At 51.4% G+C, this 48,043-nt stretch carries 50 protein-coding genes and 1 riboswitch; of the genes, 23 read left to right on the top strand and 27 right to left on the bottom strand.

The features are described from left to right. Window positions 1–86 precede the first annotated feature (86 nt). The 7 genes from B4C79_RS06335 to rplM all read right to left on the bottom strand — a co-directional run bounded on the left by B4C79_RS06335 (window position 87) and on the right by rplM (window position 4,574). Entirely contained in the window at window positions 87–1,052 is a 966-nt protein-coding gene (locus B4C79_RS06335; protein WP_291741533.1) for an AEC family transporter, read from the bottom strand. Between the two features lie 12 nt (window positions 1,053–1,064). Continuing rightward, window positions 1,065–1,415, bottom strand: a complete 351-nt coding sequence (erpA, locus tag B4C79_RS06330) for an iron-sulfur cluster insertion protein ErpA (protein WP_008251471.1) — start codon at window positions 1,413–1,415, stop codon at window positions 1,065–1,067. A gap of 23 nt (window positions 1,416–1,438) precedes the next feature. Beyond that, window positions 1,439–1,840: a bactofilin family protein gene (locus B4C79_RS06325; RefSeq protein ID WP_105027039.1), complete on the bottom strand. Its 402-nt coding sequence runs from the start codon at window positions 1,838–1,840 to the stop codon at window positions 1,439–1,441. Between the two features lie 15 nt (window positions 1,841–1,855). After that, window positions 1,856–2,572, bottom strand: coding sequence for a DUF6776 family protein (locus tag B4C79_RS06320; RefSeq protein WP_146106536.1), 717 nt, complete (start codon window positions 2,570–2,572; stop codon window positions 1,856–1,858). An 18-nt stretch (window positions 2,573–2,590) separates the two neighbouring features. Further along, window positions 2,591–3,634 (bottom strand): N-acetyl-gamma-glutamyl-phosphate reductase, encoded by a 1,044-nt coding sequence (gene argC, locus B4C79_RS06315; protein ID WP_171100206.1) that lies wholly within the window; start codon window positions 3,632–3,634, stop codon window positions 2,591–2,593. 110 nt (window positions 3,635–3,744) lie between these two features. Continuing rightward, window positions 3,745–4,137 (bottom strand): 30S ribosomal protein S9, encoded by a 393-nt coding sequence (gene rpsI, locus B4C79_RS06310; protein ID WP_105027036.1) that lies wholly within the window; start codon window positions 4,135–4,137, stop codon window positions 3,745–3,747. An 8-nt stretch (window positions 4,138–4,145) separates the two neighbouring features. After that, window positions 4,146–4,574 carry a 50S ribosomal protein L13 gene (gene rplM / locus B4C79_RS06305; protein WP_008251461.1) on the bottom strand — a complete coding sequence of 143 codons (429 nt, stop codon included), beginning with the start codon at window positions 4,572–4,574 and terminating at the stop codon, window positions 4,146–4,148. Between the two features lie 534 nt (window positions 4,575–5,108). On the opposite strand from rplM, the gene B4C79_RS06300 reads away from it, so the two are divergent. Beyond that, window positions 5,109–5,531: an OsmC family protein gene (locus B4C79_RS06300; RefSeq protein ID WP_105027035.1), complete on the top strand. Its 423-nt coding sequence runs from the start codon at window positions 5,109–5,111 to the stop codon at window positions 5,529–5,531. Here B4C79_RS06300 and coq7 read toward each other — a convergent pair. Beyond that, window positions 5,528–6,205 carry a 2-polyprenyl-3-methyl-6-methoxy-1,4-benzoquinone monooxygenase gene (coq7, locus tag B4C79_RS06295; RefSeq protein ID WP_105027034.1) on the bottom strand — a complete coding sequence of 226 codons (678 nt, stop codon included), beginning with the start codon at window positions 6,203–6,205 and terminating at the stop codon, window positions 5,528–5,530. The genes B4C79_RS06300 and coq7 overlap by 4 nt on opposite strands. A 161-nt stretch (window positions 6,206–6,366) precedes the next feature. Here coq7 and miaB point away from each other — a divergent pair, with 161 nt between their 5' ends. From miaB to B4C79_RS06225, 14 genes are all read left to right on the top strand, one after another. After that, the gene (gene miaB, locus B4C79_RS06290; RefSeq protein ID WP_240965785.1) at window positions 6,367–7,710 is read left to right on the top strand and encodes a tRNA (N6-isopentenyl adenosine(37)-C2)-methylthiotransferase MiaB; all 1,344 of its coding nucleotides are present in this window, start codon (window positions 6,367–6,369) and stop codon (window positions 7,708–7,710) included. A 62-nt stretch (window positions 7,711–7,772) separates the two neighbouring features. Beyond that, window positions 7,773–8,687 (top strand): HlyC/CorC family transporter, encoded by a 915-nt coding sequence (locus B4C79_RS06285; RefSeq protein WP_291751214.1) that lies wholly within the window; start codon window positions 7,773–7,775, stop codon window positions 8,685–8,687. Continuing rightward, window positions 8,687–10,237 carry an apolipoprotein N-acyltransferase gene (lnt, locus tag B4C79_RS06280; RefSeq protein WP_291739688.1) on the top strand — a complete coding sequence of 517 codons (1,551 nt, stop codon included), beginning with the start codon at window positions 8,687–8,689 and terminating at the stop codon, window positions 10,235–10,237. Before B4C79_RS06285 ends, lnt begins: the two co-directional genes overlap by 1 nt. A gap of 13 nt (window positions 10,238–10,250) precedes the next feature. After that, entirely contained in the window at window positions 10,251–11,375 is a 1,125-nt protein-coding gene (gene ribBA, locus B4C79_RS06275) for a bifunctional 3,4-dihydroxy-2-butanone-4-phosphate synthase/GTP cyclohydrolase II (RefSeq protein ID WP_291751216.1), read from the top strand. After that, the gene (gene ribH / locus B4C79_RS06270; protein ID WP_105027029.1) at window positions 11,372–11,878 is read left to right on the top strand and encodes a 6,7-dimethyl-8-ribityllumazine synthase; all 507 of its coding nucleotides are present in this window, start codon (window positions 11,372–11,374) and stop codon (window positions 11,876–11,878) included. The genes ribBA and ribH overlap by 4 nt, the downstream gene beginning before the upstream one ends. Next, a complete protein-coding gene (nusB, locus tag B4C79_RS06265; protein ID WP_171100197.1) occupies window positions 11,871–12,359 on the top strand; it encodes a transcription antitermination factor NusB in 489 nt (162 codons plus the stop codon). Before ribH ends, nusB begins: the two co-directional genes overlap by 8 nt. A 15-nt stretch (window positions 12,360–12,374) precedes the next feature. Then, window positions 12,375–13,451, top strand: coding sequence for a thiamine-phosphate kinase (thiL, locus tag B4C79_RS06260; RefSeq protein WP_291739691.1), 1,077 nt, complete (start codon window positions 12,375–12,377; stop codon window positions 13,449–13,451). Beyond that, on the top strand, window positions 13,448–13,954 hold the full coding sequence (locus B4C79_RS06255; protein ID WP_240605599.1) for a phosphatidylglycerophosphatase A family protein: 507 nt from the start codon (window positions 13,448–13,450) through the stop codon (window positions 13,952–13,954). Before thiL ends, B4C79_RS06255 begins: the two co-directional genes overlap by 4 nt. A 31-nt stretch (window positions 13,955–13,985) precedes the next feature. Beyond that, window positions 13,986–14,483, top strand: coding sequence for a CinA family protein (locus B4C79_RS06250; protein WP_105027025.1), 498 nt, complete (start codon window positions 13,986–13,988; stop codon window positions 14,481–14,483). Between the two features lie 62 nt (window positions 14,484–14,545). Further along, the gene (recA, locus tag B4C79_RS06245; protein WP_171100193.1) at window positions 14,546–15,625 is read left to right on the top strand and encodes a recombinase RecA; all 1,080 of its coding nucleotides are present in this window, start codon (window positions 14,546–14,548) and stop codon (window positions 15,623–15,625) included. 70 nt (window positions 15,626–15,695) lie between these two features. After that, window positions 15,696–16,196: a regulatory protein RecX gene (locus B4C79_RS06240; protein ID WP_291739693.1), complete on the top strand. Its 501-nt coding sequence runs from the start codon at window positions 15,696–15,698 to the stop codon at window positions 16,194–16,196. 268 nt (window positions 16,197–16,464) lie between these two features. After that, window positions 16,465–17,631, top strand: a complete 1,167-nt coding sequence (gene sucC, locus B4C79_RS06235) for an ADP-forming succinate--CoA ligase subunit beta (protein ID WP_171100189.1) — start codon at window positions 16,465–16,467, stop codon at window positions 17,629–17,631. 53 nt (window positions 17,632–17,684) lie between these two features. Further along, window positions 17,685–18,572, top strand: coding sequence for a succinate--CoA ligase subunit alpha (gene sucD / locus B4C79_RS06230; protein WP_008252667.1), 888 nt, complete (start codon window positions 17,685–17,687; stop codon window positions 18,570–18,572). Window positions 18,573–18,717: 145 nt separating this feature from the next. After that, on the top strand, window positions 18,718–19,221 hold the full coding sequence (locus B4C79_RS06225; RefSeq protein ID WP_291739695.1) for a pilin: 504 nt from the start codon (window positions 18,718–18,720) through the stop codon (window positions 19,219–19,221). A 3-nt stretch (window positions 19,222–19,224) separates the two neighbouring features. Here B4C79_RS06225 and moaC read toward each other — a convergent pair whose 3' ends face one another. Further along, window positions 19,225–19,695, bottom strand: coding sequence for a cyclic pyranopterin monophosphate synthase MoaC (gene moaC / locus B4C79_RS06220; RefSeq protein WP_171100184.1), 471 nt, complete (start codon window positions 19,693–19,695; stop codon window positions 19,225–19,227). 167 nt (window positions 19,696–19,862) lie between these two features. Between moaC and B4C79_RS06215 the strand changes: the two genes are divergently transcribed. Next, window positions 19,863–21,458, top strand: a complete 1,596-nt coding sequence (locus tag B4C79_RS06215) for a M48 family metallopeptidase (protein ID WP_171100182.1) — start codon at window positions 19,863–19,865, stop codon at window positions 21,456–21,458. 44 nt (window positions 21,459–21,502) lie between these two features. Here B4C79_RS06215 and B4C79_RS06210 read toward each other — a convergent pair whose 3' ends face one another. The 4 genes from B4C79_RS06210 to B4C79_RS06195 are packed head-to-tail and all read right to left on the bottom strand — an operon-like array spanning window position 21,503 to window position 26,364. Continuing rightward, entirely contained in the window at window positions 21,503–22,477 is a 975-nt protein-coding gene (locus tag B4C79_RS06210) for a class 1 fructose-bisphosphatase (RefSeq protein ID WP_256367088.1), read from the bottom strand. A 24-nt stretch (window positions 22,478–22,501) separates the two neighbouring features. After that, window positions 22,502–25,216, bottom strand: a complete 2,715-nt coding sequence (gene pepN / locus B4C79_RS06205; RefSeq protein WP_291739698.1) for an aminopeptidase N — start codon at window positions 25,214–25,216, stop codon at window positions 22,502–22,504. A 45-nt stretch (window positions 25,217–25,261) separates the two neighbouring features. Beyond that, on the bottom strand, window positions 25,262–25,858 hold the full coding sequence (locus tag B4C79_RS06200; RefSeq protein WP_171100178.1) for a hypothetical protein: 597 nt from the start codon (window positions 25,856–25,858) through the stop codon (window positions 25,262–25,264). 20 nt (window positions 25,859–25,878) lie between these two features. Continuing rightward, window positions 25,879–26,364 carry a YajQ family cyclic di-GMP-binding protein gene (locus tag B4C79_RS06195; RefSeq protein ID WP_105027003.1) on the bottom strand — a complete coding sequence of 162 codons (486 nt, stop codon included), beginning with the start codon at window positions 26,362–26,364 and terminating at the stop codon, window positions 25,879–25,881. 51 nt (window positions 26,365–26,415) lie between these two features. Here B4C79_RS06195 and murB point away from each other — a divergent pair, with 51 nt between their 5' ends. After that, on the top strand, window positions 26,416–27,468 hold the full coding sequence (murB, locus tag B4C79_RS06190) for a UDP-N-acetylmuramate dehydrogenase (protein ID WP_291739826.1): 1,053 nt from the start codon (window positions 26,416–26,418) through the stop codon (window positions 27,466–27,468). On the opposite strand, the gene B4C79_RS06185 is transcribed toward murB, so the two are convergent. The 6 genes from B4C79_RS06185 to B4C79_RS06160 all read right to left on the bottom strand — a co-directional run bounded on the left by B4C79_RS06185 (window position 27,387) and on the right by B4C79_RS06160 (window position 35,343). Continuing rightward, the gene (locus B4C79_RS06185) at window positions 27,387–28,694 is read right to left on the bottom strand and encodes a hypothetical protein (RefSeq protein WP_291739828.1); all 1,308 of its coding nucleotides are present in this window, start codon (window positions 28,692–28,694) and stop codon (window positions 27,387–27,389) included. The genes murB and B4C79_RS06185 overlap by 82 nt on opposite strands. 144 nt (window positions 28,695–28,838) lie before the next feature. Beyond that, window positions 28,839–30,068: an argininosuccinate synthase gene (locus B4C79_RS06180; RefSeq protein ID WP_105027000.1), complete on the bottom strand. Its 1,230-nt coding sequence runs from the start codon at window positions 30,066–30,068 to the stop codon at window positions 28,839–28,841. Window positions 30,069–30,103: 35 nt separating this feature from the next. After that, on the bottom strand, window positions 30,104–31,015 hold the full coding sequence (argF, locus tag B4C79_RS06175) for an ornithine carbamoyltransferase (RefSeq protein ID WP_171100171.1): 912 nt from the start codon (window positions 31,013–31,015) through the stop codon (window positions 30,104–30,106). A gap of 37 nt (window positions 31,016–31,052) precedes the next feature. Continuing rightward, window positions 31,053–32,234 carry an aspartate aminotransferase family protein gene (locus tag B4C79_RS06170; protein ID WP_168426786.1) on the bottom strand — a complete coding sequence of 394 codons (1,182 nt, stop codon included), beginning with the start codon at window positions 32,232–32,234 and terminating at the stop codon, window positions 31,053–31,055. Window positions 32,235–32,357: 123 nt separating this feature from the next. Next, on the bottom strand, window positions 32,358–33,332 hold the full coding sequence (locus B4C79_RS06165; RefSeq protein WP_105026998.1) for a complex I NDUFA9 subunit family protein: 975 nt from the start codon (window positions 33,330–33,332) through the stop codon (window positions 32,358–32,360). A gap of 19 nt (window positions 33,333–33,351) precedes the next feature. After that, window positions 33,352–35,343, bottom strand: coding sequence for a lytic transglycosylase domain-containing protein (locus B4C79_RS06160; RefSeq protein ID WP_168426785.1), 1,992 nt, complete (start codon window positions 35,341–35,343; stop codon window positions 33,352–33,354). On the opposite strand from B4C79_RS06160, the gene B4C79_RS06155 reads away from it, so the two are divergent. Beyond that, entirely contained in the window at window positions 35,342–35,911 is a 570-nt protein-coding gene (locus B4C79_RS06155) for a 5-formyltetrahydrofolate cyclo-ligase (protein ID WP_171100166.1), read from the top strand. The two genes, B4C79_RS06160 and B4C79_RS06155, sit on opposite strands and share 2 nt — an antisense overlap. On the opposite strand, the gene metF is transcribed toward B4C79_RS06155, so the two are convergent. The 4 genes from metF to metK all read right to left on the bottom strand — a co-directional run bounded on the left by metF (window position 35,908) and on the right by metK (window position 40,355). Then, window positions 35,908–36,729, bottom strand: a complete 822-nt coding sequence (metF, locus tag B4C79_RS06150; protein WP_168426784.1) for a methylenetetrahydrofolate reductase [NAD(P)H] — start codon at window positions 36,727–36,729, stop codon at window positions 35,908–35,910. The genes B4C79_RS06155 and metF overlap by 4 nt on opposite strands. Window positions 36,730–36,748: 19 nt before the next feature. Then, entirely contained in the window at window positions 36,749–37,549 is an 801-nt protein-coding gene (locus B4C79_RS06145; protein ID WP_291739838.1) for a TlyA family RNA methyltransferase, read from the bottom strand. 18 nt (window positions 37,550–37,567) lie between these two features. Next, window positions 37,568–38,995 carry an adenosylhomocysteinase gene (gene ahcY, locus B4C79_RS06140; protein ID WP_291739840.1) on the bottom strand — a complete coding sequence of 476 codons (1,428 nt, stop codon included), beginning with the start codon at window positions 38,993–38,995 and terminating at the stop codon, window positions 37,568–37,570. A gap of 31 nt (window positions 38,996–39,026) precedes the next feature. Next, window positions 39,027–39,109: riboswitch (S-adenosyl-L-homocysteine riboswitch) on the bottom strand. A gap of 79 nt (window positions 39,110–39,188) precedes the next feature. After that, window positions 39,189–40,355, bottom strand: a complete 1,167-nt coding sequence (gene metK, locus B4C79_RS06135; RefSeq protein WP_291739842.1) for a methionine adenosyltransferase — start codon at window positions 40,353–40,355, stop codon at window positions 39,189–39,191. A gap of 177 nt (window positions 40,356–40,532) precedes the next feature. Between metK and B4C79_RS06130 the strand changes: the two genes are divergently transcribed. The 5 genes from B4C79_RS06130 to B4C79_RS06110 are packed head-to-tail and all read left to right on the top strand — an operon-like array spanning window position 40,533 to window position 44,691. Further along, the gene (locus tag B4C79_RS06130) at window positions 40,533–41,399 is read left to right on the top strand and encodes a lysophospholipid acyltransferase family protein (RefSeq protein WP_171100159.1); all 867 of its coding nucleotides are present in this window, start codon (window positions 40,533–40,535) and stop codon (window positions 41,397–41,399) included. A 17-nt stretch (window positions 41,400–41,416) separates the two neighbouring features. Next, window positions 41,417–42,271, top strand: coding sequence for a lysophospholipid acyltransferase family protein (locus B4C79_RS06125; protein WP_205882425.1), 855 nt, complete (start codon window positions 41,417–41,419; stop codon window positions 42,269–42,271). A gap of 40 nt (window positions 42,272–42,311) precedes the next feature. Next, window positions 42,312–43,187 carry a diaminopimelate epimerase gene (dapF, locus tag B4C79_RS06120; protein ID WP_291739844.1) on the top strand — a complete coding sequence of 292 codons (876 nt, stop codon included), beginning with the start codon at window positions 42,312–42,314 and terminating at the stop codon, window positions 43,185–43,187. Beyond that, on the top strand, window positions 43,184–43,834 hold the full coding sequence (locus B4C79_RS06115; protein ID WP_291739846.1) for a DUF484 family protein: 651 nt from the start codon (window positions 43,184–43,186) through the stop codon (window positions 43,832–43,834). The genes dapF and B4C79_RS06115 overlap by 4 nt, the downstream gene beginning before the upstream one ends. Continuing rightward, complete coding sequence (locus tag B4C79_RS06110) at window positions 43,795–44,691, top strand: tyrosine-type recombinase/integrase (RefSeq protein WP_291739847.1); 897 nt, start codon at window positions 43,795–43,797, stop codon at window positions 44,689–44,691. The genes B4C79_RS06115 and B4C79_RS06110 overlap by 40 nt, the downstream gene beginning before the upstream one ends. Window positions 44,692–44,705: 14 nt before the next feature. Here B4C79_RS06110 and B4C79_RS06105 read toward each other — a convergent pair whose 3' ends face one another. The 4 genes from B4C79_RS06105 to B4C79_RS06090 all read right to left on the bottom strand — a co-directional run. Further along, window positions 44,706–45,365 carry a hypothetical protein gene (locus tag B4C79_RS06105; RefSeq protein WP_291739849.1) on the bottom strand — a complete coding sequence of 220 codons (660 nt, stop codon included), beginning with the start codon at window positions 45,363–45,365 and terminating at the stop codon, window positions 44,706–44,708. 72 nt (window positions 45,366–45,437) lie between these two features. Beyond that, a complete protein-coding gene (earP, locus tag B4C79_RS06100; RefSeq protein WP_291739850.1) occupies window positions 45,438–46,508 on the bottom strand; it encodes an elongation factor P maturation arginine rhamnosyltransferase EarP in 1,071 nt (356 codons plus the stop codon). Between the two features lie 69 nt (window positions 46,509–46,577). Beyond that, window positions 46,578–47,138, bottom strand: coding sequence for an elongation factor P (gene efp / locus B4C79_RS06095; RefSeq protein ID WP_105026985.1), 561 nt, complete (start codon window positions 47,136–47,138; stop codon window positions 46,578–46,580). A gap of 124 nt (window positions 47,139–47,262) precedes the next feature. Further along, window positions 47,263–48,043 (bottom strand): 16S rRNA pseudouridine(516) synthase (locus B4C79_RS06090; RefSeq protein WP_291751223.1); only part of this gene is annotated, 781 nt, incomplete at its 5' end.

Raw genomic sequence — 48,043 nt, 5'->3', positions numbered from 1 at the left:
AGAGATCGGAACCCAAGCCGATTGGGCGATGAACCAGCACCGAGAGACCGGAACCCAAGCCAAGCGGGCCCAATAAACAAGCTGGATTACAGGGGAAAACGCTGCGCCAGCCCAAACACCAAAGGCAAGGTTATAGCAGCCCCCACCGTCGACATCGAAATGAGACAAGCCACCAGTGGTGCATTTCCGCCCATGCGCGCTGCCAGAATATAGGCACTCGATGCAGAGGGAATGGCAGAGAATACCAGCAGCACCATGGTCTGTTCTTGCCCAAGCCCGGTGAAGTGAGCGTAAAGAACCGCCACCAAAGGTGACACCAACAGTTTCACAAACAACCACCAAACCGACACCGGCCAATTGCCTTTCAAGCCGGAGAATACCAAGCCTGCCCCCACTGCAAGCAGGCCCAGCGACACCGCTGCTTGTGCCAATCGCTCTAGAGTCAGCATGACTGGTTCAGGCACCTGCACGCCCATCAATTTCGCTGCAATCCCAAGGCAGGTCCCAATAATCAGCGGATTTTTCAGAATGTCTACAAACGCGCTCAAACGACCGCCTTTGCTCATGGTGCCCACTGCCAATACATTGCACAGCGGCACACCCAGCGCCAGCAAAATGGCGATATTGGCCACTGCCGATTGGCCACCCAAGCGGCTGGCCAAAGCCAGACCAATGTAGGAGTTAAACCGGTACGCCGTTTGCAAGCCTGATGCAAAGTCCACGCGCCCCATATTACTGACGAGCAATCCTAACCAACCCAACACAAACGCCGTGAATATGACGGCAGGTCCACCCAAGGCGAAGGCTCCAACTGTGTTCAGGTCAAAATTGCTCGACACCACCGAGAAAAAAAGCAGGCATGGAAACAACACAAAGTAAACCAGTTTTTCTATGGTGACCCAGGCGGCAGGCGCCATCCAGAAGCGGCGCAGCAGGTAGCCTAGGGCGATAATTGCGAAATCAGGGAAAAGAAGTAGTGGGGACAATTGTTTGCGTGTGGTGTTTGGTCGTTGAGCCAATAAAAAACCCACCCGAAGGTGGGTTTTGTTCATGCCGTACCTGTTTTAAACAGAGAACGAAGAGCCGCAGCCGCATGTAGTGGTCGCATTTGGGTTCTTGATCACGAACTGCGCGCCGTTGATGTCTTCTTTGTAATCAATTTCGGCACCAGTCAAGTACTGGTAGCTCATGGAGTCGATCAACAAAGTCACGCCGCCTTTGTCCAAGGCCGTGTCGTCTTCATTCACGTCTTCATCGAAAGTAAAACCGTACTGGAAACCGGAGCAGCCGCCACCTTGCACGAATACGCGCAGTTTCAGGTTGGGGTTGCCTTCTTCATTGATCAGATCTCGCACTTTGGCTGCGGCTGAGTCAGTGAAAACCAATACGCTGGGTTGTTCTGTAGTTACGTCCATCTTGTCCTGCCTTTTTGCTGGAATTACTTGCTTGAAGCCAAGGCCAGCTTGCCTGGCATCACTTCTTCGCTCTCATGGTGCAAGGTACCGTCTACGACCGCACCTGGATGCATCTCCAATGCCCTATATCTTACGTCACCCGAGACATTTGCGGAAGGGTGCAGCTCCAGAAGCTGATTGGCTTCAATCGGACCTTCAATCAGACCACTGACCACAACATGCCCAACGCGCACGCTGCCTCGTACCTTGCCGGTTTCAGAAATCACCAGCAGTGACTGAGCGCTTTCGTCTGCAATCACATTGCCGTCCACTTCGCCATCAATGCGCAGGCCGCCTTTGAAGCGCAAATCGCCTCTAAGAATCATGTCCGCGCCCACCAGGCTTTGGATTGGCAGTAGCCGCTTTGTATTTTTTTTCGAGAACATGCGTTTAAAACCCCTTCAAAGTTTGATGGTGGACTGCGCGCGAATAGCGCCTGCTTCCAGAATTCTCATTTCAACGCTTTGTAACCTGCTGCCCTCGGGCAGGGAAAACATGCCCGACACCCTAGAAAAACGGGTCAGTTTGATTTTGAACTGGGGGTCTTCGGACGTTTCAGCGTTCGGTAAAACTATGACACTGGATTCCCCTTTGTTCAACACTTTAATCAACACTTGCACATTCAGTGTCACCTCGGGGCGCTGGCTACCTTGAATTACGAGTGCTTTATAACGGTATTGATCCGGAACCGTGTCCTTGTTTACTTGAAGCCGCTTGAGTGAAATGGCACCTTGAAGGCTTCCGGGTATGAATCCTTCAAAGAACGCCAAATCCTCTTTCAATTTCGCATTTTCTGATTCCAGGTTGGTAATCAGCAGGGTCAGTTTGCTGCGGGCCTCTTTGTCCAGTTTTACCAATTCATTGGTACGGGATATCTCGTCTTGAAGTTCTGTCGTTTTCGTTTGAAGTTCAGCCAGTTGCTCATTGAGCACCTCAATTTCCTGGGTCGAAAAAAGTTTTTGAATGGCGTTGTCCGCTGGGCCCCACATTGCATAGGCAGCGCAGACCCCCAGAACAGACAGGCCAAGCAGCAGGCCATAAGCGAAAGCAAACCGAGAGGAGCGTTGCACTCCCGGTAACAGGGTTCGACGTGAATGGTGTGTTTTCTTGGGGTTCAAACCGCAAAATCCTTGTAATTAAGGTGCCAAAGGCAATTGCTCCAGCCCCATATGCTCGGGCAAGTCGAACATCACATTCATGGCTTGAACGGCTTGCCCTGCCGCACCTTTCACCAGGTTATCGATCACCGAGACGATCACCAGCGTGTCTCGACCCTGTGGACGATGCAGCGCGATTCTTACGAAGTTGGAGCCGCGTACGGATTTGGTCTCAGGCAGTGAGCCTTTGGGCATCACATCCACAAAATATTCATTGGCGTAGTGCTGCTCATAAAGCGCTTGAATGTCGGTGTTTTTGCCTTGTTCATTCAGTTTTACATACGTTGTTGCCAAAATGCCGCGCACCATGGGCACCAAATGTGGCGTGAAGGTAATTTGGGTTTTGCGGCCTGAAATCAATTCAAGGCCTTGTTCAATTTCCGGCAAGTGGCGGTGTCCACTCACCCCGTACGCTTTAAAACTTTCAGCCGCCTCAGAGAACAAAGAGCCCACTGCTGCTTTGCGGCCCGCACCGGACACTCCCGATTTGCAATCCGCAACAATGTTGCTTTCGTCGATCAACGGACTTGCCCCGCTGATCAAAGGTTTGAGCGCCAATTGCACTGCGGTGGGGTAACAGCCTGCCAAGCCTACCAATTTCGCTGTTTTCAGCTCGGTACGTGCTGATTCAACCAAGCCGTAGCATGCGTTGCTGAGCAGTTCTGGCTCTGAATGGGGCATACCGTACCACTTCTCAAATTGCACTGTATCTTTCAGGCGAAAGTCCGCGCCTAGATCAATCACCCGTATACCTGCATTCACCAGTTCAGCCGATTGGGCCATGGCCACTCCATGGGGAGTTGCAAAAAACACCACATCACAATCTTTCAGCGATTCAAAGGTCGGCTCTGTGAAAGCGATATTGACGCGTTTGCGCAGTGCCGGAAACATGTCTGCTACTGGCTGGCCAACTTCGCCGCGCGATGTGATTGCTTTCAGTTCAGCCTGCGGGTGCAGGGCCAAAAGGCGAAGAAGTTCAGACCCTGTGTAACCGGTTCCGCCAACAATGCCTACCTTGATCATGATTATTCCTTGCGCTGAAAAGAAAAAAAGCCGCACATTTGTGCGGCTTTCGATTGTAACCCAGCTGGGAGGGCTGCTGGGTGTAAACGATATGACAGCTTGGTGCTGGTTTATCGCTTGGAGAACTGCTTGCGACGACGCGCGCCACGCAGACCCACTTTCTTACGTTCAACTTCACGGGCGTCACGAGTAACCAAGCCTGCTTTGGACAGGGTTGGCTTCAGTTCTGCGTCGAAGTCGATCAGGGCACGTGTCAAGCCGTGGCGAACTGCGCCAGCCTGGCCAGTTTCGCCGCCGCCGCGCACGTTTACCTTGATGTCAAAAGTTTCAACGTTCTCGGTCAGTACCAAGGGTTGACGAGCAACCATTTGGCCTGTTTCGCGAGCGAAGTATTCAGTCAAAGGCTTGCCGTTCACGATGAACTGGCCAGTACCTTTTTTGATAAAAACACGGGCCACTGAGCTTTTGCGGCGACCGGTTCCGTAATTGTATTCACCAATCATGGTTCACCTCAGATTTCAAGTGGCTTGGGTTGTTGTGCGGAATGCGGGTGCTCTGCTTCGGCGTAGATCTTCAATTTCTTGATCATCGCGTAGCCCAGAGGACCTTTTGGCAACATGCCTTTCACAGCTTTCTCCAGCGCGCGGCCTGGGAAGCGTTCCTGCATCTTGTCAAAGTTCGTTTCGTAAATACCGCCTGGGTAACCAGAGTGGCGGAAATACTTTTTGTTCAGGCCTTTCGTGCCTGTAACGCGCAATTTACCGGCATTTACAACAACAATGAAGTCGCCTGTGTCGATGTGCGGTGTGAATTCAGGTTTGTGCTTACCACGGAGGCGGCGTGCAACTTCACTGGCTACACGTCCCAACACCTTGTCGGTGCCGTCGATCACAAACCACTCTTGTTTAACCTCACCGGGTTTCGCTGAGTAGGTTTTCATGATTTTTCCTTAAAGATAAAAAAGTGCTTTTTTACCTGTCTCCCTACTTGTACATGCAGCCCACATTAATATGCAGGTCGGCAGCCGAAGGGCTCTCCCAACAGGTAACCCGCGATTTTAGCAAATTTTTTTGCTTTCGGTTAAAATTTTTTAGGTGTCAGACAAAAAAAACCCAAGCACTGTGAGGTGCTTGGGTTTAATCCACCAAAGGAGGAGGGTGGAGGAGACAAATTTGCACCTGAAAGAAACTCTGCGATCAGTGATTCGTGGTTCATTCAAGTGACTACAATTTGAATTCTAGAGATTTTTCTGTTGCGGCGCAAGAGTCTGTTTCTGTTGTCCGAAAAAAGCAACTTATTCCACATTTTAAAAGTGGATTAAAAAAAATCATTAAAAACAAAAGCTTAAAAATATTACTAGTGACTGACTGGTTATTTGTTAACCAAGCTCAATAAAATAGAGCGTTTTTTCAACTTCTTTTCAGTAAATATTGTGCAATGCATAATGAGCAATTAATCATAAATAAGGAGTTTTATGGAAGCCGAAGTTAGCTGGTCGGGGTTACCCGGCATGTCATTTGTGGCCACAACAGGCAGTGGGCATATGTTGTGTATGGATGGTGCCCCAGACGGTGGTGGCAATAACCTGGCCCCGCGTCCTATGGAAGTGGTGTTGGCGGGTACTGGCGCCTGTACGGCCTATGATGTGGTGTTGATTCTGCGCAAAAGCGGTCAAGACATTCGCGATTGCAAGGTGAAAATGAGTGCCGAGCGTGCTGAAGAAGCCCCCAAGGTTTTCACCAGAATCAATTTTCACTTTCAGGTGATTGGCCGGGGGTTGAAGCCTAATCTGGTCGATCGGGCCATTAAGCTGTCCCATGAAAAGTATTGCTCAGCGTCTGCCATGTTGGGCAAAACGGCTGAGTTGGTGTTTACACACGAAATTATTGAAGATTAAATTTTCTGTGCCAGCGTGGTCATGACCTTCGACATCGCGGTCATGGCCAGTTTCACAGGCATGGGCAAATTGTTTGCGCCTTGATCAATCGCGGTTTGCCCGTGCTCAATCTCATCCTGACGCATCTGTTCAAGAATCGCTCTGGACTGCTGATCACCCGCGGGCAGCCTGCCCAAGTGATCGTTCAGGTGCTTTTCAACCTGTTTCTCCGTCTCCGCCATAAATCCAAGGCTAACCTTGTCCCCCAGTGTGCCCGCAACAAAGCCCAAGGCGAATGCGCCGCCATACCAGAATGGGTTTAACAGACTAGGGCGAGCACCCAACTGGTCCAGCCGCTCTTGGGTCCAGGCCAGGTGGTCGGCCTCTTCTTTGGCGGCGTGATCAAACAACGCCTTTTTTTCGGGGTCTTTGCTGGCCAGTGCCTGAGCCTGGTAAAGCGCCTGTGCGCAAATTTCCCCCACGTGATTTACGCGCATCAGGCCAATCACCTGCTGTTTTTCTGCATCGTTTAGCTGATCGGTGGGCAGGTTTTTCCCTGCCGGGTTGGGGCGCTGGGCCACAGGTGTGGCAGCCAGGGTCTTCAATGCTTTGTCGACCTCGCCCAATATGGCATCGATAGAGGGAAGCGTGGGCAAGGCGGGAAACTTCGGAAAACGGGGGGCTCGATTTGGCATTACTACGCACCAATGCTGTGTTTTTTCAATGAAGTCTTCATTTTAGCAAGGGATGCAAGTAAAATCCGCGTCAACGCGCAACGAATTACAACGTCCCCGTGTTGGCTCCTGTTTCAGTTCTGAGACCGGTCTGCTTCATGGTGGCACATTTTAGGCAAACCATGACTTCCAAGAAAAAGCTCTTCATCAAAACCTTTGGCTGCCAGATGAATGAGTATGACTCCGACAAAATGGCCGACGTGCTGGGTAGTTCAGACGGGCTGGAGCGAACGAACACCCCAGATGATGCGGATATCATTTTGTTCAATACCTGTTCGGTGCGTGAAAAAGCGCAGGAAAAGGTGTTCAGCGATTTGGGGCGTGTCAAGCACCTGAAAAAATCCAACCCCAACCTGATTATTGGTGTGGGCGGCTGTGTGGCCAGCCAGGAAGGCAAGGCCATTGTTGAGCGTGCGCCGTATGTCGACGTGGTGTTTGGTCCTCAAACCTTGCACCGATTGCCGCAATTGATCAAGCAGCGCCGGGACACGCACAGGCCACAGGTGGACATTTCTTTTCCTGAAATCGAGAAGTTCGACAATTTGCCCTTGGCCAAAAACACCGGTGCCACTGCATTTGTGTCCATCATGGAAGGCTGCAGCAAGTACTGTAGTTTCTGTGTGGTTCCCTACACGCGCGGTGAAGAAATTTCCCGCCCATTTGACGATGTACTGACTGAAATTGCCGATCTTGCAGACCAAGGCGTGCGAGAAATCAATTTGCTTGGGCAAAACGTGAATGCCTACCGCGGGAAAATGGGCGATACAAGCGAGATAGCCGATTTTGCTCTGCTGCTTGAGTACGTCTCGGAAGTGCCGGGCGTCGAACGAATCCGTTTTACCACTTCGCACCCCAAAGAGTTTGGCCCACGCCTGATCGAAGCCTATGCGAGGCTGCCCAAGCTGGTTGACCATCTTCATTTGCCGGTTCAGGCAGGTTCAGACCGCATTCTCGCCGCCATGAAACGTGGGTACACCGCACTTGAATACAAGTCGATCATTCGCAAGCTGCGTGAAATTCGCCCCAATATATCCATGTCGTCTGATTTCATCGTTGGCTTTCCTGGTGAATCCGAGGCCGATTTTGAAAAAACCATGGACTTGATCAATGCCGTGGGTTTCGACACCTCTTTTTCTTTTGTGTACAGCCCGCGCCCCGGAACGCCTGCAGCGGATTTGGAAGACGGTGTCGACCAGGTTACCAAGCTCAAGCGTTTGGCCCGCCTCCAAAAAACAATCCAAGACCATGCCACCAGCATTAGCAAGTCGATGGTTGGCACTCGTCAGAAGGTATTGGTCGAAGGGCCATCCAGAAAAGACCCCGCCGAGTTGGCGGGACGTACCGAGAACAATCGGGTGGTCAACTTTGCCGGAAATGCCCGAATGGTGGGACAGATCGTTGAGTTGGACATTGTCGAGGCTTATCCCAATTCCCTGAGGGGGCAAGTGCCAATCACGGCTGCCTGATATCCGTCATTTTTTTCGGTTATCCTTGAGCCGTTATTGTTAGCAGAGGTTTATCCTCCCGTATGTCAGAACCGAGTCCGTTGCAGGTCCCCAATAAAAAAGAACGGGGCCTGCTAGAACGCCTGTCTTCGTTGCTACTTCGCGAGCCCGAGGACAGAGAGCAGCTGTTGGAAGTGCTGCAACAGGCCCATGAAAGAAATTTGCTGGATGCCGATGCGCTTTCGATGATCGAGGGTGTCATGCAGGTCAGTGACCTTTCAGCAGGCGACATCATGGTGCCCCGCGCCCAAATGGATGCGATCAACGCGGAAGACTCGATCGACCAAATCGTGGCTTTTGCCGTTGAAAAGGCGCATTCCCGTTTCCCGGTGTATGAGGGCGAGCGTGACAATGTAATCGGAGTCTTGCTGGCCAAAGACCTGCTTCGCATACACGCCGATTCGGATGTCAATTTGCGCGACATGCTGCGCCCGGCAGTCTTCATTCCAGAAAGCAAACGCTTGAATGTGTTGCTTCATGATTTTCGATTGAACCGAAATCACATTGCCTTGGTGGTCGATGAATATGGCGGAGTCGCCGGCCTGCTGACCATTGAAGATGTGCTTGAGCAAATCGTGGGCGATATTGAAGACGAATATGACTTCGATGAGGAGGCGGACAACATAGTGAGCCTGGGTGGCGACCAGGCGGGCTTATACCGCGTCAAAGCGTTGACCACCATTGAACAGTTCAATGAAACATTTGGAACCGGGTTTTCAAATGAACATGCCGATACATTGGGTGGCTTGTTGACAGACCACCTGGCGCGCTTGCCCGCGCGTGGTGATGTGGTTGAGTTACAGCCTTTCCGTTTTGAAGTGTTGCGTGCAGATGCCCGGCAGGTGCACTTGCTTCGTGTTCAGAAAATTGAACCTGCGCCCGAAGACACGGATGCCAATTCATCCACCGAGAACTCAGACTCCGACAGGCCCACTTGATGTATTCCTTTCTGGCCGGCGCGCTCTTGGGGGCACCTTGGGTGTTGTCGTTCGCCCCGATTTCCCTGTGGTGGCTTGGGCTACTTTTGCTTGCCGTGTTGCCTTTTGTTGCCCTGAAAACCAGCCGCCCTTGGCTGACCGGCCTGGCATTTGGGTGGTCAGCATATGGCTTGGGCGTTTCCTGGTTGCACATCAGCTTGCATACTTACGGCGGTTTACCCTCTGTGCTGGCTTGGGCGGCCATTGCCGCCTTTACGCTTTATTTGGCACTTTTTCCTGCCTTGGCTTTGTGGTTTTACAGTCGTTTTGCGGCGGTACGCGCACAGTCCTGGCCGGCCACGGTGTTCAATGCGCTGCTGTGGGCTGCCTTATGGACTTTTTTCGAGTGGGCTCGGGGCACATTCATGACCGGTTTTGCCTGGCTGGGGCTGGGTGACGCGCTGGTAGATTCCCCGTTTGCCAACCTGTTGCCTTGGTTGGGTAGTTACGGCAGCTTGTTTGCCTTGATGTTGTTTGCTCACCTTTTCCTGTCTTTTGTATTCAATCGCCTGCCCGGCAATTTACTGGGGGCAACTGCTGTGCTGGGCAGTTTGCTGGTGCTGGTTCAACTTCCTGTGAACACCCAAAGCGCTGGCACCTTGACCGTGGTGGGGGTGCAAACCAATGTTGATCAAAGCATCAAGTTTGATCCTGATTTGATTGTGTCGAACATGCAAAAAGCATTCGCTTTGGGCGACATGGCCAAGGAACAGTTGGCGAATCAGGGGGGCGGTTTGCTCGTGTTTCCGGAAACCGTGAATCCTTTGGTGTGGACCGATACCCCGGTTGAATGGCGGACCACCTTTCGCGACTTTGCAACCCCTGGCGAGACAGCTGTCATCATGGGGTCGGCCATACAAGAGGGGTCACGGTACTTCAATTCCATCGTCATGTTTCAAGGTGATGAAGCACTGGAAGCGCTTGAGGTGCCTGAAACACGCCACGACAAACGACATTTGGTCCCATTTGGTGAATTTATTCCGCTGGGCTTCAAGTGGTTTGTGGCCATGTTGAACATGCCAATGGGGGAGTTCACCTCCGGTTCGGGGCCGCTGAAGCCCTTTTTGGTCAATGGCAACGCGTTGGCCTCCACCGTGTGTTACGAAGATATTTTTAGCGGTGAGTTTGCTGGGTTGGTCGCCAATTCCACCCAAGAGCCCTCCATGTTTGTGAATTTGAGTAATCTTGCGTGGTTTGGCCAGTCTTGGGCGCTTGATCAGCATGCTCAAATGGGCCGTACCCGGTCAGCAGAACACCGCAAGCCAGGCTTGCGTGTGACCAATACCGGTGTTTCAGGCATAGTGAACGCGAACGGTCAGTGGACCCAGCACGTTGAGCCTGGGCAAGCCCTGGTTTGGTCGGGGCAAATCGAAGGTCGATTGGGGCAAACCTTCTTCGCAAAGTGGGGCGATCGCCTGTGGTTTTCAATTTGGGGAGCAGTCCTTCTACTGCTGTGCGTGCGTGAATGGCGCTTGAGGGCTTACAATAGAGCCCATTCAATCAATCCGTAAAATTTAAAAAGCCATGTCAATTAGTCCAGTCAACGAAATCGTTGAAGAAATGCGCGCAGGCCGCATGGTTATTCTCGTTGACGAGGAAGACCGTGAAAATGAAGGTGATCTCGTCTTGGCCGCCGACTTTGTTACGCCAGAGGCCATCAATTTCATGGCCAAATACGGCCGTGGCCTCATTTGTCTGACATTGACCGAGGCCCGCTGTCGCGAGTTGGGCTTGCGCCCCATGGTGGCAGCCAATGGCTCCTCTCACGGTACCAATTTCACGGTCTCCATCGAAGCAGCAGAAGGTGTGTCAACAGGTATTTCTGCAGCCGATCGGTCCCACACCATTCGTGTGGCAGTGAACAAAAATTCCAAACCAGAAGATCTGGTGCAACCGGGTCATATTTTTCCCCTGACCGCAGTGAATGGTGGGGTACTCATGCGGGCAGGTCACACGGAAGCGGGTTGTGACCTGGCTGCCATGGCAGGCCTCAGCCCAGCCTCGGTCATTTGCGAGATCATGAAAGACGACGGCACCATGGCCCGCTTGCCTGATCTGGTGGAGTTTGCCAAAGAACACAATTTGAAAATTGGCACCATCGCCGATCTTATTCAGTACCGAAGCACCAAAGAGTCACTGATCGAACGCATGCACGAACGTGTCATTGACACCGTGCAGGGCCAATTCAAGTGCATGTCTTTCCGCGACAAGCCCACTGGTAGCGCACACTTTGCCTTGGTGTACGGCCAATTGAACCCCGATACCGAGGCTTTGGTACGCGTCCATGAACCCACCTCGCTGATCGATTTTCTCGAAGTGAATTTGTCGGAACACTCTTTCTCAATTCCTGCAGCCATGAAGAAAGTGGTGGATGAGGGGGCCGGCGTTATTGTGCTTCTGAACTGTGATGTGTCCTCTGACCGCTTGTTGGGGCAGTTTGCCTCGCTAGACGACATCGAGCAGCGCGGTACTACTGCACGCAAGGGTGCGGGATCAAACCCGGATTTGCGTACCTATGGTATCGGGGCGCAAATTTTGCGCGACCTGGGTGTCAACAAAATGAAATTGCTGTCCCGACCACGGAAAATGCCAAGCATGACCGGGTTTGATTTGGAAGTATCAGGTTATGTCAACGGAGAAACGAAATGAGCAACAGTCCAGGAAGTGTGCCTGCTAATTTGAATGGCGATGGCATTCGTGTGGGTGTGGTTCAGGCCCGCTTCAACGAAGAAATTACCAATGGCCTTTGGGCCGCCTGTTGCAGTGAATTGCTGCGCTTGGGCGTGTTGAATGAAGACATTCTTCACATCACGGTACCTGGTGCGATGGAAATTCCAATCGCATTGCAGCGCCTGGCATTCTCAGGCGAGTTTGATGCACTCATTGCTTTGGGTGCCGTGATCAAGGGCGACACTTACCATTTTGAGATTGTGTGTGGCGAAAGCGCCCGCGGCGTTTCAAGTGTGGCCTTGGCTCACGATGTGCCTGTAGTCAACATGGTGTTGACTACCTACACCGAAGACCAGGCCATTGAGCGTATCGAGGACAAAGGCGTTGATGCCGCTCGATGTGCCGTGGAAATGGGCAATTTAATGATGACGCTGGATGACAACCTACCTGGCGCAGATGACGAGGAAGAAGACGATGAGTGAAGCCAGCAAGCCCGATTCGGGCAAGAGGCAAGGACACACTCGTAACGCTCGCCGTCGATCTCGTGAATTGGCTTTGCAGGGCTTGTACCAGTGGTTTTTGAATCCCACTGAAGTGGGTGAAGTGGATGCGCACATTCGGGATGCGCCCGGTTTCGACAAAGCCGATCGTGAGCACTACGAGTCTCTTTTGCATGGTTCGGTGCATCACCTTGACGCGTTGATGCATCAGATTCAGCCGTTCATTGATCGTCCTTGGGGCGAGCTCAGTCCGGTCGAGAAAGCTGTGTTGGTGTTGGCCAGTCATGAAATGAATACGCATGCAGAAATTCCCTACCGGGTGGTGATCAACGAGGCGGTTGAGTTGACCAAAACCTTCGGAGGCACTGACGCGTTCAAATTCGTCAATGGTGTGTTAGATAAAGTGGCCGCCCAGGCGCGTGATTCCGAAATCAAGGCTCAGGCAAACAGTCAGTCAAGCTAAAACTCAAGAGGCGTTTTGGAATTCGACCTTATTCATCGCTATTTCAAAACTCCTTTTGGCGGGCTTGCACAGGCCAACCCCGACACGGTACTTTTTGGCATCGGAGACGACTGCGCGACGCTTCGACTTGCACCCGATTTTCATCTGTTCACCTCTACCGACACCTTGGTTGAGGGCGTTCATTTTTTTTCAGATGATCCACCTCGTGTCACAGGCTGGAAGGCCTTGGCCAGTAACTTGTCCGATCTCGCTGCCAGTGGGGCGAGTCCACTCGGCTTCACGCTCAATTTAAGTTTGCCCGAAATTGATGAAAACTGGCTGGCTGGCTTCTCAGCAGGTTTGCTCGACATCGCCACCCGTTTTAATTGCCCGTTGGTGGGGGGTGATACCACTTCAGCCGGCTCCAATCCATTGAAAACCCTGTCAATCACCGTGTTTGGCCAGGCGCCTGCTTCTCACCTCGGGTTTAATCGTGCGCACGCGAAAATTGGTGAAGAAGTTTGGTTAAGTGGTACCCCCGGGCTTGCTCGCCTGGGGCTTTTGCTTGAATACCAAAGGCGAGGTCGCTTGGAGCAGCTGTGTAAGGGTCACGAGCTACCGCAGGTTCAGGCTTTGCTAGCGGCTATGCCGGCTAAGCTGCGGCAAATTGCTGTAAGTCAGCTTGGCATGCCAGTTCCGCGCATTGAACTTGGATTGCAGTTGCGTGGGCTTGCAAGCGCCTGCCTCGATCTGTCCGACGGTTTGAGTGGGGATCTGGCCCACATTTCCAGTGCAAGTGAAGTGTCCGCCATACTCTTCCAGTCGTCTCTGGAATCAATGTGGCGAAAACTTTGGCCTGAAATAGATCAACAGGCCAATGCGGTCGGGTTGTTGAAAATCTTGCTCGAGCAAACCTTGGCGGGCGGTGACGATTTCGAATTGTGCTGGACAGCTCACCCGAATCGTCATGAGGCAATACAATCCTTGAAGGTGGGTCTGCATTGTATCGGCGTCATCGAGCCCGGAAGCGGTATCTGGCTTCAATCCCAGGGGGCTAGCCGAGAGCGCGTGTCAAGTTGTTCCTTTAATCATTTTGCCGAGATCCAGAATTGAGCTCGATACCCCGTTTCAGGCCCAACTGGCGCTTCATGCTGGCCCATCCCGCGCATTTGTTGGCCTTGGGATTTGGCAGTGGTTTGGCGTGGGTTTTGCCAGGTACTTTCGGTACATTGATGGGCTGGCTCTTGTATGTTTGGCTGGATCCCTATCTGGCTGCAAATCAGTGGATTTGGGTGATTGTTGGCGCTTTCATTGCGGGTGCCTGGGCTTGCCAGATCACCGGGAAGGCTCTGGGGGTTATCGATCACGGCGGGATTGTCTGGGATGAAATCGTTGCGATCTGGCTGGTGTTGTTTGTGGCCTCGAATCATTTTTCCAGCCCCATTGAACAATTGACGTGTGTGCTTCTTTTCAGGTTCTTTGACATGGTAAAACCGCCCCCGATCCGCTGGTTCGACCGGCACTGGAAAAATGGTTTTGGTGTAATGTTTGATGACATCGTTGCAGCTTTCATGACCTTGTTGGCTTTAGCGGTCTATTTGTATTTTTTGAAGTGAATTCAATTTTAAACACTCAACGGGGAGCCTCTTGAGCAATCCAGACCAAGCACTTTTGCTGCAAATTGCAGACATATTCAATGCATCGGCTGGCAAACTCGGTGTGGTCGAGTCTTGTACGGGGGGCGGGCTTGGCTCGGCATTGACTAGTCTACCCGGCTCTAGCGACTGGTTTGAAGGTGGGCTGATCACCTATTCAAACAAGGTCAAGATGAAGTCGGTGTATGTGCGCGAGTCCACTTTGGAGCAACACGGCGCAGTCAGTGAAGAATGCGTCAAGGAAATGGCCAATGGTGGAATGATCGCCTTGGGTGTGGACTGTTGCCTCTCGGTGTCAGGCATCGCCGGCCCGGGAGGTGGTTCGGCCGGTAAGCCAGTTGGCACGGTGTGGTTTGGTTTGGCCGTTCGGCACAAGTCGATTGAGGCTTTTCACCATGTTTTTGATGGTGATCGTGAGGCGGTTCGCCAACAGGCGGTACAAGCCGGGTTAACCATCCTGTCAAAAGTATCACTCAAAAAGGCTGTATAGATTTACAGTAAAAACTGTGCAATAATTCGGAAATCGCAACCCAATTCAGTTGAAGGCAGACCATGGAAGATCTCAGAACCAAAAACCAATCCTCAGACAAAGTCAAAGCCCTGGCCGCCGCGCTCAGCCAAATCGAAAAGCAGTTTGGCAAGGGCAGTATCATGCGTTTTGGGGAAAACGAGATCATCGACGACATTCAGTCGGTCTCAACCGGTTCTTTGGGGCTCGACATTGCTTTGGGCATTGGTGGCCTTCCGCGCGGTCGTGTCGTCGAAATTTACGGCCCGGAATCCTCCGGTAAAACCACCTTGACCTTGCAAGTGATTGCGGAAATGCAAAAACTGGGTGGTACCTGTGCTTTTATCGATGCTGAACACGCGCTCGATGTCCAATATGCTTCCAAGTTGGGTGTTAACTTGCCTGACTTGTTGATTTCCCAACCCGACACTGGCGAGCAGGCCTTGGAAATTGTCGATGCACTGGTTCGTTCCGGTTCTGTTGATCTGGTAATTATTGACTCCGTGGCTGCCCTTACACCCAAAGCTGAAATTGAAGGCGACATGGGCGATTCCCTGCCAGGTCTTCAAGCCCGTTTAATGAGCCAGGCCCTGCGCAAATTAACTGCCAATATCAAGCGCACCAATTGCCTGGTTATTTTCATCAACCAAATTCGAATGAAAATCGGGGTTATGTTTGGCAGCCCTGAAACCACAACTGGTGGTAACGCCCTGAAGTTTTACTCCTCGGTCCGTCTGGACATTCGCCGAATTGGTTCCATCAAGAAGGGTGAGGAAGTTATCGGCAGCGAAACTCGCGTCAAGGTGGTCAAGAACAAGGTAAGTCCTCCCTTCAAGCAGGCTGAGTTCGATATTTTGTATGGTCAGGGCACATCCCGAGAGGGTGAAGTCGTTGATCTCGGCGTGTTGCATGGTTTTGTCGACAAGGCTGGCGCTTGGTATTCCTACAACGGCGAGAAAATTGGTCAGGGCAAAGACAATGCGCGCGATTTCCTGAAAGCCAATCCGGCGATGGCTGCAGAGATCGAGAACAAAATCCGTGAAAAGCTGGGTGTGCGTTTGCTTGAAGAAGCGTCAGCCGCACCTGCTGCCAAAAAGAAGAATGAAGTCGAAGACGCCGAGTAAGTTACCAATCAAGTCGTCTATTAAGTCAAATGGGCGTTCATTCGGAGGTACTACGGGCTCTAGCAAGCCCGTGGTTTCCGCCAAGTCCAAGGCTGTCGCCTTGCTCGCCCGCAGGGAACACAGTCAAACCGAACTTCGAGCAAAGTTGTTGCAGCGCGGTTACGAGCCCGCTGAGGTAGAAGAGGCCATTGAATGGGCAACTTCGCACCAATTTCAATCCGATGAGCGTTTCAAACTGAGTCTGTTTCGAAGGCGTGCCTCAACTTTTGGGGATCGTGCAATTTCCGCCGAATTGGGGCAACACGGTTTGGGAGACCTTAAGTCGCTTTCGCACGATGATTCAGAAACCCAAATCCCGAGCAGTGAAGAAGACAGAGCGTATGACTGGATAAAGCGCAGGCAGCTTTCAAGTCTTGAAAGCGTTTTGGGTGTTGACTCAGCTGTTGATCAGGCTCAATTGTTGGTTTTGAAGTCCAAGGTTTATCGCGGGCTTTCAGCCCGAGGGTTTGAATTTGGCAACATTGAACGCGCTTGGCGGCGCATTCTGGCTGAGTTCAAATCCAATGCGTGATATTATTCCGGTCGGCTTATGTGTTTCCATAGAAGTGATAGTCTAGTTAAATAACGAAGCGTTATTCAACGACACAAGAAGCAAAGAAAGAGATGGATAAAAACCTTCATAGCATGCCTGGCATGCCTCATCCTTGCCTCGGCTTTACGTCCGAGAACCCGCTTGCGCTGTCACGCGAAAAAAACACTCTCCACTTTACAATGTTGTCAGTTCAGCCGCCTTGTTGCGTCTAGCCGATTTGCATTAACTTTCCCAGCAAGGAATTCAAATGAAGATTCACGAGTATCAAGGCAAGGAAATTCTGAAGAAGTACGGCGTGGCTGTGCCTACCGGCTATCCCTGTTTTTCAATTGACGAGGCAATTGCTGCCGCGGAAAAACTGGGCGGCCCGGTTTGGGTTGTGAAGGCGCAAATTCATGCAGGTGGTCGCGGCAAGGGCGGTGGCGTGAAAGTGGCAAAGAGCATGGACGATGTAAAAACGTATGCCAGCCAAATTCTGGGCATGCAGTTGATCACCCATCAAACAGGTCCAGAAGGCCAGAAAGTCAGCCGTTTGCTGGTTGAGGAAGGCGCAGACATCAAAAAGGAATACTACGTTGGCATGGTGGTCGACCGTGTTACCCAGCGGGTCTGCGTCATGGCATCCAGCGAAGGCGGCATGGAAATTGAAGAAGTGGCTGAACACACCCCAGAACTGATTCACAAAGTTTACGTGGATCCCGTTGCAGGGCTGACAGACGCAGAGGCCGATGATTTGGCAGTGAAAATCGGCATTCCCGCGGGTTCTGTTGCCAAAGCGCGTGTGGCGTTTCAAGGTTTGTACAAAGCGTTTTGGGAAACTGACGCCAGTCTGGCCGAAATTAACCCACTGATCTTGACTGGCTCTGGCGATATCATCGCACTGGACGCGAAACTGAACTTCGATTCCAACGCTTTGCACCGTCATCCCGAAATCGTGGCCTTGCGGGATCTGGCCGAAGAAGATCCTGCTGAAATCGAAGCGAGCAAATTCGATTTGAGCTACATCAGTCTTGACGGCAACATTGGTTGCTTGGTGAACGGCGCTGGTTTGGCGATGGCCACCATGGACACCATCAAGTTGTTTGGTGGCGAGCCTGCCAACTTCCTGGATGTGGGCGGCGGTGCCACCACCGAGAAAGTGACAGAAGCTTTCAAAATTATGTTGAAAAATCCCAACCTGAAAGCCATTTTGGTGAATATTTTTGGCGGCATCATGCGTTGTGACGTGATTGCAGATGGCGTGGTGGCTGCATCGAAGGCAGTGGGTTTGTCGGTTCCTCTGGTTGTGCGTATGAAAGGTACGAACGAAGATTTGGGCAAGAAAATTTTGGCTGAATCTGGTTTGCCAATCATTGCAGCGAACACCATGGGCGAGGCTGCGCAAAAAGTGGTGGCTGCAACCAAGGGCGCTTAAGCGCCCGGTGCTCCACATTTGACAGCCATTCAACACGAAAAAGGATTTTCACAATGTCTATTCTCATTAACAAAGACACCAAGGTAATTACCCAGGGTATTACTGGTAAAACTGGTCAGTTTCACACACGCATGTGCCGTGAATATGCCAATGGCAAGAACTGCTTTGTTGCAGGTGTAAACCCCAAGAAAGCTGGCGAAGATTTTGAAGGTGTGCCAATTTACGGCACGGTGGCCGATGCCAAAAAACAGACCGGTGCCAACGCATCCGTGATTTACGTTCCTCCCCCCTTTGCTGCGGCTGCCATTTGGGAGGCTGTAGAAGCTGATCTGGATTTGGTGATTTGTATCACTGAAGGTATTCCCGTCCGTGACATGATCGAGGTGCGTGATCGCATGCGTAGGGAGGGTCGCAAAACCATCGTGGTGGGTCCAAACTGCCCAGGCGTAATTACGCCAGATGAAATCAAGATTGGCATCATGCCCGGCCACATTCACAAAAAGGGACGTATTGGTGTGGTGTCTCGCTCCGGTACCCTAACCTATGAAGCAGTGGGCCAGTTGAGTGAGTTGGGCTTGGGTCAGTCCACCGCAGTGGGTATTGGTGGTGACCCCGTGAACGGGCTGAAGCACATCGACGTGATGCGAATGTTCAATGACGATCCCGACACCGATGCCGTGGTCATGATTGGTGAAATTGGTGGTAGCGATGAAGAAGAAGCTGCCTTGTGGGTGAAGGACAACATGAAGAAGCCCGTGGTTGGTTTCATTGCTGGTGTAACAGCGCCCCCCGGAAAGCGCATGGGCCATGCTGGCGCCATCATCTCTGGCGGTAAAGGTACAGCTCAGGAGAAGCTGGCCATTATGGAAGAGTGCGGTATTACTGTGACCAAAGACCCCTCCGTGATGGGGCAATTGTTAAAGAAGGCAATCGGGGCCTGAGTAGTCAAGACGTAAGTCATTAAAACCCCACCATTCACTCAGAATGGTGGGGTTTTTCTTTTTAACCCTAGCGGGGGTACTTCACGCAGGCTGAACACCGAAGAATGGTTTCTCAACACCACTTTTCGATGTGAGGAATGCGACGATGAATACGCCAAGAACTGTTACCCGAAGTAAGGTTTCAAAGGGTTTTACCCTGATTGAACTAATGATTGGCATTGCGATTATTGGCGTGCTGTCTGCAATTGCAATCCCGGCGTTTCAGGATTACCTGAATCGCTCCAAAGTCACAGAGTTAATGAATATTGCCCAGTCTTGCAAGGCTGGCATTATTGAATTCACAGCCACGACGAATGCATGGCCGGCCAATGCCAGCGATGCGGGTTGCCAGTCCAACGTGGCCGCGCAAAGTCAGTACGCACGTCAACTGACTGTTGGCACGAACGGTAGAATTCAAGTCACATTTCAGGCCGATACGGTAGCTGCGGGCATAGGTCAGAACAATTTTATTGCCTTGATTCCATTCACCGGCGGCGCAAGGCATGAAAATCCATTACAGCCGGTAGGTGAATGGCGTTGCGTCACCAATGTTACGGCTGAGTTCCGGCGTTACTTACCCGCAGCTTGCCGCAACAACAACATTAACTAAGATTTACCGACTGAAATCACTTTTGCCGCCGCGTTTCTCGACGAGTCTGGTTTGAGTCATGACCATGCCTTTGTCAATCGCTTTAAGCATGTCGTAAATGGTGAGAAGCCCTACCTGAACACCGGTCAGGGCTTCCATTTCTACCCCTGTTTTGCCCACGGTTTGCGCGGTGCAGGTGCAATGAACCTCGCACAGTTCATCGTTTAGTTCAAATTCAACTGCCAGTCGAGTCAGTGGAAGTGGGTGACACAATGGAATAAGATCAGAGGTGCGTTTTGCCCCCTGTATCGCGGCAATTCTGGCGACCCCCAACACATCGCCTTTCTTGGCGGTTCCCGCTTTTAAAACAGCGTAGGCCTCATGCCCCAGCTGAATGGTGCCCGTGGCAACGGCTTTGCGTTCGGTTTCGGTTTTACCGCCCACATCGACCATGTGTGCATTGCCTTCTTGGTCAAAGTGCGTAAGTCCGTTCATTGTATTAATCCCCTGCTGACTGATTGTCCTAACTTCATAGGTGCTGGTCGCATTGCCTGCCAGGCGTTTACCTAAATTTACCCAAGGAAAAGCCGTGCTACGCCCGAAGTTGATTGAACTTGTTTTTCATCGCGCTATCATACCCAGACTACCACCGTAAAAAGCCCATGATGCGTCTTGATTTTCGGAAAAGTGTTGCGAGTGTGCTGTGCAGTACCCTGCTGCTGTCTTCCATGTTGTCGCCGATCGCGCATGCGGATGGCTTGAATAACTTGCCAAGCCTGGGCGATGCGGGTGGGGCCGAGCTTTCTGTTCAGGATGAGCGCCGACTGGGGGCCCTGATCATGAAGGATTATCGGGCTTTTGGCGCGGTCAACACCGACCTGGAAATTACGGCCTACATCAGCCGCTTGGGCAACACAATCGTTCAGGCTGCCTCGGAATCTCCATCCAACTTTGAGTTTTTTCTGGTCACCGACAAATCGGTGAATGCGTTCGCCATGCCGGGTGGCTACATTGGCGTGCACACAGGGTTAATTGCGGCGTCCCAAACTGAATCCGAATTGGCCTCCGTGTTGGCGCACGAGGTGGGGCACGTGACCCAGCGCCACATTGCGCGCCGTTTTGGGCAACAAAAGCAAACCAGTCTCGTCGCCACTGCGGCCATGATTGCCGCATTGCTGGTGGCGGGTTCCAATCCACAAGCAGCTTCTGGCCTCATGGCAGCAGGCGCTGGTTACTCCATTGATCAGCAATTGTCCTTTTCTCGCGATGCGGAACGGGAGGCGGATCGGGTTGGGTTTTTGACTCTTCAGCAAGCCGGTTTTGATACTCAGGGCATGGTGGATTTTTTTGGACGTTTGCAAACAGCATCTCGTCTTTATGAAAACAATGCGCCTTCCTATTTGCGTACTCACCCGCTAACCACCGAGCGAATTGCCGACATTCGTAACCGGGCTGGTTTGGAAAGCAGCTCGAATCGAAGTCAAAATCAGTCAAGCCTGGAATTTGAGCTGATCCGGGTCAAGTCCATTGTGTTTGCGGAACGAAGCAACCAACAGTTGGCAGACCGTTTGCGAACTTTTGAATCACCCAATGAGCAAGAGGGTATCAAAGATCCAGTGGCGTTAATGTACGGCCGTTCGCTGGTCTTGAATTCCATGGGGCGAAAGCAGGAGGCCCTTGCGGCCAGTGAAAAGGCCATCGATTTGTTTAAATCCGGGCAGTCTGTGGTCAAGAAAACCGAGGTGCCCTTGCTGCTTCAAAGTCAGCGCATGAGAATGGCCATGGATGTAAGCTTGCCATTGGCCTCTGCACCCATGGACCAGCGTCCTGTACGGGAGCGCTCGGCCTTGAATGCGCAGGAAAAGGTCACGCTTGGGCAACTGACTTCCCTGCGAAATGAATTTAGAAGTGAAATGTCAGTTCGTCTGCTGTATGCCGAGGGCTTACAGCGTTTGGGTTTATTTGCGGAATCAGATGCATACCTGAAAGAACTTTCGCAGGCCTATCGCTCTGTGCCTGAGGTTTTTGATCTGCTCGCCCAAAGTGCTTTGGCTTTGCGAAAGCCGGCGGAACACCACATGGCTCTGGCTCAGTCTTACAACGCACGTCAAGCCTATTTGCCAGCAATTGAACAGGCTGAAATTGCCAAACGGTATGCGAGGGATAATTATTATCTGTTGGCTGAAATTGATGCCAAACAACGCGAATACAAACGCAAAGCCGACGCTGAGCGTGAATTCGCCAAGTTTGGCAACTAAGTTCGGCAACTAAGTTTGGCAATCAGCCAGCAAACGAAGCTGAGTTAATCCTTGTGATAATCACTGACTCGTTGTACTTCATTGGCCGAGCCCAGCATCACCGCGCAGCGTTGGTGTAAATCGGTCGGCTGTATGTCTAGAATACGCTGGGTCGCATCGAAGCTTTTGCCGCCAGCTTGCTCCACCAGCATACTCATCGGGTTGGCCTCATACATCAGGCGCAGCTTGCCAGGCTTGTTGGGGTCGCGCAGGTCTTTGGGGTACATGAAAATACCTCCCCGGGTCAACACTCGGTGCACATCGGCCACCATGGAGGCAATCCATCGCATGTTGAAGTCCTTGCCACGCACGCCGGTTTTTCCCTCCAGCAATTCAGCGATGTAACGCTGCACTGGTTTATACCAGTGACGCTGATTCGACATATTGATGGCGAATTCTTTGGTGTCTTCGGGCACATCCATACTTTCGCTGGTTTGGATGTACTGGCCAGCCTCACGGTCGAGTGTAAACGCCACTACGCCCCGGCCAAATGTCAGTACCAGCGACGTTTGGGGGCCGTACACCACGTAACCCGCAGCCAGTTGCTCGGTGCCAGGTTGCAGGAAGCTTTCGTTGGTAATTTCACCAACATCAGGATTGGGAAGAACCGAGAAAATGGTGCCGATCGACACGTTCACGTCGATATTGCTGGAGCCATCCAGCGGGTCGAACAGTACCAGGAACGGGCGATCCGAATGCCCGGGTACAGGTGAGCAGTCGTCCAGTTCCTCAGAGGCCATACCCGCCACTACGCCGGTTGCAGCAAGCGCATCCAGAATCATGTCATTGGCGATGATGTCGAGCTTTTTCTGGGTTTCGCCTTGCACGTTTTCTGAACCTGCACTACCCAATACGCCGCCCAGTGCTCCTTTGTGAACCGCGGCGGAAATGGATTGCGACACATCGGCAATGGCCGAGATCAACACACCCATGTGCGCATCTGCGTGGTGTTCAAGGTATTGCGCCAAATTCATACTCATCGTTGTCCTCTGTTCAATTCAAAATCAATGGGTGGCCGCGTCCAGCGCTTTGCCGATCACTTCGCGAACATCTGGCGACAACTTGTCTGTGTCCAGTACACGTTCAAGTTGTTTGTGTGCTTTTTCCTGCAGTGCTGGCACCAGTTTGGTCCAGCGGTCCAGCCCACGTGCCATGCGCGCTGCTACTTGTGGGTTAATGGTGTTCAACTCAATCACAAGGTCGGCCCACAGGGCATAACCATCACCTGAATGTGAGTGAAACACACTTGGGTTTTGCAATGCAAAAGCAGCCAAAAGGGAGCGAGCGCGATTTGGGTTCTTCAGGGTGAATGAAGGGTGCTTCAGCAGTTCACGCATTGTTTGCAAAGTGTTCACGTTTTCATTGCTGGCAGGTACGGTGGCCTGCAGCATGAACCATTTGTCCACGGCCAGCGCTTCATTGTTGAAGCGTTCAAAAAATTCGGCCAATTCAGGCGGGTTGCCTGGTCCGTTGTGCACAATATTGCTAAGCGCCGCCATTCTGTCCGTCATGTTGTTGGAGGCCGCATATTGAGCCTTCGCTACATTCAGTTCTTCGTCCGCGCCTGCGGCCACCAAATAGGCCAACGCCACATTTTTCAAGGCACGCTGGCTGGCGGCCACCGCGTTGTAGCTGTAGGGCTGCCCTGTTAAATTGCGTGCATCGTAGATCGCCTTGAAGTCTGCCCCGAAAGTACATGCCAACAAATCGCGCAAGGTGGTACGTGCAAAATGCATCGCAACTGGGTCTACCAGTCCGTCAAATGCCTCAAGCAGTGTTCCCTCACTGGGCAATTGCAAGGCCAAAGCCAAAAAGCCGTCAGACAACTGTTTGTCTTTCAGCAAGTTTTCCACAATTTGCACGGCGGCCTGGGTGTTTGCGCCATCGGTAAGCCCGCGCTGAAGGTAAATGTCCAGAATGGCTTCGCCGTAAATTTTTTGGCAGGCATCCCAACGGTTGAATGGGTCGTTGTCGTGACCCGCCAAAAAGATAAGGTCATCCGTAGTGTGCGCGGATTGTAAAATAACGGGTGCGGAGAAGCTGCGAAGCAGCGAGGGCACCACCGGTTTGTCCAAGCCAGTGAACACGAATGTCTGCGTGGATTCGGTAAAGTCAAGTACATCGCCATGTAGCGCATTCGTATTGCTTTCCAGCTGCAAGGGCACATCGCGACCACTGGCTTTTTCTACAAAACCCAATTTCACAGGAATGTGAAAGGCGGGTTTGATCGCTTGGCCTGGCGTAGGGCGGCAGTTTTGCTTCAAGGTCAATACCAGTTGGCCGTTGGTTTGCGTCCAGCTTGCCGATACCTCTGGGGTTCCTGCCTGTGAATACCAATGGCGAAACTGCTTCAAATCCAGTTCCGGGTGGGCTTCCTGCAGGGCGGTTTCCATGGCGCCGACAAAATCTTCACAGGTCACAGCTTGGCCGTCGTGACGTTCAAAATAAATTTGCATCCCGCGCTGAAACAATTGTTCGCCCAGGAGGGTGTGCTGCATGCGAATAACTTCAGCGCCTTTTTCATACACCGTCACGGTGTAAAAATTATTGATTTCCTGATAACTGTCGGGTCGTATGGGATGCGCCATTGGGCCGGCATCCTCCGGAAACTGTGCGGCGCGAAGCACCTTTACATCTTCAATTCGTTTCACCGCGCGTGCAGAATCTGCCTGTACTTCATCCAGCCCTTCGGCCATCATGTCTGCGGAAAACTCCTGGTCGCGAAATACAGTCAAGCCTTCTTTTAACGAGAGTTGAAACCAGTCCCGGCAGGTTACCCGGTTGCCTGTCCAGTTGTGAAAGTACTCGTGGCCGACCACGCTTTCAACATTTTCGAAATCAACATCTGTAGCCAATTCTGGATTGGCAAAAACGAACTTGGTGTTGAAAATATTCAAGCCCTTGTTTTCCATGGCGCCCATATTGAAATCGGCGGTCGCCACAATCATGAAGCGGTCCAAATCCAGTTCAAGGCCAAACCGTTCACGGTCCCAGTCAATCGACTTCTTCAAGCTTTGCATGGCAAAGTCGGTTTTATCCAGGTTGCCTGGCTCAACCCAGACTTGCAACAATGCTGGCTTGCCGTTGCCTTTTTTCACTGTTTCTTCCTGGCACACAAAGCGACCGGCCACCAAGGCAAACAGGTAAGCAGGCTTGGGAAATGGGTCTTCCCAGCGAGTCATGTGCAAGCCTTCGCCCAGTTTCTTTTCTTCAATCAAGTTGCCATTGGACAAACTGACCGGGTGCGTGGCCTCGTTGGCAATCAGCGTGACTGTGAATTGGCTAAGAACATCCGGGCGATCAGAAAAATAAGTAATGCGCCTGAAACCCTGGGCTTCGCATTGCGTGAAAAAATTGCCGTTGGACACATACAAACCTTCAAGCCGGGTGTTTTGGTCGGGTTGAATGTAAACGGTAATTTCCAGAACGCCTTCGCGACCAGGGTTGTGAATGGTCAGGCCCGTGTGGCTTTGAGTGTAGCGAGTGGCGTCCAGCTTTTCACCATTGAGCAACACCTGATCCAGCTCAAGGTCTTCCCCATCCAGTTCAAGTGGAAGGTTGTCAGGGTTTGAATGGTCCCACACTTCAAATTCCAGGCGACTTGCCACCTTGGTGCGCGAAGGGTTCAGCGTGAACGTCAAATCAGTGCGACTGATTTTGTAGTTCGGCGCGGTGTAGTCCTCGCGATAAAAGGTGATGGGTGCTTGTGCGTCTCTCATGCCTGGAAATCCTCTTGCTGCAATGTTGCTGCTAGGTGTTGTTGCTTAGTGGTCGTGGCCGCAATCCGGACCATGCTTGTGTTCATGCGCATGCGAGTGCCCATGATCGTGACCATGCCCATGGTCGTGGTCACAGCAATCGTGGTGTTTCAGTTCTGGCACCACAATTTCCAGCATGGGTGCGGTCAGTGTGCTGAATTTCAACTCAAAATGCTCCAGCATGTGCATGCATTCATGGCTCGCCACAACACGCGCGCCTTTTTCATTTAATTGCACCGGCCAAAAGTTAAGGCCTGCTACATGCAGAAATTCTTCGAAGCCTTTCTGGCCGCGTATCACTTCAAACAGTTCTTCTTGAGCAGCCGCCACAATCGCCCATTCATTGGTGTTTGACACCAGTTTGTCGCCCACCTCCACGGTGTCGTGCAAGTGGCAAATCAGGGTACTGCCGTCGGTGGCTTTCACATCGTGGGGTACTTCCTGGCGTTCATCAAAAGTCAGTTCAATGGTTTTTGCATTGCGGAGCAATACGGCGGCCACCTTGTGGTTGGCCTTTACTACTTTGTTGTACACCACATCGTGGTTGTGGCCGCAATCCGGGCCGTGTTCATGATCGTGATCGTGTGAATGGTCTGCGCTCATGGCATGTCCTTTGAGGTTGTTTAGTCGCGGAAGTTTTCGAAACCCAAAGGTGTCTCAGTCACTTTCTGTTTCAGCAAGGCAATTGCACTTTGCAAATCATCGCGCTTTGCGCCTTGAATGCGCACAGTATCGCCTTGAATACTGGCCTGTACTTTCATTTTGCTGTCTTTGATTTCTTTCACAACCTGCTTGGCCAGGTCCTTGTCCAATCCGTTTTTAACCGTCACGGTTTGCTTGATCTTGTCGCCAGAGATCTTTTCTTTTTTGTCAAATGTCAGAAAGCGTACATCTACGTTGCGCTTTGCACATTTGTTGCGAATAATCTCGGCGACCTGCTCCAATTTGAAGTCATCGTCGGCATACACCATGATGGTGTTCTCGTTCAATTCAACTTTGGAATCAGACCCCTTGAAATCAAAGCGGGTACCAATTTCCTTGTTCACCTGATCGACCGCGTTGCGCAATTCGATCAAGTCTGGTTTGCAGACCACATCAAAAGACGGCATAGTTCATTCCTTCAAGCATAATGCCTCATTGTAATCGCTAGACCACTCCCTATGTCAGCCCTCACTGCCACCCACAGCGTTGATCTGCAACCCTTGCATACCTTTGGTTTACCAGCCCGTGCCCGCGAGTTGCGTTTATTGGGCGGTCAGTCCGATTTGCTGGCTTTTGCTCGCGCCCGGCAAGAAGGCCAGCCATTTTTGTTGCTGGGCGAGGGCAGCAACACAGTGTTTACCAGCCCACTGGTGGACGCAACGGTTTGGAAAGTTGCCTTGAAAGGGCGACGGTATTTGGGCTGCGACGGTGTTTGTCACCATGTGCGGGTATGGGCTGGCGAAAACTGGCACCAAACAGTCGAGTGGACTGTGGCCATGGGCTGGGGCGGGCTGGAAAACCTCGCCCTGATTCCCGGTTGTGTGGGTGCAAGCCCTGTTCAGAATATTGGAGCCTACGGCGTTGAACTCAAGGACCGCGTTTCAGCGGTGCACGCATTTGATCTGGATGTTCAAAAGGAATGCATTTTCAATCTGGATGAATGCGAGTTTGCATACCGTGACAGTGTTTTCAAGCATGCTGCGCAGGGTCGATATGTGATCACGGCAGTAGATTTTTCCTTACCCGTGCAGTGGCAGCCTGTATTGGGGTATGGGGATGTGGCTCAGCGTGTGGCTGAATTGGGATCAGTGACCCCCGTGAATCTGTTGAAAGCGGTAAGTGCCATACGTACACAAAAGCTGCCAGACCCAGCCGTATTGGGTAACAGCGGCAGTTTTTTCAAGAATCCGATTGTTGGCGCTGCACAGGCCAAGGCCCTTGTTCAGCGGTTTCCAAATTTGGTTAATTACCCAACAGATGATGGCCAGGTGAAGTTAGCGGCCGGGTGGTTGATTGAACAATGTGGTTTGAAGGGGCATGTGCTGGGTGGTGTAGGTGTTTACAGCAGGCAAGCCCTGATTCTGGTGAACTTGGGGCAGGGAAGTGGCAGTGACTTGTTGCAACTGGTTCAGCATGTGCAATCCAGTGTTCAGCGCAAGTACGGTGTGTTAATTGAGCCAGAGCCCAATTTGATCCCGGGCTTCTCAGAGGCGATCACACCAGGCATATGATCATTGATAAAAAAGCCGTTGAGCTTTGGTGAAATTGGCAAATTTCCGGTAAATGTGAGCAGGGAAGCTATTTCGCTTGGGGCACTCAGTGCCAGTTTGCCGTTGATATGCAGGTTGAAATTGCCAGACCGATGAATTGTGTCGCCGTCAGTCACCTTGTTGACCAAACCATGAATTAGCACATCGTCATTGCCAATTTTGATTCTCAGTTTGTTGAAAAATTCGGTTTCCCTGCTTGGGTAAAATTGCTGGTGTTCGAGATACCCGAAGTTTTCTTTTACATAGCTGCCGGAGACAAAGACAGCTTTTACCCCGGACTGAGGATTTTCGATTCGTGTGCCTTTGCTCCACGAGTATTCCTCTTTGATCCTCATGTTTTTGGTGTTGGATTGCTCGAATTCAGTGGTTCGCACCAGTTTCCCATCCAGAACAATATCAAAGTCGAGTGTGGCTCTTTTTTTCTGACTCGCATGGGGAAAGCTGAGTTTCAGGTTTTTCGCGAATTTCTCTAGCTTGCGAATATCTTTGTTATTTTGTTTGTCGACTTTTCTGGACTGAATGAAGGTGCCGCTCACCAGCGCCCCCATGTCGTTTCCCAGTCCATCGGTTCTTTGAATGAAGCAGGAATTCATTTCCAGTTTCATGGCCTCATGAAGAGATTCAGCATTGCGCACCGGTGTGACCAGCTCAGCTTTTACTTTGTCGTGACAACCGTCGAAATACATGGATACTGCTGATTTGCGCATGTCCCAAATTGGCAAGGGTTCCGAGATTCGGGCAGATACTTGATCAAACAGATGCACCAAATTGAAAATGGATTGAAGTTTCAGCGATTCGACTCGTCTTGATTCAATGAGCAGTTGATTCGAATCAGGCTCAAGTCCCGCCACAACGGCTTTTTCGCTGGTTACGCTGTTGCCAAATGCATCTTGAATCACTACATCATATTCATCAGGGTCAATTTTCTTTTCCACTGAGGCAATTTCGAAACTTTGCTGTGTTGCGCCGGCTATGGGCACGCGGTTTAGCCGCCATTGAATTGATTTGACGGGTCCCTTGATCAATACTGACAACGTGACCGGTTTTCCGATTTCAGCCATCACAGAGTTGGGGTGTGCGGCAAAACCAAGGTCAGCAAAATGTGTCACAGCCGCAGCTGTAGTTGAGGTGACAGTCAAGCCGAATGCAATCAGAATGGCGGAAAACATCAGTTTTTTGAAGTGCATATGCGCTTTTGAATTAAGAACCCTACTTCAGCTGAGTGGCCCTTGCTCCAGCAATGTTCCATTCAGGGTCAAATTCGCAGGCATAAAAAAACCGCCACCTTGTGGGTGGCGGTTTTCAAACCTGATTCACGACAAGTGAATTGCTCAGCCGCGTTTTAGTTTGGCATTGGCTGCAATTCGCATGCGCAGGGCATTCAATTTGATGAAACCACCTGCGTCGGCCTGGTTGTAAGCGCCACCGTCTTCGTCAAAGGTTGCAATATTCTGGTCAAACAGTGAATCTGTTTTTGAATCACGGGCCACCACAATCACATTGCCTTTGTACAATTTCACGCGTACCCAGCCATTCACAGTATTTTGAGTGTGGTCGATCAGGGTTTGCAGAGCCACACGTTCTGGTGCCCACCAGTAGCCGTTGTATATCATGCTGGCGTAGCGGGGCATCAAATCGTCTTTCAGGTGGGCCACTTCACGGTCCAAGGTAATTGATTCAATGGCGCGGTGCGCTTTCAGCATAATGGTACCGCCGGGCGTTTCATAGCAGCCGCGGCTCTTCATGCCCACGTAGCGGTTTTCCACCAGGTCAAGGCGGCCGATCCCGTGTTTGCCACCCAATCGGTTCAGCTCGGTCAGCACGGTTGCGGGGCTCATTTTCTTGCCATTCAGTGCAACAATATCGCCTTTTTCGTATTCAATGTCCAAGTACTCGGCTTCATCGGGTGCCGCTTCGGGGCTGACCGTCCAGCGCCACATGGCCTCTTCGGCTTCCGCACTGGGGTTCTCCAGATGACGGCCTTCAAAGCTGATGTGAAGCAGGTTGGCGTCCATGGAATAGGGCGCTCCGCCTTTCTTGTGCTTCATGTCGATTTCAATACCCGCGTCTTCGGCGTACTTCAGAAGCTTTTCGCGGCTCAGTAAATCCCATTCGCGCCACGGGGCGATGATTTTCACGCCAGGCATCAGTGCGTAAGCGCCCAGCTCAAAACGAACCTGATCATTGCCCTTGCCTGTTGCGCCGTGTGAAATGGCATCTGCGCCGGTTTCACGCGCAATATCGATTAGTCGTTTGGCGATCAAGGGGCGGGCAATCGACGTGCCTAGCAAGTATTCACCCTCATACACGGTGTTGGCGCGGAACATGGGGAACACGAAATCGCGTACGAATTCCTCACGTACGTCGTCAATATAAATATTCTCGGGCTTGATACCGAACTTCAGTGCTTTTTGGCGCGCGGGTTCAAGTTCTTCACCCTGACCCAGGTCGGCAGTGAAGGTCACTATTTCGCAACCATAGGTGTCTTGCAGCCATTTCAGGATGACTGAGGTGTCCAAACCGCCGGAATAGGCGAGTACTACTTTGTTGATGTCGCTCATGGTTCTCGATTCAAAAAGGGTTGTTAAAGGTCCGCTTACTTGCGGCCCAACAAAAGGAATTCCATCAGGGCTTTTTGCGTGTGCAGGCGGTTCTCCGCCTCGTCCCATACCACGCTTTTCGGTCCGTCAATCACTTCGGCCGCCACTTCCTCGCCACGGTGGGCCGGCAGGCAATGCATGAACAGGGCCTCCGGGTTGGCCACATCCATCATCTCGGTGTCTACCTGAAAATCGGCAAACGCGCGGCGGCGCGCTTTGTTTTCATTCTCGAAGCCCATGCTGGTCCAAACATCGGTGGTCACCAGGTTAGCGCCTTTGCAGGCGTCCATTGGGTCTTCAAACCACTCGTGGTGAGTACCCTTGATATTGGTTTTCGCGGGGTCGATGTTGTAGTCGCTGGGCGTCGAGATATTTACTTTGAAATCCAGCAATTCTGCTGCTTGCAACCAAGTGGCGCACATGTTGTTACCATCGCCTACCCATGCCACTGTTTTGCCTTGAATGCTGCCGCGGTGTTCAATGAATGTAAAAATGTCCGCCAAAATTTGGCAAGGGTGGTATTCATTGGTCAAGCCATTGATGACCGGTACTCGGCTGTTGGCCGCAAAGCGCTCAATAATTTCCTGCTCGTAGGTACGAATCATCACGATGTCGCACATGCGTGAAATAACCTGTGCCGCATCCTCAACTGGCTCACCGCGACCCAATTGCGAATCTTTGGTGTTCAGGTAAATGGCTGAACCGCCCAACTGGTGCATGCCCGCTTCAAAGCTAAGCCGTGTGCGTGTGGATGCCTTCTCGAAAATCATGACCAAGGTACGGTCTTGCAGCGGGTAGTAGGGCTCGTAACGCTTGAACCTCGCTTTCACATCGCGAGACGACTGCATCAAGTAATCGAACTCGTCTTTGCTGATATCGTTGAACTGCAAAAAATGTTTGATAGGCATTTTTGTAGACCGGCTTGCCTGGCAGGCCGGCTCCTCCTTATGCGGATTGTTCAAGAAACGCTTTAATTAAAGGGGCCAATTCCATGGCCAGCGTCTCTGCTTCTTCTTTTTTAATCACCAGTGGCGGCAACAGGCGCACCACATTGTCTCGGGTCACGTTAATGATCAAACCTTTGTCGCGCGCAATCGCAACCAGTTCGCCACAAGGCTTCCACAATTCAATACCCACCATGAGGCCGCGGCCGCGAATATCTTTTACGCCAGCAATGCCAGCCAGCTCACGCGACAAAATGGCCCGAATGAGCTGTCCCATTTGCTCGGCATGCGCCAGCAAACCCTCTTCTTCCATGATTTCAATGGTTGCCAAGGCAGCCGCTGACACCAAGGGGCCGCCACCGAATGTGGTGCCATGGGTTCCAGGTGTAAATACGCCTGCGGCAGGGCCCCAGGCCAGGCACGCGCCAATTGGCACGCCCGAACCCAAACCCTTGGCCAAGGTGATTACATCGGGCTGAATGCCTGCATGCTGGTAACCAAACCACTTGCCAGTGCGGCCAATACCACTTTGCACTTCGTCGATCATCAACAGCCAGCCTTTGGCGGTACACAACTTGCGCAGGGCCTGTAAATACTCGGTATCGGCCACATTGATACCGCCTTCGCCCTGCAAAACTTCCAGTAGAACGGCCTGGATTTCGGGGTTGTCGTCTGCCGCCTGTTCAATTGCTGCGAAGTTTTTGTAGGGTACGCGTACAAACCCGCTCGGCAGGTCGCCAAACCCAATCTTGGCCTTGGGGCTATCCGTGGCAGCCAGCGTGGCCAAGGTACGGCCGTGCCAAGCGCGTTCCATCACAATAATCTTTGCGTTTTCAATGCCCTTCTTGTGACCAAAATATTTGGCCAGTTTGATGGCCGCCTCGTTCGCTTCAGCGCCCGAGTTACAAAAGAAAGCCTCATCCATGCCTGAAATTTCGCACAGGCGATCAGCAAGATTTGATTGCTCAACCACGCCGTACAAATTCGAGGTGTGAATCAGTTTGCCTGCCTGCTCGGAAATGGCTTTCACCAGCTTGGGGTGATTGTGGCCCAAACCATTCACTGCGATACCGGACAAGCCATCCAGATACCTTTTGCCATCAGTTGACCACATCCAGGCGCCATCACCATGAGTGAAAGCAATGGGTTGGCGGGCGTAAGTTTTCATTAAGTGGTCTGTCACGTTAAAACTCTCTATCAGCAGTGTTCAGGCAAAACGCGGATTCTAAAAACAAACGCAGCCAATCGGTCGACGTGCGGCTGCGTTGTGCAAAGCGAAATTGTACGACGAATCAAGGCTTAAGGGCTAGTCTTGCCGGTGAGCCCGAGTCCTAAATTCATCCAGATCAGAGGGCAAGTGCTTGGCTCTGAGGTATTCATGGGCAACTACCGACAAGCATTCGTAGCTTGGCAGAGGGAAAGTTCTGCCCGAGGTTCGAATATTGTCGATTTTCATGGAGTCGACGTTGTCTCGACTCATCAGTGGCTCACCAGGTGCCAGTTCCATCAAAAACGCTTGAGCCTTCGCAGCAACGTCAGGAATACCAAATACCAGCGGGTTTTTTCCAACAGCGCGGGCTGAAAGCTTAACTAACTCTTTCAAGGTGAAAATCTCGGTACCCACCAAATCATAGGTGTTGTGCAGGGTGTCTTTGCCTTGATCTTCCACACATGCAAACACGGCTTTGGCCACATCACTGACCGAAACTGGCTGGAAGCGTGCATCAGCACCGGCCAATGGAATGAAGGGCGCGATCTTTGCCAGTGAGGCGAATGTATTCAGAAACTTGTCCTCACGACCAAACACCACCGAGGGGCGAAGAATTGTCCAGGCCAGTCCGCTGTCTTTGACTACAGCTTCGCCGTCGGTTTTGGAGCGCAAGTACATGGACGGTGCCGGGTTTTGCACACCCACACCCAAGGCACTAATGTGAACAATCCGTTTGGCACCATGCTTGGACATGGCGGTGCACAAGGCTTTGGGAAATTCAACATGGTTGACCCGAAAGTTTTGGCCGTAAGGTTTGCCCGGTTTGCTGTGTAGCACACCAAGCAAATTCACGACAATGTCTTGCCCCGACACAAGGCGACCCAGTGTGGCGCGATCATGAATATTTGCTTCAATAATTTGGCATGTTGGCAGGGTCAGCAGATGCTTTGCCCTGTCATAGCGGCGCGTGGGCACGGTAATTCGGTAACCGGCTTTGGCCAGTTGATTACAAACGGCTTGGCCCAGAAACCCCGAACCACCGATCACCAATACGTTTTTTGTTTTACTCATAGAAACAGCATTCACCTGATTACTTGGATCCGTAGATGATACCCAGTCTTTGTTTCAAAGGGATCGAGGCATTGTTCAACAGCAAGGAATAAGCCACGGTGTTGGACATTACGTTCTTTACGTAACCGCGTGTTTCGTCAAACGGGATCAATTCCGCAAAAATAGCCCCTTCAATCTTCCGGTCGCCCAAGCGACGTTTCCACAGGGCAGGGCGGCTTGGGCCCGCGTTGTAACCCGCAGAAGCAAGCACAGGTGATTGGTCATGTTGCTCAAATACCATTTTCAGGTAGCTGGTGCCCAAAGTCAGGTTGGTCTCAATTTCGGTAATGTCAGCAGGCTTGAAGTCGGACATGCCGATTTTCTTCGCCACATACTTGGCTGTAGCGGGCATGACTTGCATTAAGCCACTGGCTCCTACGCCAGAACGCGCAATGGTCACAAAGCGGGATTCCTGGCGAATCAAGCCGTATACCCAGGATTCATCCACGCCAATTTCCCTGGTTTTCGCCCGCATGTTCTCGCGGAATGGCGTCAGGTACCTTAAACCCAAGTCGTGTTCAATCTCGGTTCTGTCTGCTGCTGCAATTGCCCGGTCGTAGAGTTGATTGCGTTCAGCCCAAGTCGCGGCAGCGAGCAACTGCCTGTCGTTCATTTGTGCAACTTGTAGATTGAATTCCCAGAAACCCTCGGTGCGCAGGCCCGCATCGTAAAGTGCGAGTGCACGCAACAATCCCGGGTGTTTTTTTGCCCAGTCCAACTCGGCTGCGCTTAACAATTCGGGGCGCTTCGGGGCCGTGACTGAGTCGCCTAGTTCTTCATGGGCCAGTTTTCCGTAGAAAGAGAATGGACTGCTGGCTTTGACCCATTCTTGTCGTGCTTCAACCAACTTGCCTGACTGGGCCAGCGCGCGTCCTCGCCAATAGGTCCAAGCCCTGTCCTCCTTCACATTCGGACTCATCTCGTTGGAAGCCTGGAGCACTGCATTCCAGTCCTCAAGAAGCAGCGCCGAGCGCACCTTCCACTCTTGTTGTTCCTGGCTCATTACTTCAGGTTTGCTGCGCTTGAAGTAAGTGAGTGCGTTTCTGTCCCAGACCAGACCGGCACGGTAGCCCACATGCGCCCAAAGCCATTGTTCAGAGCTGGGTGAAAGTTTGCCCTGATAATTTTCAGTCATTTGTCGCGCAACACGCTCATAGTCTTCCACTGCTTTTCTGGCCAGCGCGCCAGTCAAGTAGAGGTCTGTGTCGGCTTTTTGACCTGACGATTTCAGATATTTGTCAGGATTGAAAATCGCCTCGCGCAGCGCAGTGCTGCTGATCGTCTTTCCCCAAGCGGTGTCTTCGAATTCGTCAACAAACTTGACTGCGTTGGTCAGCTGGTTGGATGCCACCATTTGCAGCACATGTCGATCCAGGTCTTGCGCACTTACACCGCCCAGTTTGTACAGGTTTTTCAAAAGAACCCGACATGTTTTAGGCAGGCGTTTATCAAAACTCACCACAGCATCCAGTTTGTATCTCACCAACTGTCCCTGCTCTGCGGCGTACATCAAGTCAGCACACTCAACACCCTGGTCTGGGCGGTAGCGCAAGTGTTGTCGCTGCTCTGCAAAATCAGTCCACTGCGCCGTGCGTGCCAGTTGCTCAAGCCAGTCCCGTCTCAATGTTTCGGCTGGCCAGCTGTTGTCATGTTTGTTCAGCAGGGGCAGAATTTCTGACTTGTTCCACACCACTTCTCGATCGGGAAATTGTTTCTCCACCCCCTTCTGAAAAAAGCGAAACTGCCAGATGTCCACGTAGGGTCTGAATATGCTTTTTTGCGGCAATTCAGAAACCAAGCGGTTAAACTTGTCGTATGCGCCATCTGCATAGGCAGATTTGATCTGTTTGATTAACTCTGCATCCGTCTCTTTGTTGGCCAAAGCGGGTTGAAATGCCATAGCACCCAAGGCAAGCAAAGGTAGCGATACCCAACGTGAAATGTGGTGAGAAATTGTCATTGTTCCTGTCATGAAAAAATCATTGCGGCAAACTGCCATGGCTTATCGAAATCGGCTTCAGCCCGAAGAAATCAACTCGCTTAGCCAAGAAATTTCGGCATCTCTGATAACTCTACTCCAAACATTCCAGCCTTGCACTGTGGGTCTGTTCTATCCCACACGCGGCGAGCCGAATGTACTCGCCATCATGAATAATTTGGCGCTCAAAGGCTTTCGGTGGGCCTTGCCGGTGTGTTGTGAGTCGCCAACAGGCCCATTCTTGAAATTTGCGCAGTTTGCGCCAGACATGGAAATGGAGCTTGGCCGATACAATATTCCAGTTCCAAAATCCAAATCCTGGGTTCAGCCCGAAGTGTTGCTTGTTCCTTGTCTTGCTTTCCACCGAGCGGGAGCTCGTCTCGGATATGGCGCAGGTTGGTATGATCGAACCTTGAGTCAAATGCCTGCCAAGCCAGTCACTGTTGGTGTGGCTTATGCTATTACCGAAACCAAAGATAACTTCTCAGAACAACACGACGAGTTACTCGATTATTTGCTCACTGAGCGAGAGTTTATTTTCACTCGCTCAGGCGCTTCTTAATAACCGATTTGATCCAGAATGGACAAGGTCGGCTGCGCGTTGTTCATGGTGTAGAAGTGCAGTCCGGGTGCGCCTTCCCTGATTAGTTGTTCACACAGGTTCGAGACAACTTCCAGTCCGAATGCTCGAATCGACTCGCGATCATCGCCGAAATGTTGCAGGCGGTTGCGCATCCATCGCGGAATTTCCGCACCACATGCATCTGAAAAACGAGCAAGCTGACTGAAATTGGTCACAGGCATGATGCCAGGAATCAGCGGAATCGAAATGCGGTGTTGCACTTGATCCCGGAAGTACAAAAATGCATCCAGATTGAAAAAATACTGGGTAATGGCAGAGTTTGCGCCGCAATTGACTTTGTGTACGAAAGCGTCCACATCGGCTGCCGGGCTTTTTGCTTGCGGGTGGGTTTCGGGATAGGCAGCAACTTCAATAAAAAAGTGATCGCCTGTTTCCTGTCGAATAAATTCAACCAACTCGCTCGCATATCGAAACGAACCCGTTTCCAACATGCCCGAGGGCAAGTCACCGCGAAGCGCAACAATACGCTTGATTCCGTGTTCTTTGTACTGCTTTAGCAGTGCCGCGACTTTTTCCTTGGAAGATCCAACACATGACAAATGCGGTGCTGCTTCTTCACCAGCCGCCTTGATCTCAAGCACGGTGGACAGTGTTCCGTCTTGGGTTGTGCCACCCGCCCCAAATGTCACTGAAAAAAACTCTGGCTTTCTTTCAGACAGTTTTTCACGCGTGGCGCGCAGTTTTTCTGCACCTTCATCTGTTTTCGCGGGGAAAAACTCAAAGCTGATGTTCATCATGGTCTTTTCATTCACAGAGTTATTGGTTTGTCGCAACATCGATATTTTTCGCTGCGTACACAAAATATTCCTGATTGCCGTCGCCCCCTTTCAACTCGCAGTGGAAAAAATCTTTCACAGTCAAGTTGAGTTGGGTGCAGCAAGTTTTTACATCGTCTTCCAATTGCGCGATAAGGTCGTCGAGATTTTTTACCAAACCGCTTTTCCCGATATGTTCAGGTCCAACTTCAAATTGGGGTTTAACCAAAAACAAACCTTCACATGTGGCTGGCATCAGCTTTGCGATATTGGGCAATACCTTTCGCAGAGAGATAAAGCTCAAATCCGCCACAGCAATGTCAAATGGCATGAACTCCGGTTTCAGCGCAGCGATTTCCTCTTCAAGCTCAGTGGTATTCACCTTGTACAGGTTGATGCCTTCCATGGCCATCACAGCATGGTGTGCTCTCAAACGGGGGTGTAACTGATCCCGTCCAACGTCAATGCCCACCACACTCAATGCACCCCTTTGCAGAAGGCAGTCTGTAAAACCACCCGTGGATTGTCCCAGGTCGATGCAGCGCTTTGCTTTGACCTCAATCTGGGTGTGTTCAAGTGCATGATGCAACTTCAATCCACCACGCGACACAAAACTGGGTGCATCGCAGTCAATCAATTCAAGAATCATGAATGGTTCGATCTGCTGCGATGCTTTTTTTACAGCAACAGGTGCTTGAACCACACCGTTACGCACCAACACTTTTCCTTGCTCGATCAAGCTTTGAGCCTGAGCCCGAGAGGGGCACAGGCCTTTTTCAACCAAGGCAAGGTCAGCGCGCAAAGGTGGTTCTTTCCAGGATTAATAGCGGTAGTGATCGGGCTTGTAAGGGCCGTCCTGCTTCACGCCAATGTAGCTTGCTTGCGCTGGGCTCAGTTCGGTAAGCTGGGCGCCAATTTTCATCAGGTGCAAGCGGGCCACTTTTTCGTCCAGGTGCTTGGGTAGTACATATACACCCACTGGGTACTTCTCGTTTTGCGTCCACAGCTCGATTTGTGCAATGGTTTGGTTGGCAAAGCTTGAAGACATGACGAATGAGGGGTGGCCGGTACCGCAGCCGAGGTTTACCAAGCGGCCTTCGGCCAACATGATAATGCGCTTTCCATCGGGGAAAATGATGTGGTCAACCTGTGGCTTGATGTTCTCCCACTGGTATTTTTTCACGCTGGCAATGTCAATTTCATTGTCGAAGTGACCAATGTTACAAACAATCGCCTGATCTTTCATTTTCACCATGTGGTCATGGGTAATGATGTCTTTGTTACCTGTGGCCGTCACGAAAATATCTGCCTTGTCAGCAGCGTAGTCCATGGTCACCACACGGTAGCCTTCCATTGCTGCTTGCAGTGCGCAAATCGGGTCAATTTCAGTCACCCAAACTTGGGCTGACAGGGCGCGCAATGCTTGTGCAGAACCCTTGCCCACGTCACCGTAGCCAGCCACAACAGCCACTTTGCCTGCAATCATTACATCGGTTGCTCGCTTGATGCCGTCAACCAGTGATTCGCGGCAACCATACAGGTTGTCGAACTTGGACTTGGTCACTGAATCGTTCACGTTAATGGCAGGGAAGGCCAGTTCGCCCTTCTTGTGCATTTCGTACAAACGGTGCACACCAGTCGTGGTTTCTTCTGTTACGCCCTTGATCTCTTTGAGGCGCTTTGAATACCAAGTGGGGTCTGTCTTCAGTGTTTTTTTGATTGATTCAAACAGGCAAATTTCTTCTTCGCTGCCTGGGTTGTTCAACACGCTGAGGTCTTTTTCGGCTTTGGTGCCCAAGTGCAGCAGCATGGTTGCGTCGCCACCATCGTCTAGAATCATGTTGGAATAACCGCCATCGGCCCATTCGAAAATGCGGTGGGTGAAATTCCAGTAATCGGTCAGCGATTCGCCTTTGAATGCAAACACCGGGATGCCCGCTGCCGCAATGGCTGCGGCTGCGTGGTCTTGCGTTGAGTAAATGTTGCAAGAGGCCCAGCGCACTTCGGCGCCCAGTGCTGCCAGGGTTTCAATCAGCACGGCCGTTTGAATGGTCATGTGCAGTGAACCGGTGATGCGGGCGCCTTTCAAAGGCTGGGATGCAGCAAATTCCTTGCGAATGGCCATTAAGCCAGGCATTTCGGTTTCTGCAATTGCGATTTCTTTGCGGCCAAAGTCGGCCAGGTTGATATCGGCTACGAAAAAATCGTTCTCGCCGGTAGCGGTGATTGGTTTTGCAATGGCGTTCATCACGCCCTCCTTTTTAAAGTTCATAAAGAAAGAAGCGTGAGCGCCGTTGTTTATTTCTTGTTCGAGCCTAGCACCCCAAAAAAGCATGGGTGTGTCGCAACGCTCCTCGAACGGCATAAATTGTAACAGGGTTGGCTCAGGAAGACCAAGCGGTATTCATGCTCGCATCTTCCTGATCAGCCTGCGTTTCCCGTCAAACGCCAGCAGCGGCCTTCAAAGCCTCCGCCTTGTCTGTGCGTTCCCAGCTGAATTCTGGTTCTTCGCGGCCAAAGTGTCCGTAAGCTGCGGTTTTTGCATAAATTGGACGCAACAAATCCAGCATTTGTACAATGCCTTTGGGGCGCAGGTCGAAGTGGGCGCTTACCAGTTCGGTAATCGCACTGTCTTCAATTTTTCCGGTGCCGAAAGTGTTCACCATAATCGAAGTAGGACGTGCCACACCGATTGCGTAGCTGACCTGGACCAAACACTTCTCGGCGAGGCCCGCCGCAACAATGTTCTTTGCCACGTAACGGCCTGCATAGGCCGCGGAACGGTCCACCTTGGATGGATCCTTGCCCGAAAATGCACCACCACCGTGTGGAGCCGCGCCGCCATAGGTGTCAACAATAATTTTTCGACCTGTCAAGCCACAGTCACCCTGAGGACCGCCAATCACAAAGCGCCCGGTTGGGTTCACCAAAAAGTTGATGTTTCCTTTCACCAGTTCTTTAGGTAACACAGGCTTGATCACCTCTTCAATCACCGCCTCGCGCAATGTCGCCAACTCGATGTCTGGCGAATGCTGGGTTGAAAGCACCACGGTATCGATACAGAAAGGCTTTCCATCCACATATTTGATCGTGACCTGGGATTTCGCATCAGGGCGTAGCCAATACAAGCGCCCGTCCTTGCGAAGCAGGCTCTGACGTTGAACCAGCTGGTGTGAAAGGCTAATGGCCAGTGGCATCAATTCGCGGGTTTCATTCACCGCGTAACCAAACATCAAACCCTGGTCGCCGGCACCTTGATCCAAATCGTTGTCGTGCGCCTTGTCCACACCTTGCGCAATGTCCGGGCTTTGGCGGTCGTAGCACACCATCACCGCACAGCTTTTGTAATCGATACCGAAATCGCCGTTGTCGTAGCCAATGTTCTTCAGTGTCTCGCGCGCGACGTCGATGTAGTTTACTTGGGCAGTGGTCGTGATTTCACCGGCCATCACCACCAGACCAGTGTTGGTCAGTGTTTCGGCAGCTACACGTGCTGTGGGGTCTTGTTCGAGAATCGCGTCTAGAACCGCGTCAGAAATTTGGTCGGCAACCTTGTCCGGATGGCCCTCCGACACGGACTCCGAGGTAAAGAAAAATTCGTTAGACATTGAAAAGCTCCAATAAAACAAGGGGTTATTACTGCCGCCATGTTCAATTGAAGCCCGGCGACGCTTTAGCAGATTTGTTTTAGTTCGCCCCGCAAGTTGTCATTTAACTCAGCGAACTTGAGAAATATACAACATTTGGGGACGAAGGCAAAGCACGTACTGGTTACAATCTGCCCCATGATCAAAAATTTGTTCAAAGCACTGTCGGTTTTCCCTTTGTCGGTTCTCCATGCGCTGGGTGCGTGTTTGGGATGGTCTGTCTATGGTTTGTCGGCCAGCTATCGTCGCAAAATTGAAATCCACTCCAAAATTGCCTTTCCGGATAACGAATCGGCACGTCTCGCTGCTGTGAAGGGTTCAGTCCAGCATGCCGGAATGGCGCTGCTGGAGCTTCCTTTTCTTTGGGGCTTGTCTACGCAGCAGGGCGCGGCGCGATGCACCGACATTACCGGCTGGGATGTTGTGGAAAGGGCTCAAACCAAGGGGAAAGGCATTATTTTCCTCACACCGCACATGGGGAGTTTTGAATCAACCGCCCAAGTATTCTCAACTCGTGCACCCATCACTGTGTTGTATCGACCCAATCGCAAGGCGGAACTTCAAAACATTATTGAAGACAGTCGGGCGCGCGATAATGTTGCCCTTGCGCCCACTACGTTGGGTGGTGTGAAAATCTTGCTCAAGGCGCTAAAGCGAGGAGAAGCTGTTGGAATGTTGCCTGATCAAGTTCCAGCGCAGGGAGAGGGTGTTTGGGCGCCCATGTTTGGTCAACCTGCATACACCATGACCTTGCCGGGCCGACTCCACCACGCGACCGGCGCATCGATTGTTTTGGCAATCGGTTACAGAAAGCCGGGTGGAGAAGGTTTTAAGCTTGAGTTGTATCAAGGCCCCGAATCGCTCAGTGCGGACCCCGTTGAGGCGGCCACTCAAGTGAATGCGGCCATGGAAAAGCTCATTCTGATGCACCCTGAGCAGTATTATTGGGGCTATGAACGTTACAAATCTCCAAAAGGTCAACATGGCCAGCAAGGGCAATCGTGACTCAATTTCTGATCTCAATGTGGTTTGCACTTGCGCGGCTACCATTTTTTGCTTATCGACTTATTTCCTCATCAATCTCGATGTTATTGGCCATGTTGTTGTTCGCCTTGGCGCGTGAGCGTCGAATGGTCGCACTCACCAACCTTTCCTTGTGTTTTCCTGATTCGTCCATTTTCCAGCGCATCCGTTGGGCCATGGCTCACATCTACTTTTACCTGCGTACTTTTCTGGACAGGGCTTGGCTGTGGTCAGGCAATCAAAAGGTGGTGCGTGATCGGGTGCGAATTGAGAACCCGGAAGGCTTGGCTATTCTTGACTCGGCGTCTCCAACTATCTTTCTGGCCCCACATTTTCTAGGGCTCGATGCCGCGTGGAGTCGTCTGTGTCTTGAAATCGACATGGTCACCATGTATTCAAACCAAAAGAATCCCGTGTTGAATTCGTTGATATTGCAAGGACGCTCAAAGTTTGGCGATCAACTACTGTTGTCTCGCCAACAGGGCGTGCGTCCATTGCTGGCCGCGATGAAAAAGGGGCGTCCTTTGTACTATTTGCCCGACATGGATTTCGGTGAGCGCGACTCTGTATTTGTTGACTTTTTTGGAGTCAAAGCTGCCACGGTCACCGCGGTGGCCCGATTGTCCCGGCTGCTTCAGGCGCAAGTCGTACCGGTTACCACCAAATACAGCAAGGGTCGATACAGCATTCATATTCATGCACCGTTGCCCAACTTTCCATTGGACGACGACGCTGAATCAACGCAGCTGATGAATCATCACATCGAGTCTTGGGTGAAAGACAACATTCCGCAATACTTGTGGTTGCACAAGCGGTTCAAAACCCGCCCGGCCGGCGAGTCCAGAATATACTGATACTTCAAATCAATACACCACGGTCTTTGACAAAGCGACGATGGCAACTTTGAATACACTCAAGTTCACCAAAATGCACGGTGCAGGCAACGATTTCGTTGTACTGGACAACTGCGCGGGTCAACTAGACCTCAGCCCCGGGCTGATCAAGCGGCTTGCCGACCGCCATTTTGGCGTCGGCGCTGACCAGGTTCTTATCGTCGAGTCTTCCGACCTTGCCGATTTCAAGTACCGAATTTTCAATGCAGATGGTCAAGAAGTTCAGCAGTGTGGCAATGGCGCACGCTGTTTTGCACAATATGTATTCGACAAAGGGTTGACCCAGAAAAATCAGATTACCGTTGAAACTCTTGCTGGCATCATTCAGCCCGAGTTGATCAAACACAATTGGGTCAAAGTGAATATGGGACCTGCGCAGCTTAATCCCGGCAAGGTACCGTTCATTGCGGAGGGCCTTTCCAGTCGCAAGGTAGGTGGCCTGACACAATACAAACTCCCAGTTGACTCGGGTTCTGATCTGGAAGAGTTGTGGGTTGGCGTCGCTTCTATGGGTAACCCCCACGTCGTTATTCTCTTGGATCAACCAGCCTCCGATGATTTGGTTCAGCGCTTGGGCGCCACACTCGAATCACACCCCCGTTTTCCTGAAAGGGTTAACGTGGGCTTTCTTCATATCGTAGACCGCAGTCGGGTTCATCTCCGCGTGTATGAGCGTGGGGTAGGCGAAACCCTCGCTTGTGGAACTGGGGCATGTGCAGCTGCCGTCGTAGGTATGAAAATGGGACTAATCGCCGAGCGCGTAGACGTTGTCAAAGCCGGTGGAACCCTCACCATTGAGTGGAGTGGGCAGCAGGACAGTGATGTCTTCATGACAGGTCCAGCACAAACAGTTTTCGAAGGAGAGTTTTACTTATGACTGACGAGGCCGTCCAGGTTGCCGATTTTCTGAAAGCACACCCTGATTTTTTGATCAAGAATCCAGGAATTCTCGCTTTTATCAAACTGCCAGAGCAAAGCACAGGGAATGTGGCATCGCTGCACGAGCGTCAAGTTCAAACCATGCGCGAAAAGGTTAAGTCTCTTGAGCACCGGGTGGTCGAAATGACGCACGCAGCTGTCGAGAATCAAGCGATTATTGACAACCTTCAATCGATTACCCGCGCTTTGCTCACAGTCAAAAACGCAAGTGACTTGCCCACTGTCTTGGTCGAGGCAATCAAGAAAAAATTTGTGGTTCCCATAGTTCGTTTGCAACTGTGGGGCGAGGACAATTCTGAAGTCCACGATTCTGACAAAACGCTCATCGATAGTATGAAGAATCTTTACTGCGGATTTGCCGAGAATGCACCGACACTCTCGGTTTTTGAAGGCGAAGATGTGGTTCCACGTTCAGTGGTATTGATCCCTTTGCGTGTCGGCGCCAGTCCGGTAACCTTCGGTTGTCTGGGATTTGGTTCTCCTGACAAAGACCGCTTCTCGCCAACCCTGGAAACTGATTTTTTGAATACTCTGGCTGAAACCGCATGCGCCGCGCTGAGCAGACTCCAGAACACGCAATCCTGATTCAAAGGTATCTGGACTTTCTGCGGCTGGAGCGGCGTTACAGCGACAACTCCGTAAAGGCCGCTCAGCGTGACTTGTTGTTGATCATCAATCCACCACAGCAAGTCACCCCCACAGCACTTAAATCAATTCTTGCTCAGCGCCATGCAAACGGTGCTGCACCTGCCAGCCTGGCACGTGTGGCCTCAAGCTGGCGGGGGTTTTTCAAATATTTACTGAATAACAGTGTTATTGAAATTGATCCCACGTTGGGGCTGAAAACTCCCAAACTACCCAGGTCCCTGCCCAAGGCAGTGGGAGTTGACGCCTTGGCTGCATTGCTTGCTCTGCCGCTTCCGCAGGAATTCCGTTTCGCGCAGGCCCATGTACTGATTGAATTGCTGTATTGCACAGGGCTGCGAATCAGCGAGGCCTTGATGCTTCGAGCCGAAGCCTTGAATGGATCTACAGAATTGAGGGTTATCGGTAAGGGGAACAAGGCCCGAATTGTGCCTGTGGTCGACACATTGCAGGCTCGTCTCAGGGAGTTTGTTGAGCCCCGCCAAAGTCACTTGCTCAAACATGGAAGAGGGCAAGAGACCTCCCTGTTCGTGTCTGCCAAAGGGCAAGCGTTGACTGTCAGGCAAGCACAGCGAGATATCGCAAACCATGCTGTAAATTGCGGTTTGGGACAACATTTACACCCCCACATGTTGCGTCACTCATTTGGAAGTCATTTGTTGCAAGGCACTCAAAATCTGAGGGCCGTTCAGGAATTGTTGGGGCATGCTTCGATCGCGTCTACGCAGGTCTACACAGCTCTGGATTTTGACCACCTTTCCACCGTGTACGACAATGCTTTTCCGCGAGCCAAATAAAAGTCCTTCAGCTTTTATAGCGCAGAAAGCAAACGTGTTGCCGCCAAACCCAAAGTCTCATCGCCTTGACGTGTCATTTTTGCGGCAATCAGTCGGTTGAGCATCTTTGCCGTGTTGTGTGTTGGGTCATTGGCGCTGAATTTTTCTCGAGCCTGAATCATTGATTCAATCACGTAATCAGCGTTGTTTCCTGCATTCTCTTTGGCATACAGAATGGCTACGGTGTCAGCGAACAGCTCTTGTTTGTAAACCATCTCTGGTTTCGGGCCAAAACCCCCTGTGTTTTGAATCCCTCTGAACTCGTCTTCATCCACCTCGTAGTTGTCCACGAAAGAGCGGCTTTCCCGAAAGCAGTGTCCCATCTCGTGGGCCACTGATGCAGCGATAATTTGCTGCCAGTGGGCGCGATTGGATTCGTTCAAGAATCGCCCCCACTGCGCCCATGCTGTCTCATTTGTATTCACAATGACTACGCATTTTCCGTTGGCATAAGCCAAGGCGCCCAGTGGTGTGGGTTCGGGACGTTCCGTCACGATCAGGGAGGGTTTGGTTCGCATTTCCACCTCCAGTTCCGTCATTACTTCCCTGGCAATCTGTTCAACTTGGTGTGCGGGCAATTGCGTCTGGTCAATTGAACCAAAACCCAAACCCAGAGAGAGAAGAAATGACAACATTGCTGAATCCAAGCGTTAAACCTGAATTCAGTTTCTGTCTTTCCATTGAGTTTCCTTTTGATGAAAAAAGCCTTATAAATCAGGCTTTTCGTTCAAAGTAGGAGTCTGTAAACCACGCCATGTAAGAACTTCCTTTACAAGTTCCCTACCGTCAAGAAGTTGTGCTTGCCACTTGATCGCATGGGTTTGTAGTTCTGGCAAATGCGGCAAAAGATTAATCCAGGCTTTGCCAAAATCTACCGTTGTATCAATACAGTTCCAGGCCAGCCAGCAGTTCCAAAGCGCCAATCTACAATCTGCACCAAGCCCGCTTGCATACAGATCGTAAAAGCAGGCAAGTTTCGCGGTGTGTGCATCGTCTTCGGTCGGGTAAATTTGCCAAATGAATGGTTTTCCCGCCAGTTGAGCTCTCACAAATGAGTCTTCTCCCCTCACAAACAACACATCATATTGCGCCAACAACTCATCAAATTCACTTTGTGCGACGAAGGGAATCAGGCGGGCGCAATCCTCCGGTCCGGGTGCTAAAACATTCCCTGCCAGTCCAATTTTTATTGCGTATTCCGGGGTGTTAATTGAATTACAGAGATCAATCAGCTTTCGAATAGGTGCGTTTGGATAGGCGAAAACGAAAACATTCAGACCCGTATTGTTTGTTGCTTGCTGTTTTCCAGCCAGGCGAGCAGGGTAGTCGCAATGAATCAATCCCCCGGTTTTGTCGGTAAAGCCGGGATAAAAAAAGGTGGTAACGTGCCCAGTGATTGGGTCTGTTGATGTGTTCAGGTGAAAGCTTTCAATCCATTTTTCAGATGAAAGATAGTCAATCAGCAACCAAGGGGTGCGGGGAAAACGGCTTTTCAGCGCTAGATCAAAGCGGAATGCAGTTTGCCCACTTGAAGTTCCGAATGGCTCCAGAATCAGATCTGGCGTTTGTCGATACTCGGTTTCGATGTTCGTCTTGACCGCATCGATTAGCCTGAGGTTATCGTTGACCGAGTGCGGATATAGCGCCTGAAAAGTGGCTGGCTCATCGTGAAACAAATCCACGCAATGGCCCTTCGCAGCCAGTGCTTTCGCCAAGCGAAGGGAAAAGCCAGCATCACCGAAATTATCGATTACCTTGCAAACAATGCCAATGTGCATAGAGCCTCAAACCGGAAAATACAAAGGGCCCCAAGTGGGGCCCCATGTTTTCCATCTCAAATGGAGTAATCACTTCACGCGTGCGCGGTATTCCGCAGTGCGAGTGTCAATCTCAATCTTGTCGCCAATTTCAACGAACGCGGGCACCTGAATTTCAAAGCTGGTGGGCTTAATGCGGGCTGCTTTCATGATCTTGCCCGATGTGTCTCCACGTACGGCTGGTTCTGTGTACTCAACTTCACGCACCAAGCTGGTTGGTAATTCCACAGAAAGTGCCTTGCCGTCGTAGAACACCACTTCGCATTCCATGCCGTCGTCCAGATAGTTCAAAGCGTCGCCCATGTTTTCGGCTTCTACCTCGTACTGGTTGTAATCCGCATCCATAAACACATACATAGGGTCCGCAAAGTAGGAGTAAGTCACTTCCTTGCGTTCCAGCACCAACAGTTCGAACTTCTCGTCCGCTTTGTAAACGCTTTCCATACCTGCACCGGTCAGCAGGTTTTTCATTTTCATTTTTACAACGGCGGCGTTGCGGCCTGATTTGTTGTATTCGGTTTTCAAAACCACCATGGGGTCTTTGCCAACCATAACCACGTTGCCTAGGCGAACTTCTTGTGCTGTTTTCATGAGTTTGATGAGGATTTAAAATTTAAGCCCCGTATTGTACTCGAAGTGTTTGTTGGCACAACACATCTTCGCGTGTGAATTCAGGGCATTTTTGAGGGGTTGAAGGGTAATAAAGCCTTTTAATTCAGACTGTTTTCGATGTGTTCCTGTTTAACACCGGGCTTGGGTCTACTTCTATATAGGAGCCAACGGCCAAGTCTGTCGGCAATTCGTAAGGGCCGACCACTCGTCGGTGCAGTGCCTCAACATGATTGCCAACAGCAGCCACCATTCGTTTAACCTGATGATACTTCCCAGTAGTAATGCCCAATTCCAGCCTCCCGTCGCCCAGTAAGTTGGCTTTGCTGGCATAAATGATCTCAGGTTCATCATCCAGGTCCACACCTTCCAGCAAGCGTTGCAACTGCAACTCTGTGAATGGGCGCGCGCCGGTCACCTCATAGATTTTCTCCACCTCCTGTTTGGTGCCCACCTTCCCACTTATCAGTCGATGAATAAACTGACCGTCATCTGAAAACAGCAAAAGTCCAGTGGTGTCCACATCCAGTCGGCCAGCGGCCTGCAGGCCGCGCTTTATATAGTGCTTTGGCAATAAATCAAATACCGAGGGGTTGTGGCTAGGCAGGTGAGAAGTCTCATAGCCAGCAGGTTTGTGCATCAGCACATACTTGTGCTGGGTGATTTCGAAGCTTTTTCCGTCAATTAACAGGGTGTCTCCCAAAGAAATTTCATCGATTTCAGGGTCGATCTGAGTTCCGTCGCGAAAAATCTCAGAATTCCAGAAAATATTTTCACATTCACGACGACTGCCAAGTCCTTGTGATTGCAGTATTTTTACGCTCGGTCTAACTTTCATGTAAGGATTCTTTGAATTTATTTGCCAAAAGTGTTTGACAGGTGGAAAG

Source organism: Limnobacter sp. UBA7229 (genome assembly GCF_002473065.1).
Taxonomy (GTDB): Bacteria; Pseudomonadota; Gammaproteobacteria; order Burkholderiales; family Burkholderiaceae_B; genus Limnobacter; species Limnobacter profundi.
The sequence above is the reverse complement of the archived record's forward strand: the minus strand, read 5'-3'. Positions and strand labels throughout refer to the sequence as shown.

What these genes read in the sequence shown, in the direction of transcription:
- B4C79_RS06335 (WP_291741533.1), bottom strand. Translation starts at nt 1,052, where the DNA reads ATGAACAAAACCCACCTTCGGGTGGGTTTTTTATTGGCTCAACGACCA.
- erpA (WP_008251471.1), bottom strand. Translation starts at nt 1,415, where the DNA reads ATGGACGTAACTACAGAACAACCCAGCGTATTGGTTTTCACTGACTCA.
- B4C79_RS06325 (WP_105027039.1), bottom strand. Translation starts at nt 1,840, where the DNA reads ATGTTCTCGAAAAAAAATACAAAGCGGCTACTGCCAATCCAAAGCCTG.
- argC (WP_171100206.1), bottom strand. Translation starts at nt 3,634, where the DNA reads ATGATCAAGGTAGGCATTGTTGGCGGAACCGGTTACACAGGGTCTGAA.
- rpsI (WP_105027036.1), bottom strand. Translation starts at nt 4,137, where the DNA reads ATGATTGGTGAATACAATTACGGAACCGGTCGCCGCAAAAGCTCAGTG.
- rplM (WP_008251461.1), bottom strand. Translation starts at nt 4,574, where the DNA reads ATGAAAACCTACTCAGCGAAACCCGGTGAGGTTAAACAAGAGTGGTTT.
- B4C79_RS06300 (WP_105027035.1), top strand. Translation starts at nt 5,109, where the DNA reads ATGGAAGCCGAAGTTAGCTGGTCGGGGTTACCCGGCATGTCATTTGTG.
- coq7 (WP_105027034.1), bottom strand. Translation starts at nt 6,205, where the DNA reads ATGCCAAATCGAGCCCCCCGTTTTCCGAAGTTTCCCGCCTTGCCCACG.
- miaB (WP_240965785.1), top strand. Translation starts at nt 6,367, where the DNA reads ATGACTTCCAAGAAAAAGCTCTTCATCAAAACCTTTGGCTGCCAGATG.
- B4C79_RS06285 (WP_291751214.1), top strand. Translation starts at nt 7,773, where the DNA reads ATGTCAGAACCGAGTCCGTTGCAGGTCCCCAATAAAAAAGAACGGGGC.
- lnt (WP_291739688.1), top strand. Translation starts at nt 8,687, where the DNA reads ATGTATTCCTTTCTGGCCGGCGCGCTCTTGGGGGCACCTTGGGTGTTG.
- ribBA (WP_291751216.1), top strand. Translation starts at nt 10,251, where the DNA reads ATGTCAATTAGTCCAGTCAACGAAATCGTTGAAGAAATGCGCGCAGGC.
- ribH (WP_105027029.1), top strand. Translation starts at nt 11,372, where the DNA reads ATGAGCAACAGTCCAGGAAGTGTGCCTGCTAATTTGAATGGCGATGGC.
- nusB (WP_171100197.1), top strand. Translation starts at nt 11,871, where the DNA reads ATGAGTGAAGCCAGCAAGCCCGATTCGGGCAAGAGGCAAGGACACACT.
- recA (WP_171100193.1), top strand. Translation starts at nt 14,546, where the DNA reads ATGGAAGATCTCAGAACCAAAAACCAATCCTCAGACAAAGTCAAAGCC.
- sucC (WP_171100189.1), top strand. Translation starts at nt 16,465, where the DNA reads ATGAAGATTCACGAGTATCAAGGCAAGGAAATTCTGAAGAAGTACGGC.
- sucD (WP_008252667.1), top strand. Translation starts at nt 17,685, where the DNA reads ATGTCTATTCTCATTAACAAAGACACCAAGGTAATTACCCAGGGTATT.
- B4C79_RS06225 (WP_291739695.1), top strand. Translation starts at nt 18,718, where the DNA reads ATGAATACGCCAAGAACTGTTACCCGAAGTAAGGTTTCAAAGGGTTTT.
- moaC (WP_171100184.1), bottom strand. Translation starts at nt 19,695, where the DNA reads ATGAACGGACTTACGCACTTTGACCAAGAAGGCAATGCACACATGGTC.
- B4C79_RS06215 (WP_171100182.1), top strand. Translation starts at nt 19,863, where the DNA reads ATGATGCGTCTTGATTTTCGGAAAAGTGTTGCGAGTGTGCTGTGCAGT.
- B4C79_RS06210 (WP_256367088.1), bottom strand. Translation starts at nt 22,477, where the DNA reads ATGAGTATGAATTTGGCGCAATACCTTGAACACCACGCAGATGCGCAC.
- pepN (WP_291739698.1), bottom strand. Translation starts at nt 25,216, where the DNA reads ATGAGAGACGCACAAGCACCCATCACCTTTTATCGCGAGGACTACACC.
- B4C79_RS06200 (WP_171100178.1), bottom strand. Translation starts at nt 25,858, where the DNA reads ATGAGCGCAGACCATTCACACGATCACGATCATGAACACGGCCCGGAT.
- B4C79_RS06195 (WP_105027003.1), bottom strand. Translation starts at nt 26,364, where the DNA reads ATGCCGTCTTTTGATGTGGTCTGCAAACCAGACTTGATCGAATTGCGC.
- murB (WP_291739826.1), top strand. Translation starts at nt 26,416, where the DNA reads ATGTCAGCCCTCACTGCCACCCACAGCGTTGATCTGCAACCCTTGCAT.
- B4C79_RS06185 (WP_291739828.1), bottom strand. Translation starts at nt 28,694, where the DNA reads ATGCACTTCAAAAAACTGATGTTTTCCGCCATTCTGATTGCATTCGGC.
- B4C79_RS06180 (WP_105027000.1), bottom strand. Translation starts at nt 30,068, where the DNA reads ATGAGCGACATCAACAAAGTAGTACTCGCCTATTCCGGCGGTTTGGAC.
- argF (WP_171100171.1), bottom strand. Translation starts at nt 31,015, where the DNA reads ATGCCTATCAAACATTTTTTGCAGTTCAACGATATCAGCAAAGACGAG.
- B4C79_RS06165 (WP_105026998.1), bottom strand. Translation starts at nt 33,332, where the DNA reads ATGAGTAAAACAAAAAACGTATTGGTGATCGGTGGTTCGGGGTTTCTG.
- B4C79_RS06155 (WP_171100166.1), top strand. Translation starts at nt 35,342, where the DNA reads ATGAAAAAATCATTGCGGCAAACTGCCATGGCTTATCGAAATCGGCTT.
- B4C79_RS06160 (WP_168426785.1), bottom strand. Translation starts at nt 35,343, where the DNA reads ATGACAGGAACAATGACAATTTCTCACCACATTTCACGTTGGGTATCG.
- metF (WP_168426784.1), bottom strand. Translation starts at nt 36,729, where the DNA reads ATGATGAACATCAGCTTTGAGTTTTTCCCCGCGAAAACAGATGAAGGT.
- ahcY (WP_291739840.1), bottom strand. Translation starts at nt 38,995, where the DNA reads ATGAACGCCATTGCAAAACCAATCACCGCTACCGGCGAGAACGATTTT.
- metK (WP_291739842.1), bottom strand. Translation starts at nt 40,355, where the DNA reads ATGTCTAACGAATTTTTCTTTACCTCGGAGTCCGTGTCGGAGGGCCAT.
- B4C79_RS06130 (WP_171100159.1), top strand. Translation starts at nt 40,533, where the DNA reads ATGATCAAAAATTTGTTCAAAGCACTGTCGGTTTTCCCTTTGTCGGTT.
- B4C79_RS06125 (WP_205882425.1), top strand. Translation starts at nt 41,417, where the DNA reads ATGTGGTTTGCACTTGCGCGGCTACCATTTTTTGCTTATCGACTTATT.
- dapF (WP_291739844.1), top strand. Translation starts at nt 42,312, where the DNA reads ATGGCAACTTTGAATACACTCAAGTTCACCAAAATGCACGGTGCAGGC.
- B4C79_RS06115 (WP_291739846.1), top strand. Translation starts at nt 43,184, where the DNA reads ATGACTGACGAGGCCGTCCAGGTTGCCGATTTTCTGAAAGCACACCCT.
- B4C79_RS06110 (WP_291739847.1), top strand. Translation starts at nt 43,795, where the DNA reads ATGCGCCGCGCTGAGCAGACTCCAGAACACGCAATCCTGATTCAAAGG.
- B4C79_RS06105 (WP_291739849.1), bottom strand. Translation starts at nt 45,365, where the DNA reads ATGTTGTCATTTCTTCTCTCTCTGGGTTTGGGTTTTGGTTCAATTGAC.
- earP (WP_291739850.1), bottom strand. Translation starts at nt 46,508, where the DNA reads ATGCACATTGGCATTGTTTGCAAGGTAATCGATAATTTCGGTGATGCT.
- efp (WP_105026985.1), bottom strand. Translation starts at nt 47,138, where the DNA reads ATGAAAACAGCACAAGAAGTTCGCCTAGGCAACGTGGTTATGGTTGGC.